41 protein-coding genes, 2 tRNA genes and 2 pseudogenes (1 of these 45 running past the window's edge) are annotated in these 42,973 nt (G+C 49.4%); 10 read left to right on the plus strand and 35 right to left on the minus strand.

Features of this window, described 5'->3' with window-relative positions; all coding sequences use genetic code 11:
- From EH198_RS20990 to rpsF, 13 genes are all read right to left on the minus strand, one after another.
- A protein-coding gene (locus tag EH198_RS20990) for a DHH family phosphoesterase (protein WP_124697484.1) crosses the window boundary here: on the minus strand, window positions 1–947 show its 5' end (the start). It extends 1,060 nt beyond the left edge of the window; 947 of the gene's 2,007 nt are visible here — the first part of the coding sequence; its start codon is at window positions 945–947; its stop codon lies off the left edge, out of view.
- Between the two features lie 11 nt (window positions 948–958).
- The gene (locus EH198_RS20995; RefSeq protein WP_124697485.1) at window positions 959–1,876 is read right to left on the minus strand and encodes a DUF2232 domain-containing protein; all 918 of its coding nucleotides are present in this window, start codon (window positions 1,874–1,876) and stop codon (window positions 959–961) included.
- 6 nt (window positions 1,877–1,882) lie between these two features.
- Window positions 1,883–2,185, minus strand: a complete 303-nt coding sequence (locus tag EH198_RS21000; protein ID WP_179038079.1) for a MazG-like family protein — start codon at window positions 2,183–2,185, stop codon at window positions 1,883–1,885.
- A gap of 256 nt (window positions 2,186–2,441) precedes the next feature.
- On the minus strand, window positions 2,442–2,867 hold the full coding sequence (locus EH198_RS21005; RefSeq protein WP_124697487.1) for a CBS domain-containing protein: 426 nt from the start codon (window positions 2,865–2,867) through the stop codon (window positions 2,442–2,444).
- A 204-nt stretch (window positions 2,868–3,071) separates the two neighbouring features.
- The gene (locus tag EH198_RS21010) at window positions 3,072–4,103 is read right to left on the minus strand and encodes an LCP family protein (protein WP_124697488.1); all 1,032 of its coding nucleotides are present in this window, start codon (window positions 4,101–4,103) and stop codon (window positions 3,072–3,074) included.
- Window positions 4,104–4,364: 261 nt separating this feature from the next.
- Window positions 4,365–4,496, minus strand: a complete 132-nt coding sequence (locus tag EH198_RS25390; protein ID WP_281278028.1) for a hypothetical protein — start codon at window positions 4,494–4,496, stop codon at window positions 4,365–4,367.
- Between the two features lie 24 nt (window positions 4,497–4,520).
- Window positions 4,521–5,393, minus strand: a complete 873-nt coding sequence (opp4C, locus tag EH198_RS21015) for an oligopeptide ABC transporter permease (RefSeq protein WP_246014491.1) — start codon at window positions 5,391–5,393, stop codon at window positions 4,521–4,523.
- 2 nt (window positions 5,394–5,395) lie between these two features.
- The gene (locus EH198_RS21020; RefSeq protein ID WP_342772047.1) at window positions 5,396–6,376 is read right to left on the minus strand and encodes an ABC transporter permease; all 981 of its coding nucleotides are present in this window, start codon (window positions 6,374–6,376) and stop codon (window positions 5,396–5,398) included.
- Window positions 6,377–6,391: 15 nt separating this feature from the next.
- Window positions 6,392–8,128, minus strand: coding sequence for an oligopeptide ABC transporter substrate-binding protein (opp4A, locus tag EH198_RS21025; protein WP_124697490.1), 1,737 nt, complete (start codon window positions 8,126–8,128; stop codon window positions 6,392–6,394).
- Between the two features lie 177 nt (window positions 8,129–8,305).
- Window positions 8,306–10,249 carry an endonuclease MutS2 gene (locus tag EH198_RS21030; protein ID WP_124697491.1) on the minus strand — a complete coding sequence of 648 codons (1,944 nt, stop codon included), beginning with the start codon at window positions 10,247–10,249 and terminating at the stop codon, window positions 8,306–8,308.
- 554 nt (window positions 10,250–10,803) lie between these two features.
- Window positions 10,804–11,076, minus strand: a complete 273-nt coding sequence (rpsR, locus tag EH198_RS21035; RefSeq protein ID WP_124697492.1) for a 30S ribosomal protein S18 — start codon at window positions 11,074–11,076, stop codon at window positions 10,804–10,806.
- A gap of 21 nt (window positions 11,077–11,097) precedes the next feature.
- Window positions 11,098–11,601: a single-stranded DNA-binding protein gene (gene ssb, locus EH198_RS21040; RefSeq protein ID WP_124697493.1), complete on the minus strand. Its 504-nt coding sequence runs from the start codon at window positions 11,599–11,601 to the stop codon at window positions 11,098–11,100.
- Between the two features lie 50 nt (window positions 11,602–11,651).
- Complete coding sequence (gene rpsF / locus EH198_RS21045; RefSeq protein WP_036598021.1) at window positions 11,652–11,936, minus strand: 30S ribosomal protein S6; 285 nt, start codon at window positions 11,934–11,936, stop codon at window positions 11,652–11,654.
- 221 nt (window positions 11,937–12,157) lie between these two features.
- Between rpsF and EH198_RS21050 the strand changes: the two genes are divergently transcribed.
- Window positions 12,158–12,355 (plus strand): YjzC family protein, encoded by a 198-nt coding sequence (locus EH198_RS21050; RefSeq protein ID WP_124697494.1) that lies wholly within the window; start codon window positions 12,158–12,160, stop codon window positions 12,353–12,355.
- A gap of 409 nt (window positions 12,356–12,764) precedes the next feature.
- On the opposite strand, the gene EH198_RS21055 is transcribed toward EH198_RS21050, so the two are convergent.
- The 9 genes and pseudogenes from EH198_RS21055 to EH198_RS21095 all read right to left on the minus strand — a co-directional run bounded on the left by EH198_RS21055 (window position 12,765) and on the right by EH198_RS21095 (window position 18,242).
- Window positions 12,765–12,855, minus strand: a tRNA-Ser gene (locus EH198_RS21055).
- 152 nt (window positions 12,856–13,007) lie between these two features.
- Window positions 13,008–13,649 (minus strand): ABC transporter permease, encoded by a 642-nt coding sequence (locus tag EH198_RS21060; protein WP_246014492.1) that lies wholly within the window; start codon window positions 13,647–13,649, stop codon window positions 13,008–13,010.
- Window positions 13,642–14,563, minus strand: a pseudogene (locus EH198_RS21065) (ABC transporter ATP-binding protein). Before EH198_RS21065 ends, EH198_RS21060 begins: the two are co-directional and overlap by 8 nt.
- 148 nt (window positions 14,564–14,711) lie before the next feature.
- On the minus strand, window positions 14,712–15,647 hold the full coding sequence (locus EH198_RS21070) for a sensor histidine kinase (protein ID WP_124697495.1): 936 nt from the start codon (window positions 15,645–15,647) through the stop codon (window positions 14,712–14,714).
- Window positions 15,647–16,362, minus strand: a pseudogene (locus EH198_RS21075) (response regulator transcription factor). Before EH198_RS21075 ends, EH198_RS21070 begins: the two are co-directional and overlap by 1 nt.
- 178 nt (window positions 16,363–16,540) lie before the next feature.
- Window positions 16,541–16,631: transfer RNA gene (locus tag EH198_RS21080), tRNA-Ser, on the minus strand.
- Between the two features lie 43 nt (window positions 16,632–16,674).
- Window positions 16,675–16,887, minus strand: a complete 213-nt coding sequence (locus EH198_RS21085; protein WP_124697496.1) for a DUF951 domain-containing protein — start codon at window positions 16,885–16,887, stop codon at window positions 16,675–16,677.
- A complete protein-coding gene (locus EH198_RS21090; protein WP_246014493.1) occupies window positions 16,877–17,971 on the minus strand; it encodes a mechanosensitive ion channel family protein in 1,095 nt (364 codons plus the stop codon). Before EH198_RS21090 ends, EH198_RS21085 begins: the two co-directional genes overlap by 11 nt.
- A gap of 13 nt (window positions 17,972–17,984) precedes the next feature.
- On the minus strand, window positions 17,985–18,242 hold the full coding sequence (locus EH198_RS21095) for a putative Se/S carrier protein (protein WP_124697497.1): 258 nt from the start codon (window positions 18,240–18,242) through the stop codon (window positions 17,985–17,987).
- Between the two features lie 115 nt (window positions 18,243–18,357).
- On the opposite strand from EH198_RS21095, the gene yyaC reads away from it, so the two are divergent.
- Window positions 18,358–18,963: a spore protease YyaC gene (gene yyaC / locus EH198_RS21100; protein ID WP_124697498.1), complete on the plus strand. Its 606-nt coding sequence runs from the start codon at window positions 18,358–18,360 to the stop codon at window positions 18,961–18,963.
- Here the strand turns inward: yyaC and EH198_RS21105 are convergent.
- The 12 genes from EH198_RS21105 to rpmH all read right to left on the minus strand — a co-directional run bounded on the left by EH198_RS21105 (window position 18,938) and on the right by rpmH (window position 30,390).
- Window positions 18,938–19,438 (minus strand): DUF4446 family protein, encoded by a 501-nt coding sequence (locus EH198_RS21105; RefSeq protein ID WP_124697499.1) that lies wholly within the window; start codon window positions 19,436–19,438, stop codon window positions 18,938–18,940. The genes yyaC and EH198_RS21105 overlap by 26 nt on opposite strands.
- A gap of 30 nt (window positions 19,439–19,468) precedes the next feature.
- Window positions 19,469–20,623 (minus strand): aminotransferase class V-fold PLP-dependent enzyme, encoded by a 1,155-nt coding sequence (locus EH198_RS21110; RefSeq protein WP_124697500.1) that lies wholly within the window; start codon window positions 20,621–20,623, stop codon window positions 19,469–19,471.
- Between the two features lie 102 nt (window positions 20,624–20,725).
- On the minus strand, window positions 20,726–21,568 hold the full coding sequence (locus EH198_RS21115) for a ParB/RepB/Spo0J family partition protein (RefSeq protein ID WP_124697501.1): 843 nt from the start codon (window positions 21,566–21,568) through the stop codon (window positions 20,726–20,728).
- Window positions 21,561–22,322 (minus strand): ParA family protein, encoded by a 762-nt coding sequence (locus EH198_RS21120; protein WP_124697502.1) that lies wholly within the window; start codon window positions 22,320–22,322, stop codon window positions 21,561–21,563. The genes EH198_RS21115 and EH198_RS21120 overlap by 8 nt, the downstream gene beginning before the upstream one ends.
- 150 nt (window positions 22,323–22,472) lie before the next feature.
- Complete coding sequence (noc, locus tag EH198_RS21125) at window positions 22,473–23,288, minus strand: nucleoid occlusion protein (protein ID WP_124697503.1); 816 nt, start codon at window positions 23,286–23,288, stop codon at window positions 22,473–22,475.
- Between the two features lie 536 nt (window positions 23,289–23,824).
- A complete protein-coding gene (rsmG, locus tag EH198_RS21130; protein ID WP_124697504.1) occupies window positions 23,825–24,544 on the minus strand; it encodes a 16S rRNA (guanine(527)-N(7))-methyltransferase RsmG in 720 nt (239 codons plus the stop codon).
- Window positions 24,545–24,553: 9 nt separating this feature from the next.
- On the minus strand, window positions 24,554–26,440 hold the full coding sequence (gene mnmG, locus EH198_RS21135) for a tRNA uridine-5-carboxymethylaminomethyl(34) synthesis enzyme MnmG (RefSeq protein WP_124697505.1): 1,887 nt from the start codon (window positions 26,438–26,440) through the stop codon (window positions 24,554–24,556).
- A gap of 48 nt (window positions 26,441–26,488) precedes the next feature.
- Window positions 26,489–27,865: a tRNA uridine-5-carboxymethylaminomethyl(34) synthesis GTPase MnmE gene (gene mnmE / locus EH198_RS21140; RefSeq protein ID WP_124697506.1), complete on the minus strand. Its 1,377-nt coding sequence runs from the start codon at window positions 27,863–27,865 to the stop codon at window positions 26,489–26,491.
- Window positions 27,866–27,965: 100 nt separating this feature from the next.
- Window positions 27,966–28,700, minus strand: a complete 735-nt coding sequence (gene jag / locus EH198_RS21145; protein ID WP_124697507.1) for an RNA-binding cell elongation regulator Jag/EloR — start codon at window positions 28,698–28,700, stop codon at window positions 27,966–27,968.
- The gene (locus EH198_RS21150; protein WP_124697508.1) at window positions 28,697–29,542 is read right to left on the minus strand and encodes a YidC/Oxa1 family membrane protein insertase; all 846 of its coding nucleotides are present in this window, start codon (window positions 29,540–29,542) and stop codon (window positions 28,697–28,699) included. The genes jag and EH198_RS21150 overlap by 4 nt, the downstream gene beginning before the upstream one ends.
- A gap of 84 nt (window positions 29,543–29,626) precedes the next feature.
- Window positions 29,627–29,977: a ribonuclease P protein component gene (rnpA, locus tag EH198_RS21155; RefSeq protein WP_124697509.1), complete on the minus strand. Its 351-nt coding sequence runs from the start codon at window positions 29,975–29,977 to the stop codon at window positions 29,627–29,629.
- Between the two features lie 278 nt (window positions 29,978–30,255).
- Complete coding sequence (gene rpmH, locus EH198_RS21160; RefSeq protein ID WP_025337168.1) at window positions 30,256–30,390, minus strand: 50S ribosomal protein L34; 135 nt, start codon at window positions 30,388–30,390, stop codon at window positions 30,256–30,258.
- A 666-nt stretch (window positions 30,391–31,056) separates the two neighbouring features.
- On the opposite strand from rpmH, the gene dnaA reads away from it, so the two are divergent.
- From dnaA to gyrB, 6 genes are all read left to right on the plus strand, one after another.
- Window positions 31,057–32,403, plus strand: coding sequence for a chromosomal replication initiator protein DnaA (gene dnaA / locus EH198_RS21165; protein ID WP_124697510.1), 1,347 nt, complete (start codon window positions 31,057–31,059; stop codon window positions 32,401–32,403).
- Window positions 32,404–32,631: 228 nt separating this feature from the next.
- Window positions 32,632–33,774 carry a DNA polymerase III subunit beta gene (dnaN, locus tag EH198_RS21170; RefSeq protein ID WP_124697511.1) on the plus strand — a complete coding sequence of 381 codons (1,143 nt, stop codon included), beginning with the start codon at window positions 32,632–32,634 and terminating at the stop codon, window positions 33,772–33,774.
- Between the two features lie 45 nt (window positions 33,775–33,819).
- Window positions 33,820–34,041, plus strand: a complete 222-nt coding sequence (yaaA, locus tag EH198_RS21175; RefSeq protein WP_124697512.1) for a S4 domain-containing protein YaaA — start codon at window positions 33,820–33,822, stop codon at window positions 34,039–34,041.
- Window positions 34,042–34,202: 161 nt separating this feature from the next.
- Entirely contained in the window at window positions 34,203–35,321 is a 1,119-nt protein-coding gene (gene recF / locus EH198_RS21180; protein ID WP_124697513.1) for a DNA replication/repair protein RecF, read from the plus strand.
- A 17-nt stretch (window positions 35,322–35,338) separates the two neighbouring features.
- Window positions 35,339–35,587, plus strand: coding sequence for an extracellular matrix regulator RemB (remB, locus tag EH198_RS21185; protein WP_025332558.1), 249 nt, complete (start codon window positions 35,339–35,341; stop codon window positions 35,585–35,587).
- A 47-nt stretch (window positions 35,588–35,634) separates the two neighbouring features.
- The gene (gene gyrB, locus EH198_RS21190) at window positions 35,635–37,545 is read left to right on the plus strand and encodes a DNA topoisomerase (ATP-hydrolyzing) subunit B (RefSeq protein ID WP_124697514.1); all 1,911 of its coding nucleotides are present in this window, start codon (window positions 35,635–35,637) and stop codon (window positions 37,543–37,545) included.
- 126 nt (window positions 37,546–37,671) lie between these two features.
- Here the strand turns inward: gyrB and EH198_RS21195 are convergent, their stop codons facing one another.
- Window positions 37,672–38,535 carry a YheC/YheD family protein gene (locus EH198_RS21195; RefSeq protein WP_124697515.1) on the minus strand — a complete coding sequence of 288 codons (864 nt, stop codon included), beginning with the start codon at window positions 38,533–38,535 and terminating at the stop codon, window positions 37,672–37,674.
- A 288-nt stretch (window positions 38,536–38,823) separates the two neighbouring features.
- Here EH198_RS21195 and gyrA point away from each other — a divergent pair, with 288 nt between their 5' ends.
- Window positions 38,824–41,382 carry a DNA gyrase subunit A gene (gene gyrA / locus EH198_RS21200; RefSeq protein WP_124697516.1) on the plus strand — a complete coding sequence of 853 codons (2,559 nt, stop codon included), beginning with the start codon at window positions 38,824–38,826 and terminating at the stop codon, window positions 41,380–41,382.
- A gap of 178 nt (window positions 41,383–41,560) precedes the next feature.
- Window positions 41,561–42,658: an HD-GYP domain-containing protein gene (locus tag EH198_RS21205; RefSeq protein WP_124697517.1), complete on the plus strand. Its 1,098-nt coding sequence runs from the start codon at window positions 41,561–41,563 to the stop codon at window positions 42,656–42,658.
- Window positions 42,659–42,973 lie beyond the last annotated feature (315 nt).

Raw genomic sequence — 42,973 nt, forward strand, 5'->3', positions numbered from 1 at the left:
TGACCCGCCTTGACCGCAGCCTGATCGCCGCCTCTTCCGAGCGCCATATCAAGACTCGACTGGGCCAGCGCCCCGAGCTCGCTCGCCGACTCCGCCCCGAAGGCCAGACCGATGCTCAGCGTCATCGGCACCTTCAAATCGGCCGTCATCTCCCGTACTTCGTCCAAAATGACGAAGCGGCTCTCTTCAAGCGCCTGCAGGCTGCGGTAATTCAGCAGCATCATATAGCGCTCCGAAGAAAGGCGGCGAAGATAAACCTCAAACTGCTTGCCCCATTCGGTAATTTCGCTCGTTACCTTAGCGATCAGCGACGTCCGCTGCTGATCGTCCATTCCCTGCGCAGCTTCATCAAGGTTATCCATCAGCAGAATGCCAAGAGCCAGCTTTTCTTCCTCGTACCGCTGCCGCAGATCGATCAGCTCGGTTATTTCATATAAGTACAGCAGCCGCTCGCTTGGAATAACAACCGCCTGGAAGTAGCGCTCGTCAACGCTGATTTCCATGCGCACTTCCTTCTGAATTCCTTCCTTGCCTGTTTCCCGTTTGACTGGAGGCCCGCCGGCAGCGGCCGGCACGAGGTCCGGCAGCAGTTCCGGCAGCGGCTCGCCCAACAGCGATTTACGCGAAAAAATTTCCCCCGCATAGCGGTTGTTCCACTCCACCGAGCGATCCTCGCCGTAAAGAATAATGCCCAGCGGCAGCGTTCCGATGGCCTCCCCCTCTACCCGCTTAATGCGGAATGAGAGACCATTGATGTATTCCACAAGATTCCGCCGAAACGAAAGCTCGGCTTTCAGCATGGTGAAGCACAGCGTCCCGGCCAGAAACAGGCTGACAATACCCAGCACCCAGTTATATATACTGACGACAATAATTAGGACCAGCAGCAGCAAGAACGCCCAGACGGTGTGATAGCCGTGCCAGCGTCTTTGCAAAAATTTTGGCATGAGCTCTCACCCTATCGTTTCGATTTGGTGACCATTTCGCGCAGCGGCGCCACCAGGTCGATAATCCCGATAATCCACAGCGGCGGCAGCATAATGGCCAATACCGCAAGTATAACCGGAATGATCCTGTTCCAATTCCGCTCATGAGCGATAAAGAAGAAGAACCCGATCGTCTGGATTATAAAACATATCCGCAGCAGCGGCACTAAATTGGCCGTAATCATTAATAGGAGGCTGTTATCCGACTTTAAAAAGAACAGCTGAATCACGGCAGCGATCAAATAGTACCAAATAAACGATTTCGGCATTCTCCAATCGCGGGCAGGTTTAAGCTTCGGCACGGCGTATCCCATGCTGTTCAGAATAGGCCGGACGATGGAGTGTGTAATCACTGTAATCAAGAAAGAAGACACAATCAGCGCCATAGGAATCACCTGAATGAATGCGCGGCTGTTGTTGCCGACATCCTCAGAGCTTCCCCCCAGCAGATTCCCCATACCGAATTCCTGCATTGGGGACAGGGCCATCGTACGCATCTCGTTCAATACATCATATACATAATTGTACAGATCGAACTGGAAGAGCGTTTTGCCCAAAAGGAGAAGCAGCAGAAACTCCCCGAGAAGAGTAATGGTGCCGGCAACAATCACCGAAGAAGCGGGAGCCTTTTTCTTGTACCATCGTCCCATTACCAGCGCGGGAACAAGCAAGTAGGCGGCTATCAATATATATAGCGGACTAATCAGCCCCAGTATCAGCCATACGGGCACAATCGATAGTATAAACTGCCTTGTATTCAGCGTGGTGAACAGCAGGACGGCCGGAATAATCATAAACAGTGTCGTGATAATTAGAAAAGGAGTTGACAGGGATAGCAGCAGGAGAAGATAAACAACACTCCAGGCCGCGGATGTCCAGCGATATTTCAACAATGTTCACCTCTTACGCATATGTTCTTCTAACGCAGATATATCCTGATACCAATCTTCCAGCTGATGGCCTTCCTGACGGTGCTTTCTCAGCTTCTCCAGCAGCGCCTCATCCAGATCGCGGTACGATATGCCAAGCCTGCGCCCCAGAATATAAGAACTCATAATCAAGCTGGCTAGGCTGTCGCTAACCCTCCCGGTACTCCCTTCCCACAGCGCTTTAAACAATCGGGAAACCTGATCGATGACTTCGGTCTTCAGCCACTCGATGACCTTGGCCCGCTTGGCTACATCTAAATCCTTCGGCATGTTGGACACGTCTATCTACCTCCGGGAAAAAGCTTTATTCTCCATTATAGCATAAATGACTTTCCGCAACACGGCACCCTCCGGCCCGGACCCGATCACAGGATGAAGGGCATTCGAATAAGAAACGGCTGCGCCATTCTGATCGAGGGCTTTTACAGGTGCGTTAAACTCTTATCCCTTAAAAAAAGCCCGCATCCCCTTTGTCGGAAATACAGGCTGCATCCCTGCGGAGCTCCTTGCCGGAAATTGTTCCCGCTTACAAGGATTCCTGCGATTTTCGGGATACGAACTTTTCACAGTACTCGATAATTTGGCTGCGGCGGACGATGCCGATGAACCGGTTCATATCGTCCACAACCGGCACAAAATTTTGTACTTTGACCAGATTAATCAAATCTTCCATATCTGCATCGATGGATACCGGCTTATTGTTCATCCGCAGCGGAACATCCTTCAGCAAAAATTTCGAAGCATTTTCGAATGTGACCTTTCCCGCCGATTCTTTCATATACCAGAGCAGGTCACCTTCCGTCACGGTACCGGCGTATTCGCCATGCTTGTTCAGGATCGGAACGGCCGTGTACCGGTGGTACTCCATTCGCTCAAGCGTCTGACGCAAGGTCGAATCCAGCGTAACGCAAGTCACCTCCTGCTTCGGAAGCAGGAAAAACGCAATATTCATCTTCTAGGTCCTCCTCAAAAGTCCCCAAGGAATAACGGCTCTCCCCCTGTTTTCTACCCGTAGGGGTCCGCTTTATTTTGTACGTACAGATCTTATCGCAGTTCCAACAATAGTATACCATAGGAACAACAAGCAGCAGCCGGTAACTTTTGACCAGGGCTGCTGCTTGCGATGGTTTCCTATATCATTCTTTTACGAGATGCTTTATTGGGCTGCGGACGTTGCCTTGGCTTCCAGCGCGTCGCCCGCTTTTCCCGGCTCGATCAACTGATCTGCCGGCGTTCCGGCATTCATCCAGTTGTCAATCATCGCCTTCGCTTTGTTCAGATCCTCTTCGTTCACAACATCATAATAGACGCCGTCAATACGGGCACCCTCGCCCATAACGGTGAAGCTCGAAATATCCGCTTCCTTGCCTCCCATGAACTTCTTGGCCAGGCCGGTAACCATGGAAGGCGGCATATCGGTCTTGAAATTCTCGCCCATTATGTTGAGCAGTTCCGTCACGTTGCCGATTTGGTTGAGCGACAGCATTTTGTTCGCGAGCACATCCAGAAAGACCTGCTGGCGCTTGGTACGGTTAAAATCGCTGTCTTCGCGGTAGCGCACATAGTTCAGGGATTCCTCGCCGTTATAAAGAGACTTCCCGCCCACAATCGTAAATTTCTCATGGTCTTTGCCTTTGTTCTCGATCGTCTTTTTAATCGGAAGAGGCAGTCCGCCCAAGGCGTCGACGGTATCCTTCAGCCCCTGAAAGTTAATGGTCGCATAGTATTGAATTTGATGCCCCAGCAGCGCCTCAAGCGTGTCCTTGGCCATTTGCTGGCCGCCGAAAGCGTAAGCATGGGTAATCTTGTCCTTCTTGTTGCCGTCATGGCCGATAATCTCCGTATACGTATCGCGGGGAATGGAAATGAGCAGCAACTTGTAATCCTCAGGACGGACAACCGCATAGATCATCGTGTCGGAACGGGCCGTTTCCGTCTTGCGCTGGTCGGTGCCCAGAAGCATGACGGAGAAGGGGTCGCTCTTATAAGCAATGGGCTCAGGCTTGACGGTGTTGTCTTCACTCGTAAGCGGTTGGTAGGACTTCTGCTGAAGCGTACTCTCGACCTTGTCCGACAAGAACAGATCAAAAGCCAGAACCGTCAGCGGCTTGCGAAGCAAAACCCCTCCGGCAACAATGACCAGAAGTATGATTAGAGCAATATATCTTTTTTTCCACTTTTTTTTCATATCGGATTCCTTCTTTTATTATAGAATAGACGATGATCGCTGTGCTTTCTATTTGGAATGACCGGAGCGGTCATGAATTGGTTCTGCAGTCAGCAGGATCTTCACCGGCACTAATGCTGACGTTCCTCCTTTCGGGCAGATTCTATTGAAATAAACAATATTACTATTGTAATCACTATGAAGTGAAAAAGAAACAACAAAAATCGACACTTTTGGTTAAAAAAGCATTCCGCCGTTCTCCAACAACGGCAGAATGCTTCCTTAACCGAAGGCGCCGCCGAGACGTCCCAGCAAGTATCCAAAACGCCGGGCCGGCGACAGGTCCATAAAAAAAGCGTAGTCGAACAGCTCAGCCGTCTCCTTAAACCGCTCCTCCCGGGTGCCCGCGCCCATTACGACTGCAATGACACGGCGTCATTATAAATGCCTCTCTTGGACTCGAAACGCTTCTTTGATCCCCTCGCCGATAAAGTTGATCGAAAGAATAACTCCGATAATCAGCAGACCGGCAGGAAGCCATATCCACCACCGCTCCCTGATGACTTCCGGAGAGAGCGCATCGGTCATCATATTTCCCCAGCTTGGCTGCCCGGCCGGGACGCCGAAGCCCAGAAAGCTCAGACTCGCTTCAACACCGATCATGACTGCGGCCGTCCACATCAGATTGACGATAAACAGACCGAGCAGACCCGGCAGCAGATGGCGCGTCAATATCCGCAGCGTCCCAGCTCCCAGTGAGCGCGCAGCCAGCATATATTCATTTTCTTTCTCGGCCAGCGTCTTGGCCCTTATGATCCGAGCGAATCCGCCCCAGCCCAGCAGCCCCACCGTCCAGATGAGCGAAGAAACGCCGCCGTCCGGATCGATGCTCTTCACGACAATGACGAAGATCAAAAAAGGAAAAGACAGCACGACATCAGCAGCCCGCATCAGCAGCGAATCCGCCGCCCCGCCGAAATAACCGGCCAGGACCCCCACCGCGGTTCCTACACCGGCTATGATTGCGGACACACAAAGACTAATCCATAGCGTCGTCCGGCCGCCGTATAACAGACGGGAAACAACATCCCGGCCTCCCTTGTCGGTGCCCAGCCAGTGCCCAGCGCTTGGAGCCTTATTCAGACTCCGGAGGCTGATCTTCATCGGGTCGTAGTCTGTAAGCCAAGGAGCAAGCAGGCACAGCGTTATTACAGCAGTTAGAAACAGCAGCGAAACGACGGCGGGACGATTTGCGGCAAATTTGCGGACAGCGGCGCCGATCCGAGAAGCAGGCGCATTCTTGTGCTTCATTTTCATCCTCCGTTGTAACCCGCGCGTATGCGGGGATCGAGCAGGCCATACAGCAAGTCCGCCACAATATTTCCAGCAACGATCATGAAACCCGTCATTAGCGTCACCGCCATCATCACCGCATAGTCCCGGCCTGACACCGCTGCCACAAACAGCGTTCCGATACCCGGATAGGAGAACAGATTTTCGATGACTACCGAGCCACCGAGGAGGCCTCCTATATCCATTCCCAGAAAGGTAACGAGTGGAAGGAGCGAATTGCGCAGAATATGCCGGTTATAAACTGAGGATCTGGATATGCCTTTGGCCACGGCCGTCCGCACATAATTTTTGCCGCTGTTCTCGACGATTTCCCCCCGCAAAAATTGCGTATAGGCCGCCGTATTGAACATGCCCAGCACGGCAGCGGGAAGCAGAGCATGAACTACCCGGTCTCCCAGCGATGACCATAATCCCCGCGAAGCAGCAGCCGTAACCGTGCCGCCTAGAGGCACCCAGTTCAGGACAACCGCAAATATATAAATAGCGAAGATTGCCGCAATAAAGGTCGGAACTGCATAGGTGACATAACTGGCCGTCAGGATAAAACGGTCGACCGGTCTTCCCGGATTGCGGCCGGCGATCATTCCCAAAGTTAGAGAGCTTCCATACGTAATGAGAAGCGACAGGACAGTCAGCAGCAGGGTTGCGGGCAGACGCTGGCCGATGAGCTCGCCGACAGGCATTTTGAATAGGAAGGATTGCCCGAAATATCCGGAAGCTGCATCCTTAACCCAGCGAAAATACTGGAGAGGCAAAGGATCGTCATATCCAAGCTTCTCCCTCATTTCCGCAACATAACGGGGGTCTTTGTTGCCCGGATTCAGTCCTCCCCCAAGACCGTCGCCCGGCATCTGCTTGGCCAGTGCGAACACGACGACCGAAACCAGAAGCAGCAGCGGCACCGCGCCTGCCAGTCTGCGAAGCGCAAATTTTAGCAGCATGCCAACTCGGCCTCCCTATTCGCTGTCTTTTACCCACCACTTGTAAGGCTCGATAATATTGCTCAGCGTATTGATCTTTACACCCTGAAGCCGCTTGTTTACCGCCGTAATCGTCTCGCGTTCCGCAACGAAAATCATCGGCACTTCTTCATTTATTAATTTTTGCCAGTCATAATACACCTGCTTGCGGTATTCCCGGTCATACGCTTTCAGACTTATCCCTTCCCGGATGAGCCGTTCGTTCTCCTCAGAGGACCACCGGGGATAGTTCCACTGATCATTTTCTCTCCAGAGTCCGGAAGGGTCCGGATCATTGGACAATCCCCAGACACCGTTAAACAGCTCCACTGACGGATCATCCTCCTCCACCGCCGTATAGAAGGTGTTCATTTCCTTCAGAGCTCCGCCGTTCAGCCTGACATCCAAGCCGACTTCCCGCCAATTCTGCAGAATAGCCTCGGTGCGCGGTTCGTCATTTGCGCCGCCGACCATGCCGTCGAAATGAATCACGAACTTCGTTCCCTTGGGATCTTCGCGCAAGCCGTCCCCATCCGTATCCTTATAACCAGCTTCATCGAGCAGCTTCTTGGCCTTCTCCTGATCATACGGGTACCGATTGATTTGGTCCTCCGGGACCTTGGCCCAGCTTTTACTGGAAATCGGCGTCTCCACCAGCTTGCCGAGTCCGTAAGAGAAGGCGTCTATGATCCCTTTGCGGTCCAGAGCGTAGTACATCGCCTGCCGCAGTCTTTTGTCCGAAAACTTGGGGTTGTCCATTACAATTTGTTGTGCCTTGCCGTCCCAATGTCCGAACTTGAAGCCGATATACTCATAAGACAAATCAGGCGTTTGCATAAGCGTAATGTTATTCAGCTTTTTCAGGCTTTCGTACGCATCCCGCGGCGCCTGCTCGATATCGACTCCTCCCTGCTCGAACAGGCTTGCAATCAGCTTGTCGTCGAATACTTTATACAGCACGCCGTCAAGAAGGGGTTTGCCCTTGTAATAATCATCAAACCTCGTCAGTTCAACAAATTCGCCCGGCTGAATATGCTTCACTTTAAACGGTCCGATGCCGATTGGAGCTTTTCGCACTTGGTCGCTGTTCGGCATATCCTTTACCGCCACTCCGGCAAAATAACTCTTATTCATCGGATACGCCCACAGATTATCAATCGTATTCACACGGGCGGCCGTGACCGTAACCTTCATTGTATAGGGATCAATAACCTGGATGCCCGAGATTTGCTTCGCCTTTCCAGTATGATAGGCCTCGGCGCCCTGAATCATTTCCACACTGTAAAAGCGCGGGCCGGTATAGTCCGGGTCGGCAATGACCTCAAGCGCAAATTTCCAATCCTCTACGGTCAGCTCAGCGCCGTTCTGCCAGTGTATGCCCTGTTTTATTTTAAAAGTGAACGTTTTATGATCGGCCGACTCCTCCCAGGTTGCGATACCGGGGGCGGTGGTCAAGTCGCCCGTGACCGTAAACAGCGGCTCGGTTATAAACTCCAGAACATGGAAATCATCTTCACCTTCATAAAAAGCCGGTTCAAACAATCCCTTGAACGGAGAAGGAAAGCCGTACGTTACCGTCCCTCCCGCTTTCGGCTCTCCTCCGGTAGCCGTTACATGAGAGGAAGGCTCTCTCACGCCGCGATTGTCCGAAGTATCCGCTCCGCTGCAGCCGGACAGCAGCAGTACAACGAGGAGCAGCGGTGCAAATGCTCGGATTACCTTACTGTTGTTCATTGGTTCCTTCCTCTCTCTTGGTTAAAAAAAGTTGTGAACGCTTTCCCAATCCAGTGGTCAATAAATAAACCATCGGTCAATTCCGATCAACTTTGTAGACCGGTTATATAAATTTAAATTCAACAAAATTTCAAACATCATACAATGCAATATAACTTGCGTCAATATGTTTTATTACTATCGTTCATCCCTCTCTTTTTCTTTAACAATCATCAAGCCTTCCACATGCTTACGCCCCATCAACTTGCGCTTCTTCCTGTTTTCTTTCGTTTCGAGCACAATATCCAGATCGTAGTCTTCAGGGTAGAGCTCCTCTTTAGATAAATACGGCTTCAGACGTTTTTGGTTAATTTGCATTTTATGCTTCTGCACCATGACGCCCACCAAGCCTTTAGAATCCCGTTTCTCGTATACAATTCCCGTTCTGCCAAGAGAAGAAATATAGACCACGTCCCCGACTTCAAAAGAATGCGGCTGTTCCGGACGAACCTTTGGCTCATTCTCCGCATGGCTTTTTCCGTTCCCGGCCGCGTCATTCTCTTCCCTTCTTCCTTCTTTATCATACCACAAGCGCATCTCTTGTTCGCCAAGCTGTTTCCGGGGCTGACTGCCGGCAATTTGCCGCGATCGTTCGATCACTCCGGCGTCAAGACCGAGCTTCTCCGCAATTTGCAGCGCATAGCTGTGGCCCGCTTCCCCTATCGTCAGCTTGTATAGCGGACGGAGCGTAACCGGATCAAACTCCATTCGCGCATTTTGGAACTGGGGCGCTGCCGAAGCAAATGCTTTTAACTCATTAAAATGCGTTGTGACGATAACATTGGCTCCTCTGCGGCTTAACTCCTCCAAAATGGCGATTGACAGAGCGATTCCCTCACCCGGGTCCGTGCCTGCCGCCAGCTCGTCGATCAGCAGAAGAACATTCCGGCCTGCGGCGCGCAGCATTTCATCCACACCCTTCATCTGCGCGGAAAAAGTGCTGAGCGACTGCGTTAAGCTTTGCCCGTCTCCGATCACGCTCATGACCTCGGAAAATACCGGAAGCTGGCTCTCTTTATCAGCCGGAATCAGGAGCCCTGATTGAGCCATCTGCACGAGCAGCCCTACCATTTTCAGCAGAACCGTCTTTCCGCCCGTATTCGGACCGGTTATTACAAGCGACTTATAACCCTGTCCAAATTCCACATCGATCGGAACCATGCAATCAAGCAGCGGATGCTTGCCCCCGATAAGCCGCATATATCCCCGGTCATTGAAGGATACCGCTCCCGCTCCTGTCGCAGCGGCATATTTGGCCTTCGCAAATATAAAATCATACACACCCGTAATTTCGATATTCAGCCGCAGGGCATCCTGCTCCCTTTCGATCAATCCGGTCAGCATACTTAGAATGATGCCCTCCTCCCGCGCCTCCTCGCTGGTCAGCATCTCCAGTTCTCCTTGCAGTGCGGCTACTTCTTCCGGTTCCACATACACCGTCTGTCCGCTTGTGGACTGATCGAGCACCGAACCCTTCACCTGCTTATGGTATTCGCGCTTGACCGGAATCACATAGCGGCCTCCCCGCATGCTGTACAGATTCTCCTGCAAAATGGACTGGTGACGCGACATGACGCTCTCAATTTTCTTGAGCAGCCGGTCTTTCGTTACTCTCAGCCGTTTGCGAACCTTCTCCAGTCCCTTACTCGCCCCGTCGTCAATGACGCCGAACCGGATGCAGCGTTCGATCTCCGCTTTTACAGTCTTCAGCTCCATCAGCGAGGATGCATACACTCCAATCCGGAGGGACGCATCCTTGGAAGCCATATACTTGCGCAGTTGACCGCAGCTGTTCAGGAATACGCCCACCGCCGTAAAATCCTGCTCATTGAACAGATATCCCGTTCCCAGCAGCGACATGACCCATTCGATCCCCTCCAATGAGGGTATTGGCACGCTCGATCCTCTCATTAATAATTCCTTGGCCTCCGCCGTCTCTTCCACCGCTCTGTGTATTGCCGTAAGTTCAGACATCGGCTCGAGCTCCGCAATTAGCGACCTTCCGACATAGGAGACGGCATAACGTCCAACTTCTTCCTTGATCAGATTGTATTCGAGCGTTTGCCGGCTTTGGAAATGCATGTTTTTTCCTCCTCATGGGTTGTCGGTTCAACGTTCTTTATTTCATCCGTAACGCAAAAAAGGGCAAAGAATGCCACAGCGGCATTCCTTGCCCTAATCTCTACACTGATCCCTATCCCGGTCCGGGCTTTAATAGCCCTTTCTTAAGATAAACAAAAAAACCGCGCTCAAGAGCACGGTTTGTTCGCATTGACGGGATAACAGCCGTAAAGAGGCCATTGACGCGTCGCGTGTTCTTAACTAAATCATTCACCATAGGCACAGCCTCGCCATGTCAAAAAAGACACGTTATCATGCGCTTCCGGGCACACTTGAATAAGCATACTCTTCAGCGAGCAAAATAACAGCCTGCCTGCAGGTGATATGAAATTGCTTAGTTAAGAACGCTCACCGACATCAAAATTTCCCCTTCGTTATAGGATGGTATAAATTTACTATATTTGATTGGCTTCGTCAATCCGCTAATTGCTGCAATCGGACTTGTAGCTCATTCGCTTCTGAGAATGGTAACGCAAAAAAAGACAGCCGGTAATCCGGCTGTCTTTAGGCCTGTCTTATTCAGTAGTGTAAGGCAGAAGCGCAACTTGACGCGAACGTTTAATTGCGATCGTCAGGGCGCGTTGGTATTTTGCGCTCGTGCCGGTTACACGGCGAGGCAAAATTTTACCGCGCTCGCTGATGAATTTCTTCAGCAGTTCTGTATCTTTATAGTCAATGTGAGTAATTTTGTTCACAGTGAAGAAGCATACTTTACGACGTTTATTGCGGCCGCCACGGCGTGGAGGTCTTTTGTCGTTGTCTCCGCCTTCTCTTTGTTTAAAAGCCATTGTCTTTTCAGTCCTTCCGTTTTAAAATGGCAAATCATCGTCCGATATATCAATCGGCTTACCGTCGCCCGAAAAGGGATCCTGATTATTGTTGTTGCGCGAGAAACCGCTATTTCCGCTGTTTCCGCGTCCGCCGCCGCCGCCGCCGGATGAAGGTGGCTCGGGCATATCCCCCCCGCCGGATGCGTTTCCGCCCTCACGGCTCTGGGAAGATTCCAGGAAACGGACATTATCGGCAATAACTTCGGTTACGTATACACGCTTGCCTTCATTATTCTCGTAATTCCGAACTTGGATACGACCCTCTACCGCCGTCAGCCGACCTTTGCGCAAGTAATTGGCACAGGTCTCCGCCAGCTGTCTCCAGGTTACGACCGGAATGAAATCCGCTTCACGTTCGCCGCCTTGGCTTGTAAAAGGTCTGTCTACGGCAAGCGTAAACTGGGTTACGGCAACGCCGGCAGGCGTATAACGCAGCTCAGGATCGCGGGTCAATCGGCCGATCAGTATGACACGGTTCAACATTTTTGGTCCCCTCCTTGGAGCGATTTCCTTACAAAGCGAACTACGTGCTCTTAGGCAACGTCGTTCGTGATGAGATAACGAATAACTTCGTCGGAAATTTTCATGAGACGTTCCAATTCGGAAACTACTGCAGGTTCTGCATTGAAGTTAACCAGAACATAAACGCCATCACGGAATTTCTTGATCTCATACGCAAGACGTTTCTTACCCTGCACATCGTGCTTCGTAATTTCCCCGCCGTTGGAGATGATGCCTTGGAATTTTTCGACTGCAGCTTGAACGGCTTCTTGTTCAATGTCAGGACGAATAATGTACATCACTTCGTATTTGCGCATAACTTTCACCTCCTTATGGTCTAAGGCCCCTGATCGGGTCAGGAGCAAGGATCGAGCACAAACTCGAACTATAATAATATACCAAATTTGAAAAGCAGTTGCAAGCACTATTCCTTTATATCCTGCCCTGATTATGGACTTCCCTTCCGTACATGAAGCCGTGGAGCAATGCGCACAATAGGACAGTAAGCGATTTTTAGAGACGGAAAGGAGGGGACAGAATGGGTGAGCAAACTGAATTTGAAGAAGGCCAAAAGGCCCCGAACCCCGGAATTTATACGGAGGTAGGCGAGGCGCGGAGCTTCCATACGGAAATCCAGAATCCGAAGTCGATTAAAATGGAGAAAGGTGACACTTTCCCGGAGACGACCAACAAGAACCGTAAGTGGAAAAAGGTCGAGAAAGCGCGCGTGCATTAATTTTTTAACAGCTATGTATAAAACGAGATGTCCTGACCCATACTATAATCAGGCAGCACAAGAGAGAGGTGTGGTTCCGTTGGACAATGAAGTCGAACACAATCACAGGAATTCTGTTGCAGCAACTATTGTTGGCAAAGGATCACGCTGACGGCCAAGTCGTAAATGACAACAGCCTTTAGTTTTCCTGACTCGCTTTAGCAGCTTTTTACAGAAAGATTCCAAAATCATTCAAGTGCTGCCTCTGGAAGGGCCCGAAAGGGTCCTTCTTTGCTGTGTAACGAGCGGAATGCCAGGGCAAAAGCATCGCATTCCCGTCTCCTGTGAATATGACAGAGCTGTTATAATATGCAAAAAAACCTCCATCCAATGGACGAAGGTTTGCTGTTAGCTGTTATTGAGATGGTAGTGGCGGAGAAGGTGGGATTCGAACCCACGCACGCTTTGACACGCCTAGCTGATTTCGAGTCAGCCCCCTTGGGCCTCTTGGGTACCTCTCCACTGCATCATAAATACACTTCTAATATCATAACATAAATGAACTCATTTCGGCAAGCTGATGTTTAGAAAAAGCGCTCTCGTCGCCATCGGTGGCCGTATATTTTCCCCGGCTGTCAGGCGATATCATCCCGTTCCACCCTACGGATGGATTTTAGGCAATAGCCATTCCCAGCAGGCCGAGGGATGCCGAAACCAACACAAAATTCCCCAATCGGATTCCGCCGAAGTTGGACGAGATTAGCGAGGCGACCAGCACCCCGCTGACTATGGTGGTCGGCACTGATTTTTTGCGCATTCCTATATATATAGGGATCAGGCTTATACCCGCAGCGTATACGGCGCCGGCAACGGTCTTGATCAACACCGAAATCAGCAGGTCGGCAGTGATATCGCCGGGAATTGCATTTGTGAAGCTGTTAATGCCGACCATGACGGCCCCCAGTACTGCAACCGAAACCACAATATTAATCAAGGCAAACAAAAACACGATGATTATTTTCGCATACATCAGCTTTATACGCGAAATAGGGTATGTAAACAGCAGTGTAATCGTATTATTTTTATATTCGTCAATAACCAATTTGCTGATCAGGACGGAAGCATAGATAATAAATGAAGCCCTTATAAAAATATTTAACGCTTCAAAAACTTCGGGATAGGTTTCAATTTCGCTTTGGTCAAAGAAAACCACCAGAATCATGAAGGCGAGAATAGCCGCGTTAGTGATAAGTATGCCTTTCCGCATCCCTGCCAGATTAAGCTTACGGATCTCCAGAGAAATAAGCTTATGCAATGCCCTCACCCCCAATCAAACTCATGAAATGATCTTCCAGCGTAGATTTGCTTTTACTAATACTCTCTACTTCAACATTCTCCATAACCAGCGCCTTATTTAGTTCATGCTGCGAAACCTCTTCATCATAAATCCGGATTGTACAGAAATCCATCATCTTAAAATTGGACAGGTGCAGTCTTTTCCTCCAGCACATAAACCGCTTTGCTGACTGAGCTTGTCACGAGCTCGATGTATTCCGGGTTCCGGCTGCGGATGGATTCCATCGCTACCTCTTCAAGCAGTACACCTTCGCGAATGACGCCGATCGTATCGGCGATCTGTTCGATTTCACCAAGGATATGGCTGGAAATGAGCAGCGTCATTCCGTATTCCCGGCTAAGCATCTGAAACAATTCACGCAGTTCTTTAATGCCGACGGGGTCTAAACCGTTAATCGGCTCATCCAGGATAAGCAGTTCGGGTTTGGTCATCACAGCCCTGGCAATGCCCAGACGCTGCTTCATACCGAGAGAGAACTCCTTCACCGGCTTCTTATCGACTCCCGAGATCTTCATCAGTTCCATCACATCGGCAATCGCCTGCTGATTGTAATAGCCCATATATTCACCGTGCAGCAGCAGATTTTCCCGGGCGGTCAGCCTGTCATAAAAAACCGGATATTCAATAATGCTGCCCATTCGTTTTAGCATCTCATAAGATCGGCTGGTCATATTTTCACCGAAAAATTCGATTTCGCCTTCCGTCGGCTTTACCAGATTCGTAATCATTTTCATCACGGTTGTTTTGCCTGCGCCGTTCGGTCCCAGGAATCCGTAGATTTCACCCTGTCTAATGGTCATGTTTACGCTGCTTACGCTCTTTTTCCCTCTGTAAACTTTGGTTAAATTCCGTGTCCGGAGAATGATCGCCATTCCCGCTGCCCCCTTTGGATTTACCTTTTGTTCCTGGTTTTTATTGTACCCGTCGGAATATTCTTTTTTATTAACGTATTCTTACAAAAATCTTAATAAGGAGGTAAGCAGGCCAAGCGAACGATAATCCCGGAGACCGTCCGCCGGTTTAAAAGTTTATCCTGGGGAAGGCTACCGTAAAAGCTGTTCTGACAAAAGGCTTGCTCACCAGCGAAATCGTTCCGTTCATCTGCTCCGTTAATCTTTTCGTAATCGTCAGTCCGAGGCCGCTTCCCTGGTACACCCGGTTCCGAGAATCCTCAAGCGTGTACAGACGCTCGAACACTTTATCCTGATGGTCTGCGGAAATCCCCTTTCCCCGGTCCCAGATTTCAAAGTATACGGTGTTCTTATCATTATAAAGCTTTAACCCCAGCACCCCTCCGGAGGCCCCGTACATGATCGCATTCGACAGCAGGTTGGACAGAATCCGGTCCAGAGCTTCATCATTTCCCCTCATGTAACAGGGCTCATCGGGAATTTCGATTACTACTTCGGTTTCCTTGGCACTTAAGGTATCGTAAAAGGCCAGAATATTTCTGCGGCACACTTCGCCGGCCTCCACCCGTGACAGCGGAAGCTCCCGATCGCCCGACTCCAGCTTGGCCAAGTCAAAGAAGGTGTTCATCAGCGTGATCACCTCTCCGGCCTTCCGGTGTATCATCCCCAGCAGCCGCTCCCGCTCTTCAGCCTCCATATCCCCGTCCTGCAGCAGCGTTTCGATATACCCGAGGACGACGGTTAGCGGATTCTTCAGATCATGCGAAATATTCGCCAGCATCTGGCGCATGGATTTCTCCAGTTTATTTCTCCGGGCAATGCCCTCATGGTTGATCTCCAGCAGCCGGTTCATATCGGTCAGCAGTAGCCGCAGCTCGGGCGAGGTGCTGAACAGCAGCAGCCTTTCCTGTGAATTCCGTGAAATGATGTCGTTCAGTTTTTCATGAATGTATTTTAACTGGCGTGAATCATGGCGAGACTTCCGGTACTGCATCACAAGACCCAACAGAAGCAGGCAAATCACAACTCCAAGCGCGGCGGTCATTATACCGTATCTCCAAGCTTATACCCGATGCCCCACAGTGTTTTGATATACTCAGGATGGGAGGGATCGTCTTCAATCTTTTCCCGCAGCCTTCTCATATGTACGTTAATTACATTTTCGTCGCCTAATATTCATCCTCCCATACTATCCCATAAATCTGTGCTTTGGTGAACACCCGGCCCGGATGGGTCATAAACAGCTTCAGGATATGAAATTCCTTGGCCGTCAGCTTCACCTCTTCCCCATTCTTAATCGCCGAGAAATTTTCAAAATCAACGGTCAACCGGCCCAGGGAAATGCTCCGCTTCGGATTAACGCTCTCCCCGGATGTGCCGCGGCTCGTAGCATACTCCGCCCGCCGGATGGCCGCCTTCACCCGCGCCGCAAGCTCAATCATGGAAAACGGTTTACTGATATAATCATCCGCCCCGAAGCCCGGTCCCAGAGCCTTGTCGACATCCGTATCCTTGGCTGATACAATCAACACGGGTACCAGACTGGATTTGCGAATGCTCTGAAGAATATCCATACCGCTCCGCTCCGGAAGCATCTGGTCAAGCAGAACAAGGTCAAAGGGGCCTTTATGGTGAAAAGCCTGCTCCGCCGCCTCTCCGTCAAAGACGCTCTCAACTCGGTAGCCCTCTTTCATTAAATACGAGCGGACCATCTCACTGATGGCTTCATCGTCTTCGACCAGCAATATGCGATGCTGCAACACAATTCCCTCCCGCAATCAATTCCCGTCTAGTCGACGGTTTTCAGGTACGTTCTTTTCCTATTTCAAACTACCAAAATTATTCAGATAAGGGAACTCAAAAACTCACATAACAAAAAAACCTCCCGCCTATCAAGGCAGAAGGTTCGTTTCATTGATCTATAGTTTTGCGTTTTGGTGGCGGAGAAGGTGGGATTCGAACCCACGCACGCTTTGACACGCCTAGCTGATTTCGAGTCAGCCCCCTTGGGCCTCTTGGGTACCTCTCCGCAGCAAGATTTATTGTAGCATGCCACCAGAAGAATGGCAAGTTTAATTATTTTCCACTGGGTTTTCCGCGGAACGTATAACCTTTTTTAAATTTTTCTCAAATTTGGCCCGGGGAATCAGTACACTATGCTGGCAGCCTGTACATTTAATTCGAATATCCATCCCCATACGGATGACTTCCATTTCATTCGTTCCGCACGGATGTGGCTTTTTCATCTGCACGATATCTCCCAGTTGAAAGCTCTTACGTTCCATCTGGTTCTTCCCCCTCTTCTTTAACCTTTCCCGCCGCCTGTTCCAGTAGGCCCGTTCTCGCCGTCTGGCGCGCGGTGTGCTGCTTCGACTTCCGCAAAGACGCTTCCTCGTCGGCTAACGCCTCTGCCTCCGCCTGAGCCTCCGCTTCTGCCTGCGCCTTGGCTTCCGCTTCCGCTTTTGCTTTTTCAGCCTGTTCGGCATCCTTCAATTCTTGCTGCTCCAGCGCTTTTTTAATATCGCTCTGAATTTGACGTTGTGCGGCTTCCCTTTTATTTGGCAGCGTATTGGCGGTCACCCGAACGACATACTCGGAAGTGCTCATCGATTGAATGCCCAGAACGTTCGGAAACGCCACGACATTGTTATTGCGTTCTTCAATGCCCTGAAGCGCCTGGCGGATGAGGCCCAGCGTTTCTTCAAGGCTCCGTTCAATTTTCACTGGAACATCGACAATCGCCAAGGCGTTAGCCATCGAGTAATTCGTCACATTCGCTATAGTCCCGTTTGGAATGATATACATTTCGCCGCTGCTGCCAAGGATCTTGGTCGTGCGCAGCCCGATCACTTCCACGGTGCCTTTGAATCCGCCGGTCGCTATCACATCGCCTACAGCAAATTGATCCTCCAAAATAATGAAGAAGCCGGTGATCACATCTTTGACCAAACTTTGCGCTCCAAAACCGATGGCCAAACCGAGCACACTCGCGCTTGCCAGCAGCGGACCCAACTCAAAATGGAACTCCGATAATATGATCAGAATCATGATAAAGTTGCAAACGATTGTTACTGTGTTCTTCAGCAATTCGCCGACCGTTGAGAAACGCCGCGTGTTCGCGAGCAGCCCCTTGCTGGTCCTGCGTTCCAAAGATCGGTCGATGATCCCGTATACCACCCGTATGATAATGCGCGTCAAAATAAATATAAAAATAATGCGCAGCCCCGAAAACAAAACATTGGCCCACATATCGGCATCCGTTACCCAGTTCCATAGTTTATCTTTAAACTTAACCGCCTGATCCACCGCTTGATCCATAGTCTCTATCGGGGTATCGGCATTCAGCAACCATCCTAATCGATGACTCATACTCTCCTCCCCCTCACTCTGTAATCAATCGATAACCGCCGGTTTGCTCATTCTTGCCGTAAATCCCGCGAATTTCGATTTTTTGCTCGTCAACGATCTTCTCTACCTCAATCAGCGCACTTCGAAAAAACTGAATCGACATTGCGCAGCCTGCTGTAATCTCTTTTGGCGTCGGGCATATATCAATTTCGATTTCGGCATATTCCAGCAGCATCTCGGCGCGCAGCGCCTGCTGTGTAGAGTCAAACGCGATCAGCAGCTCCTCGTTCATAGGTCACTCTCCTCTTAGGCTTCAGGTCTCATCTCTTCTTCCTGAAGTATAAAACCGTCTCTCTATCCATATACTAGTTAACATCAAATAGAAACGTCCGGGAAAGGAAGATTATATGTATTATTCCTCTAATCCAGTGCCATTGCAAGAGATGTCTTGTTTAAAAATATCACATGCCGACCCTGAAATCTATTCTGCGATCATCCATCGTCTGTTATTCCACTTTTCCCGCGTACGTCCCGGCTCTCAGATTGTAGTTGTCTGCATTGGAACCGACCGTTCGACCGGCGATGCTTTAGGACCGCTTGTAGGCACAGCCCTGTCGCGCTTTCACAGTCCGCTGTTTTCCTTGTATGGAACACTCGACAATCCGGTGCATGCGGTTAATCTGGAGGAAACCTTGAACCTCATCGAGGAGCAGTATCATGAACCCTATGTGATCGGCATAGATGCCTGTCTCGGACACTCCGCAAGCGTGGGCTCCATCCAGGTCGTTGAAGGCCCTCTGCGCCCCGGAGCTGGCGTAAACAAACAATTGCCGCCGGTAGGCGATATCCATTTGACGGGCATCGTTAACGTCGGCGGCTTTATGGAATATTTTGTTTTGCAAAACACACGACTCAGCCTGGTCATGCGGTTATCCGAGATTATAGCGTCGAGTCTCTTTTCCGCTCTGAAGCAGTGGCATACTCATTCTAAGTCCGCCGCAGCGCGAGAGTAGTTACTTCCTTTTCTTCGGGCGACAACGGATACTGCGATTCGCCTTTCTGAAGCGATTTGGCATAAATATAGGAATTATCCCGGCTGTGCAGGCTGGTGAGAACCATGCCGTTTCCGTGTTCATCCAGAATGGCCATCGAGAAACTGAGGTCATTCCCCCGCTCTCCAAAAGCATTATATCGTTTCAGGGCCACATGGCCTTGCAATCCTTGAACTTTGAGCTGCAGCGCTTCTAGTCCGACCTTTTGCGCCTGCTGGACTTCTACCAGCATTTCGTTCTGATTTTTTAAATCGATCAGCAGGCTTTCTAAATCTTCGATCCCTGTTCCCGACATCATCGCATCATATTTTCGCCGCACAGACCGCAATTTGCTGCCTTGAATGAGAACAACAATGAGTATGAACAGCAATAGAATAGCAAACCCCGGAATCAACCATTGCAGTTGATCGCTTATAAATTGGTTCATTTCTGACATCGATAAGACCGTCCTTTTTCTTTATCTGCTTCAACGCTTGCTGTAGAGTTCCCTCATTGCATGCAGCATCATACCGACATCCTGTTCTGTTGTATCCACGCCTACACTCGCTCGCACCGCGCCGCTCTCTATCGTGCCTGCCGATTTATGTGCCAGCGGTGTGCAATGCATCCCGGCTCTTACGGCAATACCGTACTCCCGGTCCAGACGGTGGGCAATTTGTGCCGATTCTTCACCTTCAATGACAAACGACAAAAGCCCTGTACGCGGAGCGCCTATGACTGGGCCAAGAAATCTTATTCCAGGAATGCTTTCCATTCCCTCCATTAAGGTTTGAATCAGATTCCATTCATGCGTGCGTATATAATCCGTACCCAGCGACTTCACTTTTTGAACACCGGCAAGCAGTCCCGCTATCCCTACTGTATTTTGCGTTCCCGCTTCATATTTGTCAGGCCTTACATTTGGCTGTTCGCTATACTCTGATTGGCTTCCTGTGCCTCCCAACATAAGCGGCTCCAAATCCAGCTCCGGCGATATATACAATCCTCCAGTCCCCTGCGGTCCAAGAAGACCTTTATGTCCGGGAAAGGCAAGAAGATCGACATTCATCTTCTCTACGTCGATATCCAATGAACCCGCACTTTGAGCGGCATCCACCAGGAATACGGCCCCATGTTTTTTGGCAATATCTCCTATAGCGCCTATGGGCAGAATGCTCCCCAGCAGATTGGAACTGTGGCTGCAAATGACCATCCTGGTATTGTTCTTGAATGTCTCTTCCAATTCCCGTAGATCAAGTTGCCCTTGCAGATCTACTTTTAAATAATCAACTTCAATTCCTTTCGTCCTCCGCAGATACTCCAATGGACGCCGAACCGAGTTATGTTCTGTCATCGTGGAGATAACATGATCTCCCTGACGAAGTGTCCCTTGAATGGCCATATTTAGCGACATTGTCGTATTATAAGTAAACGCGATATCCTGAGCATTGGCGACCGCGAATAGTTCAGCCAGCGCTGCCCGCGCACGGATCAGCAGCCTTCCCGTACCGATAGCCATCGAGTGATTTCCTCTTCCGGCATTGGCCCCCGCATGCTGCAGAGCATCCATCATTGCCTGCACAACTTCAGGCGGTTTCGGCCATGAGGTCGCGGCATGATCCAAATAGACAAGCTCCTTCAACTTTACGCCCCCTTTTCTCTTAGCATCCGCTTTTTCGTGCAAAAAACATATCCATTGTTATCCTTTTCGGATAGACCAGGATATGTTTTCCAAGTGTTTAAATTAATTTCCGAGCAGTTCCAAGAGACGTTCCAAATCCTGAGCACTGTAATAGTTTAACTCGATTTTACCTTTATCTTTCCCCTGTTTAATCTTTACTGTTGTTTTAAACCGCTCTCGCAAGACTTCTTCCACATTATCGATGTAAGGATCGCGTTTAACGGTTTTGGCCTTCACGCCCCCGGCCGGTTTACGATCCAAATTTTTCACCGTTTCTTCCAGCTCTCTTACACTCCACTGTTGATCTACGCATTGCTGGGCAAGCTGCTTAATCAGTTCCGGCTCTTTTAAACCAACAATTGTACGCGCATGTCCCATTGAAATTGTTCCACGTGAAACAAAATCCTTCACTTCTTCTGGAAGCGTCAGCAGCCGCAAAAAGTTCGCAATATGGGAACGTGATTTTCCGACCTTTAGAGAAAGCTCTTCTTGTGTGAGTGAGAACTGATCCATCAGGCCTTGATAAGCTACGGCCACTTCCATGGCATTCAAATTTTCACGCTGGAGATTTTCAATCAGAGCAATTTCCATAACCTGCTGGTCGCTGAAGCTGCGAACCACTGCCGGTATCGTCGCTTTACCGCAGTATTGTGAGGCGCGGAATCTGCGTTCACCGGCAATGATTTCATACCCTTTAACGACACTGCGCACAATAATCGGCTGAATAACTCCATGCTGACGAATGGATTCGGCCAACTCCTGAATGCTCTCTTCATTAAAATCTTTACGAGGCTGGTAAGGATTGGCACGCAGCTGAGAAAGAGGGATTTCTACTACTTTATCGTCTTCGTTAATGGACAAGGAAGGGATTAAGGCATCCAATCCTTTTCCCAAACGCTTACTCATAAGATACCACTTCCTTTGCCAACTCGGTATACACTTCGGCCCCTTTGGAACGCGGATCGTAAGTAATAATGGATTGTCCGTGAGACGGGGCTTCACTCAGTCTGATGTTGCGCGGGATAATCGTCCGATAAACCTTTTCTTGGAAATATTTTTTAACTTCTTCAATGACCTGAATACCGAGGTTGGTCCTCGCATCCAGCATTGTCAGAAGGACACCTTCAATTCTCAAATGAGGATTCAAGTTTTTCTGAACCAATCTTACAGTATTCAATAGCTGACTCAAACCTTCTAGCGCGTAGTACTCGCATTGAATCGGAATAATGACCGAATCCGCGGCTGTCAGTGAGTTAATTGTCAGAATGCCCAGGGATGGCGGACAATCGATAATAATATAATCATATTGCTGCTTTACCAGCCCGAGTGCTTTTTTAAGTCGCAGTTCTCTTGAAATGGTGGATACCAATTCAATTTCCGCCCCTGCCAACTGAATAGTAGCCGGTATGATATTAAGCCCATCGATCTTCGTCTCCAGGATAGCTTCATGCGGGGCGATTTCATCAATTAAAATATTATAAATACAGTTTTCCACATCAGCCTTGTTTATGCCTACACCGCTTGTGGTATTCCCCTGCGGATCAATGTCAACAAGCAATACCCTTTTGCCCAAAGTAGCCAAACCGGCACCCAGGTTTACAGAAGTCGTTGTTTTACCGACACCGCCTTTTTGATTTGCTATGGCAATAATTTTGGACACTTATTTCACCTCGAATAGTTGGGAAGAATCTTGTAGTCGTCCTAAGTTGATGAGCTGGATGCTGCTCTACTCGGACTTATCACACCTCACGGGATAAGCCGCAGAAAAGGCGGCCAATCACCTCAGGGCCGCCTTCAGCTTTGCAACACTTTATTTTTTTGGAATTTGAATCACGATCTCATAATGATCGCCGCGATCATTCTCGGACGTTTTAATTTCCATTCCCGATCCGGTAACCATATCAATCGATTGGCGTATCGTATTCAGAGCCAGCCGTACATCCTTCGTATAAGAAATTCGTTTTGATTTTTTGATCTTGGATGATTCCTTATAAAAGGCGATGCGCGCTTCGGTCTGCTTCACGTTCAACCCTTTGGAAATAATCTCTCCAAGTACTTTAAGCTGCATTTCCTCGCTATCCAGCGACAATAGCGATCGCGCATGCCTTTCCGTGATTTTCCTTTCCATCAAAGCCGCTTTGATCTCTTCCGGCAGCTGAAGCAGCCGAATTTTGTTGGCAATGGTGGATTGGCTTTTACCGAGCCGCTGAGCGAGACTTTCCTGAGTCAACTGATGCAAATCGATTAGCTTTTGATAAGCGATCGCTTCTTCGATGGAAGTCAGACCTTCCCGCTGTAAATTTTCGATGAGAGCAATAGAGGCAGCCTGCGAATTGTTGAAATCTCGTACGATAGCTGGGATGTTCTCCATTCCCAACTTCTTAACCGCCCGCCAACGCCGTTCCCCCGCTATGATCTCATATTGGGAATCTTTCATGCGGACGACAATCGGTTGAATAATACCATGAGTCTTAATCGTCTGGCATAACTCATCAATCTTCTCATCATCAAAAATAGTACGGGGCTGATAAGGACTGCTAATTATTTCATTGACCGGGATTTGTTTAATCTCTTCTCCGCTGCTTCGTTCGGTAAATCCAAACAGTCTGGTGAATTGTTCTTTCATTCCGTTCATTACCACCTAATTTCGTTATAGTACGATCCTAGACCAATTCCCGGAAAAACAATCGTACAAGCCAATAATAATGTATGCGGTACAGGCACAACCCAGCTCTATGTCGTGCGAAACGATCCTCATTTCATCCTGTTAATTCAGGATTTTCAAGAGGCCAGTTCGGTCCTGCGTCATATGCTGCAAGAATGAAAAAACATATCAACGTGCCTATACGGCGCTTTGGGCACCGCATTGTTACTATATTATTCTATCACTTTTCTGTCCATAATCCTATTCTTCGTATAGACCTATTTTTCCGTTTTTCAAACGAGCGATGCCAATAACAATATGTAAAACGGTGTCTGATTCAGAAGGCACTGTGGTAAGCTCACAATCAATACATCCACATAATCATAGCCAAAAGGGATCCTATTTAATTCACTAATCAATCCTGAATGATGAAAGCTATAGTAAAAAGCCGCCTTCCTACAGGAAGACGACTTATAATAACCCAAATGCCAATTTTCCAAATGTTTCACGTGAAACAATCAGACAAGCGGAGTTTTGGCGGGTATGCCTGCTTTACGCGGATATTTAGCCGGAGTAGAGCCGGTTTTGCGGATCAGAATAATGTGCCTTGCGGAATCCTCTATTGGCAAACTGAACGACTCTACCTTTTCCAATTGACCGCGCAATTCCTTGAGACTTAACTTGGACTCGCTCAGTTCCTCTGCAGGATCACTGCCCTTCATCGCCGCAAATAAGCCGTCTTTGCGGACAAAAGGTAAGCAAAACTCATTGAGCAGAGCCATTCTCGCAACCGCCCGCGCCGTCACCAGATCATAGCTGTCCCGGTTCGAAGGCTGACGTGCGATGTCCTCAGCCCGGCCATGAATCAGCTCTACCCCTTCCAGCTTAAGCTCATCACAGACATGTTGGAGAAAGGAAATTCGTTTGCTCAGTGAATCGACAATTGTCAGCTTCAAATGAGGAAACGCAATTTTAAGCGGGATGCCCGGAAATCCAGCGCCGGAGCCAATATCAGCCATCCGATCAACTGCAAGCATATCCACAAAAAAAGCAAGAGACAGGGAGTCATAAAAATGCTTCGTATAAACCTGCTCACGCTCGGTAATGCCTGTAAGGTTCATTTTCTCATTCCAGCTTACAAGCTCCCGGTAATAGCTTTCAAACTGGTCCAACTGCGAGGAGAGCACAATTCCACGCTCTTCCAGCCGCCGGACAAACTGATCTTGAATCGGGTCCATAGGTTTCTCTTATCCTTTCGCCGCGGTCACCCGGTTATAGTGCTCCAAATGGACCAACAGGATGGAAATATCGGCCGGTGTCACACCGGAGATCCGTGAAGCCTGGCCGATGGAAATCGGCCGGATCTTCGCCAGCTTTTGCCGGGCTTCGATAGCCAATCCATGAATATCGCTGTAATCGATATCTTCTGGAAGCTTTTTCTGTTCCATCTTTTGCAGACGCTCCACATGCTGAAGCTGTTTTTCAATATAACCCGCATATTTGATTTGAATCTCGACCTGCTCCTTCATCTCCTCATCGAGCAGAACCGGTGGCGGGGAAATTTGTTCAACAAAGGTATAGTCCATTTCCGGACGGCGCATCAGGATAAGCAGGTTGCTGCCGTCGGCAATTGGCGCCGATCCTTTTTCTTCCAATACGGAATTTACTTCAGATGGTTTCACCTTCGTATTCTGCAATCTTTGAATTTCCTGTTCCACCTTCTGTTTCTTGTCGACAAAGGCAGCATAACGTTCTTCGGAAATCAGGCCGATTTCATAACCGATCGGTGTCAGGCGAAGGTCGGCATTGTCGTGACGAAGCAGCAGGCGATACTCTGCCCGGGAAGTAAGCAGACGATAGGGCTCGTTCGTTCCCTTGGTTACAAGGTCATCAATCAGTACGCCAATATATCCCTGAGAGCGATCCAAAATGACCGGATCTTTGCCCTGCGCCTTGCGGCCGGCATTAATGCCCGCCATAACCCCCTGTCCTGCCGCTTCCTCATAGCCGGAAGTGCCGTTAATCTGCCCTGCTGTGAACAGTCCAGGCAAACGCTTCGTTTCCAAGCTTGGCCACAGCTGCGTAGGCACCATGGCATCATACTCAATAGCATATCCGTTGCGCATCATTTCAACCTTTTCCAGTCCGGGAATTGAACGCAGAATTGAAAGCTGGACGTCTTCGGGCAGACTGGTAGACAAACCCTGAACATAGTATTCCGCCGTGTTTTTTCCTTCCGGTTCAAGAAAAATCTGGTGCTTCGGCTTGTCGCTGAAGCGGACTACCTTGTCCTCGATGGATGGGCAATAGCGCGGCCCCGTTCCTTCAATAATGCCGGTAAACATCGGCGCGCGATGCAAATTGCTATTGATAATCGTATGGGTCTCCTCCGACGTATACGTCAGCCAGCAAGGAAGCTGCTCGTTATCGGAAGACTTCGTCTCATAGGAGAAGAACTTCGGATGCTCGTCTCCCGGCTGAATTTCCGTCTTGGAGAAATCAATCGTATCTTTGTGTACACGCGGCGGAGTTCCGGTCTTAAAGCGCACCAATTCAAATCCCAGCTCGCGCAAGTTCTCCGAGAGCTTAACTGAAGGCTGTTGATTGTTTGGCCCGCTTTCGTAAGTCGTCTCACCCATAATCACCTTGCCTCGCAGATAAGTGCCCGTAGTCAAAATGACGGTCTTACTGCGATAAATCGTCCCGGTCTTGGTGATTACTCCGGCGCAAACGCCGTTCTCTACGACCAGCCGCTCCACCATTCCCTGCCGCAGCGTCAGATTCGGCGTCTTCTCCATCGTTTCCTTCATGGTATGCTGGTACAAAAATTTGTCGGCCTGGGCGCGCAATGCGTGAACCGCCGGTCCCTTACCGGTATTCAGCATGCGGAGCTGAATGAAAGTCTTATCGATATTCCGGCCCATTTCACCGCCCAAAGCATCGATTTCACGAACGACATGCCCTTTGGCAGGACCGCCGATCGACGGGTTGCAGGGCATAAAAGCAATCATATCCAAATTGATCGTCACCATTAAGGTGCTGCAGCCCATTCGGGCCGCGGCGAGGGCGGCTTCACTGCCGGCATGACCCGCGCCGATGACGATCACGTCATAGCTGCCTCCTTCATAACTCATTGCATTTCCTCCTTTTATATGAAACGCGGCGCTCTAAGGCCGTCTGTCTTATTTTCCTAAACAAAATTGGGAGAAGATTTGGTCAAGCAGCGAATCGGCCGCGGTATCTCCGACAATTTCGCCAAGCTGCTCCCAGGCAAGCCGAACGTCGATTTGAATCATATCGATCGGAACCAGCTGTTCCGCAGCTTCAAAGGCATCCTGAAGCGATTTGTGCGCTTTCTTTAACAGGGCAATATGACGGACGTTGCTGACATAAGTCAAATCGCCAGACTCCAGCTTGCCTCCGAAAAAGAGCTCGGAAATGGCTTCCTCCAGCCGGTCGAGACCTTCCTCTTCCAACACGGACATCGGAACGATAGCCGATTCGTCGAAATATTGAAACAGAACATCTTTGTCCAATTTAGACGGTAAGTCCATTTTATTCATGATACATAAAACTTGTCTACCGTGGATTTGTTCCATTAAAGTTAATTCATCCTCATGCAGAGGCTCGCTGTTGTTCAGTACAAGCAGAATGAGGTCGGCTTCAGTGACGGCGGCTTTGGAGCGTTCCACTCCAATCTTCTCAACCACATCCATCGTTTCACGGATGCCGGCCGTATCCAGAAGTTTAAGCGGGATATTGTTTATCGTGACGAATTCTTCAATGACATCCCGGGTCGTTCCAGGAATGTCGGTTACAATCGCCTTATTCTCGCGTGCGAGCGCGTTAAGCAGCGATGATTTCCCTACGTTGGGGCGGCCGATAATGGCGGTTGTAATCCCCTCGCGCAGTATCTTACCCTGGGTCGCCGTCTTGAGCAGCCGATCGATCCCTTCCATCACTTCACTACTCTTGTCTTTGACATATTCGGCCGTCAGCAGCTCCACGTCATGCTCCGGATAATCGATATTGACCTCAATATGCGCGAGGAGCTCCAGTAAGCTTTGTCTAAGATTCCCAATCCGCTGCGACAATGACCCGTTAACCTGCTTTAGAGCGACGGAAAAAGCACGGTCGGACTTCGATCGAATAAGGTCGATTACCGCCTCCGCCTGCGACAAATCGATTCGCCCTCCAAGAAAAGCACGCTTAGTAAACTCCCCGGGTTCCGCAAGACGGATCTGCTGCTGGAGCAGAATGTCCATTACTCTTCGCACTGAAATGACGCCGCCGTGCGTACTGATCTCCACCACATCCTCGGTGGTAAAGGAACGCGGAGCCCTCATAACGGTGACGAGCACTTCCTCCATGATCTCGCCACTTCCGGGATTTACGATATGACCATAATGAACGGTATGACTCTCTGCTTCCGTCAGCGCAATCCGGCTGCGGAACAAAGGCGCCACCTGAGAGATGCTTTCCGGTCCGCTTACCCGGATAATTGCGATTCCTCCCTCGCCTACCGACGTCGAAACGGCGGCAATTGTATCGCTGAGCATGCTTACCTTCACCTTTCTAATGATGTAATCAATCCATATACTTAGGTTAAAAAAACAATGACCCCTTACTGTGGTCAAGGAGTCATTGCGGCTATATTCACTACTTCAATGTTATAACGACACGGCGGTTTGGCTCTTCGCCCTTGCTGTAGGTGTTCACCTGACGGTGATCCTGAAGTCTGGAATGGATAATCTTCCGTTCTTGCGGAGACATTGGCTCCAGCACTACTTCTTTGCGGGTACGAACGACTCTTCCCGCCAGACGGTCCGCTAAATCCTCAAGCGTCTTCTTGCGCCGTTCACGGAAATTCTCCGCATCCAGCACAAGACGGATAAAACTGTCGGAATAACGGTTGGCAACGATATTAGTCAAATATTGCAACGCATCGAGAGTTTGTCCTCTTCTGCCAATCAGCAGCCCCAGATCCGGACCGGAGATTTGCAGCGTAGCGGCATCCTTGCCGTGAACGACTTCAACTTCCACTTGAAGTCCCATGCTCCCGGCTACATCCACAATAAAACCAACGGCCTCTTGATAAGCTTCCTCTACCGGATTTCCGGAATCCTGGCGGGGCGCGTCCCCGATCGCCTCTTGTCTCGTCTCTGTTTCATTCTGCTGAGGCAGTGACGGAGCACTCGCCGCTGGCACCGGTGCCGGTTCAGTCAGCAAGGTGAGCTCCACCTTCGCATCCTTCACACCGATTAACCCCAGGAATCCTTTTGATGGCTGCTCAAGCACGGTGACCGTGACTTTGTCCTTATCGGCTGCCAACTGGGCAAGTCCGCGCTTCACAGCTTCTTCAATGGTTTTCCCTGTCGCGACGACTTTGTTCATTTCGACTTTTTGGCCTCCTTCAACTTCGATGCCTTACCGTTACTGCCGGAATCAGCGCCGGCGACCGCCGCTTGGGGAGGAGTATTCTTACCCCGGTACAAGAAGTAATTCTGACCGATTGTATACAGATTACTGAATACCCAGTAAAGCGGCAGTGCGGACGGGAAGTTGTAAGACATAATGAAGATCAAGACCGGATAAACCATCAGCATGAACTGCATCGGGCCTTGCTGCTGCATTGGATTCATCGACGACATCATCTTTGTTTGCAGGAATGTCGTTATCGCGGCGAGTGCCGGCAGGATGAACAAATGGTCAGGCTTCCCAAGCTGCAACCAAAGGAAGGAATGCTCCCGCAGATGGGGGTTGTAGTAAATCGAGTTGTAAAGAGCAATAAAGATCGGCATTTGTACAACGAGCGGCAGACAGCCGGCCATTGGATTGACTTTGTTCTCCTGGAACAGCCGCATCGTTTCCTGCTGAACCTTTTCGGGATTGTCTTTATATTTTTTCTGGATTTTTTGAAGCTCAGGCTGAATGGCCTGCATAGCCCGGGAACTCTTCACCTGCTTCATTGTCAGCGGGAGAATAAGCGTGCGGACAATAATCACCATTACAAGGACGGCCAGGGCATATTCTCCGTTAAACCATTTGGCAAACGTCTCAAGCGCCAAGGCAAAGTAATAAACGACATTGCTCTGCCAGAAGCCTCCATTCTTCAAATCCTCCGTCGTATGCGTAACCGTTGCCGATTGACTGCAGCCCGACAGAACGGCCACCATCATGACCATTGCTGCGATGAGGAGAAACCATTTTCCTCGTCTAGTCTTCAATAGAGACACTTCATAACCCCTCTCTTAACATTCCATTGCACCGTAAATCATACCATATTTATGAAGACAAATAAACAAGCCCCGCCGTCCCGTTTATTTGCGCGAAGCCTTGAGCAGCTTGGCTTTTCGCAGTACATGAAGCACACTTTTTTCAAGCTCCGCATAACTCATGTCCAGCGCCCCTTTTCGGACGATGAATACCAAGTCCAATCCGCCGACGATCTCGGCCTCATGATGCCGTACGATCTCCTTCACAAGTCTTCTCATCCGGTTGCGGACGACGGCGTTGCCAATCTTCTTACTGACTGATACGCCGGCCCGGAACCGCTCGACCTGCTTTCGGCTGAACCAGTACACCACAAACTGATGGTTCGCAAACGACTTTCCATGCCTGTATACGCGGCTGAAGTCGGCGCGGTTTCGTAAACGCAAGCTTTTATGCACGGAAATCTCCTTGTTCAAAGTCCAAAAAAGGATCTTCGAAATTTTTCTACTTATTATTATAGTCACCGGAGGAACTCACTAAACGAGTTAACGGGCAGGCGGACTGCTCTTCCCCCGAAAAATACGGCCATTCCCCTATTATGCAAGAAGAAACGGCTAATCCGTCCTTTCAGGGACGTTACCCGTTTCTCGTAGACATATAAGACAAAGAACAAGCGCGAAGCTTATTCCTTCTTATATGTAAAAAAAGACCACCGCAGTGGTCTTATTGGCCTGACTTACGCACTCAGAACTTTTCTGCCTTTCAGGCGGCGGGCAGCCAGCACTTTGCGGCCGTTTTTCGTGCTCATTCTTGCGCGAAACCCGTGCACCTTCTTGCGCTTGCTTACATTCGGTTTGAACGTCGGTCTCATGTATTGCACCTCCCTTGCAGGAACTTATAATGACTGTCAAAAAACGGCTTGGCCGTCCTTGTTAGGACAGTATCCACAAGATCATCATTTTCATCTATCTGAGAAATTTCCTCGCAGAAAACACCTTTATATATTAAAGCATAAAACCGTCGTAAAAGTCAACTGAAAACCCACTCCCTCTTTTTCCTCTCTGAATTACGTTTTATCCACAGCTCTCTGGACCAAATTAATAATCCACAACCCTTCAAAGTTATCCACCTGTGCCCAAAGAGTGGTGGAAAATTCTCCACGGCATGGACAATCTGTGTATAAAAAAATAAACATCTGCCGGAAATTGTCGAACGGTAAACAAATTATCAACAATATGTAGTATTGTGGCTATTAATTATACACAAGTGGTTGAATTTGTGGATAAAATCCGTGGGTTCATTGAAAATCAAGGGGAGTTTTGCTATGATGGTATTACTTTTGATTGTGTATAGATTTGATTGTCCTCCATATTATCAACAAGTTGTGGATAAAGTTGTGAACAATTCAAGTTTATCCATATTTTTTTGTCTTTTCTTCCTGCGTACTGGGGATAATATTCCCCATCACCTTATTTTCTTCGACATTTCCACTTCATGGCTCAAGCCACATTTGGAAGATTTAAAGGAGTGACAGTGTGTGGAAAGCCATACTTCCGAACTATGGCAGCAGATTTTATCGATTATTCAGACCAAACTAAGCAAGCCAAGCTATGATACCTGGTTTAAAGCAACCAAAGCGATCTCATTCAGTTCCAAGTCGCTCGTCATTTCGGCGCCGACAACATTCGCCGTGGAATGGCTTGAAAGCAGGTATACGAAGCTGGTCGGAGCTACGGTTTTCGAAGTGACGGGAAAGCAGGTAGACGTCAAGTTTGTTATAGAAGAGAACAAGCCTGCGGAGCCTGTCGTACAGATTTCCCCCGGACCGCCCGCTGTATCCCGTGAAGAAGCCCAGACGCATATGCTGAATCCCAAGTATACGTTCGATACGTTTGTCATCGGCTCCGGGAACCGGTTTGCCCATGCGGCGTCGCTTGCCGTGGCGGAAGCTCCTGCCAAAGCATACAATCCGTTGTTCTTATACGGAGGGGTGGGGCTCGGCAAAACTCATCTGATGCATGCGATCGGCCATTATATTCTTGAACATAATCCGAGCAACAAGGTGATTTATATTTCATCCGAGAAATTCACCAACGAGTTCATCAATTCCATCCGCGACAACCGCGGCGAAAGCTTTCGCAACAAGTACCGCAATGTTGACATTCTGCTGATTGACGATATCCAATTCCTGGCCGGCAAAGAATCGACGCAGGAGGAATTCTTCCATACGTTCAATGCGCTGCACGAGGAACGCAAGCAGATTATCATCTCCAGCGACCGGCCGCCGAAGGAAATTCCGACACTTGAAGAACGGCTGCGTTCCCGGTTCGAGTGGGGACTGATAACGGACATCCAGCCGCCGGATCTGGAGACACGGATCGCGATTTTGCGCAAAAAAGCCAAAGCCGAGAACCTTGACATTCCAAACGAAGCGATGATGTATATAGCCAATCAGATCGATACGAACATCCGTGAGCTGGAAGGCGCTCTCATTCGGGTGGTCGCCTACTCATCGCTGACCAATCAGGATGTAACGACGCACCTGGCAGCCGAAGCGCTGAAGGATATTATTCCGTCCAGCCGGCCGAAGATGATCACCATTCAGGATATTCAACAAAAGGTCGGCGAATATTACAATTTGAGAATGGAGGATTTCAAGGCGCGCAAACGGACGAAAGCCGTCGCTTTTCCAAGGCAGATCGCTATGTATCTTTCCCGGGAGCTGACCGATTATTCACTGCCCAAGATCGGCGAAGCCTTTGGAGGCAGGGACCATACGACCGTAATTCATGCCCACGAAAAAATAAGCCAGTCGCTTAAGGTTGATCAAGAACTGTACAAAGTGGTAAACAATATTTCCGAGAAAATAAAAAATCCTTCGTAGCAGAAGGAATAAACAAGCCTATACACAATCTATCCACATGTGCGTAGGCTTAATTTTATGCAGTTTGGGCAGCTTATCCACATATCCGGCGCCCCTACTACTAATACTATTTAAAATCTATATATTATCTTCATCCAAGATGAAGCGGCTGCGCCTCTTTTGAAGGACCGCACAAAGCTTCCTAACTCTTCTTAACAGTCCGCCCAATATTCAGCTAGGAGTGAAATTATGAAAATCAGCATTCTTAAAAATGAACTCAACGAATCCATTCAGCACGTATCCAAGGCGATATCCAGCAGAACGACGATTCCTATTCTTACCGGCATCAAGCTGGAAGTCAGTTATCAGGGCGTCACGCTGACCGCCAGCGATACCGATATTTCCATTCAATCGTTTATCCCTGCGGAAAATGACAGCGAGCAGATTGTGAAGGTGGAGCAGCCGGGAAGCGTAGTGCTGCCGGCAAAATTTTTCGTTGAAATCATCAAGAAGCTGCCATCCAAAGAAATTCATATGGAGGTCAAGGATGGCTTTCAGACTTATATTTCTTCCGGAGCGACGGAAATTCAAATGGTCGGTCTTGATCCGGAGGAATTTCCTGTCCTGCCGAATATTGAAGGCAATGAAACGATTTCTTTACCCGGAGATTTACTTAAAAATATGATCAAGCAAACGGCTTTTTCCATCTCCACCCAGGAGACAACGCCGATTTTAACAGGTATACTATGGAATCTGTCCGACGGTGAGTTCAAATTTACCGCAACGGACCGCCATCGTCTGGCCACAAGAGCGGCCAAGCTGGAAGGAACGGAGGATGTCCGGTTCGCCAATGTCGTTATCGCCGGCAAAACGCTTAATGAGCTGAGCAAAATCATTCCCGACCAGAATATGCTCGTTGATATCGTCGTGGCCGATAATCAGGTGCTTTTCAAATTGGACCGGGTTCTGTTCTACACCCGCATCCTCGACGGCGTATACCCGGATACTTCTAGAATTATTCCGAGTGTCTACAAAACAGAACTGACCTTGGAAACAAAAAAATTAAGCGAATCGATCGACCGGGCTTATTTGCTGTCCCGCGAAGAGAAGACGAACATCGTCCGCCTGCAGACGCTGGAACAGGGGGGGATTGAAATTTCCTCCAGTTCTTCGGAGCTTGGCAAAGTGCGGGAAGAGCTTGAAGTGATCGATTTTAAAGGTGAACCGCTGAAAATATCGTTTAACTCCAAATATATGCTGGATGTGCTGAAAATAGTCGACAGCGAACAGCTGACGATCGCTTTTACCGGTATGATGAGTCCGATTATTTTAAAGCCGCTGGATGAAAGCAAGGCTCTGTATGTTATTTTGCCTTATCGTACGACCAATTAACGCCGGATTCCCCTTTGTGGATAAGTGGCGGAGAGGAAAGAAATCATGAAAAAAATAGTTATCCACAGTGGATATATTAAGCTGGATCAATTTTTAAAGCTCTCGGACTGCGTATCCACAGGCGGGATGGCGAAGGCTCTCTTACAGGAGGGGCATGTGCTGGTGAACGGAGAAAAAGAGGATCGCCGGGGAAGAAAGCTGTATCCGGGCGACAAAGTCGAAGTGAAGGACGAAGGCATCTTCGAGGTAGCCGGCGGAGAAGTATAAACATAGTTTGTGCGTAAAATTAACGCTTCACTTTGTGGAGCTATCTTGAAATATAAGCATAAATGAGCTCGTTGCTGGTTTTTGGCTTGTATTTCGGCGAGAATCGGGCGCTTTCCCCACGGAGGAAAGCGCAGCCGTTTCTTCTTGGGAGGAACGCTTTCGTGTTTGTACACAATATCACCCTGCGGCATTACCGAAACTACGGATCGCTGCAGCTTGAAGGCCTGGGAGATGTGAATCTGATCCTTGGACAAAATGCCCAGGGCAAGACGAATCTCGTCGAGGCCCTTTACTGCCTGGCGATGACCAAGAGCCACCGAACGTCAAAGGACCGCGAGCTGATCTCTTTCGACGCTCCAGACGGCGCGGCCTATATCGAGGCGGAGGTACGGCGGAAATACGGGGATTTGAAACTTGAGCTGACGCTGTCCCCGCAGGGGAAGAAAGCGAAAATCAACGGTCTTGAGCAGCGGCGTCTGAGCGAATTTGTCGGTTCGCTGAATGTCGTCATGTTCGCGCCCGAGGATCTGGAGATCGTCAAAGGGACACCGGGCGTTCGGCGCCGTTTTTTGGATATGGAAATCGGCCAGGTTCAGCCAAGCTATCTGTTTCACCTGCAGCAGTACCAGAAGGTGCTCCTCCAAAGAGGCAATCTGTTAAAGCAGCTGTGGGGCAAAAAGGAAGCCGGCGGCGATATGCTGGAAATATGGGATGCACAGCTTGCAGAGCATGGTGTTAAAATCGTCAAAAAAAGGAAACAATTCATAAAGAAGCTGCAAGTTTGGGCCGAAGAGATCCATAAAGGAATTACAAACGGCGGTGAAGAGCTGAAATTGCACTATCTTCCTTCTTTCGGAGAGCGGGAAGAGGAAGATGAAGCTGTCTTATTGGACAAATTTATGTTAAAGTTATCACAAACACGTGAACAGGAAATCCGGAGAGGAATGACGCTGACAGGTCCCCATCGGGACGATCTGTCCTTTTTTATCAATGGCAGAGAGGCTTCCGTTTATGGCTCCCAAGGGCAGCAGCGCACGACCGCTCTTTCGCTTAAGCTGGCCGAAATTGAACTTATCCATGAGGAAATCGGGGAATATCCCGTCCTGCTGCTTGACGATGTTCTGTCGGAGCTTGATCCGTACCGTCAAACGCAGCTGATTGAAACTTTTCAGAGCAAAGTGCAAACATTCATAACGGCTACCGGAATCGAAAGCCTGAACGCCGATAAATTAAAAGGCGCAATCCAGTATCGAGTCCACAGCGGAATCATAGAGTCTTAAATGAGCGGAGGAAGACCATGTATATTCATTTGGGCGGGGAAAAGATTATCCGGTCTTCAGAACTGATTGCCATATTCGATATTTCGATCGAGAAATCCTCCAAATTGTCCAAACAGTTCGTTACCGCGGCTTTGAATGACAAGAAATTGGAGCGAATCGGCGAAGAAGAAGCCAAATCCATAGTCGTTACTCAGAACATTGTGTATTATTCCCCCATTTCTTCTTCCACACTCAAAAAAAGATCCAGAATGCTGCTTGACAGTTGAAGCCCGTCCAGGGCCAAAGTAATAATCTGAAAGAAGTAGGTGAAGGCATGTCAATGAATCAACCGACATATGATGAGAGCCAGATTCAGGTGCTTGAAGGGCTGGAAGCGGTCCGCAAGCGTCCGGGCATGTACATCGGTTCGACCAGCGTAAAGGGCTTGCACCATCTCGTATGGGAAGTTGTCGATAACAGTATTGACGAAGCGTTGGCCGGTTATTGCGACAAAATCCAAGTTATAGTGCATGAGGACAACAGCATAACCGTAATCGACAACGGACGGGGAATTCCTGTCGGAGAGAATACGAAGCTGAAGAAATCGACGCTTGAAGTCGTCATGACCGTCCTGCATGCAGGGGGCAAATTCGGCGGCGGAGGATATAAAGTATCGGGCGGCCTGCATGGGGTGGGTATTTCGGTAGTGAATGCCCTCTCGGAAAAAGTAGTTGTCACGGTTAAGCGTGAGGGACATGTGTACCAGCAGGAATATCGCCGGGGGGCCCCTCAGTACGACATCCGGATGATTGGCGATACCGAAGAGACGGGGACCAAGACGACTTTCCACCCGGACCCGGAGATTTTTACCGAAACGACCGTGTATGAATATAATACTCTCCTTACCCGGATTCGCGAGCTGGCCTTCTTGAATAAGGGAATTGAAATCTCTCTCACGGATGAGCGGACCGGTGCGGTGAACAACTTCAAATACGACGGCGGCATAATCGAATACGTGAAGTTCCTCAACGAGAAAAAAGAAGTGCTGCATGAGGAACCCATCTATGTGGGCGGTTCCCGCGATATGATTCAAGTCGAAGTAGCGCTTCAATACAACGATTCCTATACCGAAAATATTTACTCTTTCGCCAATAACATTCATACCCATGAGGGCGGAACGCATGAATCCGGATTCAAGAGTGCCTTGACGCGGATTATCAACGATTATGCCCGGAAAAGCGGGATCATCAAGGATAACAGCTCCAACCTGACCGGAGACGACGTCCGTGAAGGACTGACGGCGATCATTTCCGTGAAGATTCCCGAGCCGCAGTTCGAGGGTCAAACGAAGACAAAGCTCGGCAACAGCGAGGTTCGCGGGATTGTGGAATCGCTGTTTGGCGAGAAGCTGCAGGAGTTCCTTGAGGAGAACCCGGCTATTTCCCGGCGCGTCCTGGATAAATCGCTGCAGGCTTCCCGGGCGCGTGAAGCGGCGCGCAAAGCCCGCGAACTGACGCGGCGCAAGAGCGCTCTTGAAGTCAGCGCGCTGCCGGGCAAGCTGGCGGACTGCTCGTCCAAGGATGCTTCCATCAGCGAGCTGTTCATCGTCGAAGGCGACTCTGCCGGCGGATCGGCTAAGCAGGGACGTGACCGGCATTTTCAGGCGATTTTGCCGCTGCGCGGTAAAATTCTGAACGTGGAGAAGGCGCGTCTGGACCGCATCTTGTCCAATGCAGAGATTCGAGCCATTATTACCGCCTTGGGAACGGGAATCGGCGATGACTTCGACCTGTCGAAGGCGCGTTACCACAAGGTTGTCATCATGACGGATGCAGATGTCGACGGCGCCCATATCCGTACTCTGCTGCTGACCTTCTTTTACCGGTATATGCGCAAAATCGTTGACGCGGGCTTTATCTACATCGCCCAGCCGCCGCTGTTCAAAGTGGAACGCAACAAGGTGGTGCGCTACGCCGGCTCGGAGAAGGAGCGCGACGAGATTATCGCCACCTTCGGAGAGAACGCCAAATTTAATGTTCAGCGCTATAAAGGTCTTGGCGAGATGAATGCGACACAGCTCTGGGAAACGACAATGGATCCCGAAAGCCGTAGTATGCTGCAGGTAACGATCGAAGACGCCATTCTGGCGGATAGCATTTTCGATACACTTATGGGCGATAATGTGGAGCCGCGGCGCGATTTTATCCAGGAGCATGCCAAAACGGTCAAGAATCTCGATGTTTAATGAGCTGTCAGCTCCAGCCTAATGAATTCGATTCGGCATGATCCATCTTCAGCAGCCTCCGGTTGCCGCCAAGCGGGCGGTCCGGGGGCTGCTTTTGCCTAAAATCAAGATGGAGGAATCCGGCCGCTAACGGCCGCGTGTAAGCTGGTTGCGGCGCGAGGATAAACTCGCGTTGCCAAAGCCGGCACGTCCGTAGGCGGCGGCATATCGGCGGATTTTACGGTAAATGGATTTGTCGTCAAACAGCTTGAAAGCTACGAGTGAAGGCAGCGTATTAACCTCAAGAATCCAAAGTTCATGACGATCGTCCATGGCGACATCCAGACCGATTTCCTTCATGCCCGGGAAAGCCGTCTCCAACTGGCGTCCGATGTGCACACCAAGATGTTTCAGACGATAAATCATAGCTGAGCGTTCGCTAGTGTTCATATGTTCCACAAACAACGCTTCGACGGGCAGGATGCGCCCTCCGTTATGGTAGTTGGTCACAATTTTTTTCGGTGCCGCCACTCTGCCTAAAAGTCCGGTCGTCTCCCAGCGTCCCTCCGGGTTTTTTTGGACAAGCACACGTAAATCGAATGGAAGTTTCTTGTAACGCAGCAGATCGATTCCTTTTTGAATCAGATAGGGACGCTCCTGAATTCTTTCGGATATCGCCTGATGCAGCTCCTCAATCGAACGATAAGCCTGCGCTTTGGTACCGTAACGGAGAATATACAAAGTAATGGGCTCGGTATTTTCTTCTTCATGTTCTTCCGGGTTTTCGGCGCCGCTGGGGCTCAAGGTCAGATTCCGCCGTTCGGCTCGCATAACCCCGCTTCCGTAGGTTCCGCGATCCGGCTTGATATAAACCGTTTCATACAGGACGAGCATTTCACTAAGCACCGCAGAATCATATTTACGGGTATCGGGAATATAAGGCGCCAAGGAACGGTTTAGCAGGATGACTTCGGTCTTGGCCCATTTGCTGGGAACCCGTTGAATTCTCATGTTACTCCTCCCTTTACACTCTGAAATATAAGGACAAGTGTTCTAAACAATGGTATAATCGAAGGATATGGGATGATATCTTTATGCGATGTCATGGGGCGGTTAGGCACGGTCTGCTCCATACAGTCTATGAGCCGTGAGTATATACGGACAGGGCAAACACCCGGGATCCGGGCAAGAAAATCTTTTATATGACGGTTATACGCTAGTACGTTTAATTGTGCTGTTTTTGTGAAAGGAATATAATTAAGGGTAGCGGTTTTTTAACTTAAGGAGGTCCAGCAACTCATGGCTGAACAAAATAACCCGCAAATCAGGGATCGGGACATCGGTGTGGAAATGCGCGATTCCTTTATGGATTACGCAATGAGCATCATTGTGAGCCGGGCTTTGCCGGACGTACGGGATGGACTCAAGCCGGTGCACCGGCGCATTTTGTTTGCGATGTCGGAGCTTGGAATGTCACCGGATAAGCCTTACAAGAAATCGGCGAGAATCGTCGGTGAGGTGATCGGTAAGTACCATCCTCACGGCGACTCTGCCGTTTATGAGACGATGGTCCGGATGGCCCAAGATTTCTCCATGCGCTATATGCTGGTCGACGGGCATGGCAATTTCGGCTCGATTGACGGCGATATGGCTGCGGCAATGCGGTATACCGAAGCCAGACTTTCCAAGATCGCTATGGAAATGCTGCGCGATTTGAACAAAGAGACGGTTGATTTTATACCTAACTATGACGGCGAGGAACATGAACCGGCTGTTCTTCCTTCCCGTTTTCCCAACCTGTTGGTTAACGGGGTGTCCGGTATCGCCGTAGGGATGGCTACCAATATTCCGCCGCATAATTTGGGTGAGGTCATTGACGGCGTACAGGCCATGATCCGTAATCCCGAAATTACGCCGATGGAACTTATGGAATATATCACAGGGCCGGATTTTCCTACGGCCGGCTATATTTTAGGCCGCGAAGGCATACGCCAGGCGTATCGTACGGGCCGCGGCTCGGTCACGATGCGCGCGAAGGCATTGATTGAAGAGGAGAGTAACGGCAAGGCACGGATCGTTGTTAACGAGCTGCCTTACCAGGTTAACAAAGCCCGGTTGGTGGAGAAAATTGCCGAGTTGGTTCGTGAGAAACGGATTGAAGGCATCACCGATCTGCGGGATGAGTCGGACCGCAACGGAATGCGCGTCGTTATCGAAGTCAGACGGGATGTTAACGCGAATGTTGTGCTCAATAACTTGTATAAGCACACTTCAATGCAGTCTACCTTTGGCATTAACATGCTGGCCATTGTCGGCAATGAGCCGAAGGTGCTAAATCTGCGCGACGTGCTGTACCATTATTTGCAGCATCAGATCGAGGTTATTCGCCGCCGGACGGAATTTGAACTGAAGAAGGCGGAAGCCCGGGCGCATATTCTGGAAGGATTGCGCATCGCGCTGGACAACCTGGATGAAGTCATCGCTCTGATCCGCGCTTCGCGCACGGTTGATATTGCGCGTGAAGGTTTGATTGAGACCTTTAGTCTCAGTATCGAGCAGGCACAGGCGATTCTGGATATGCGGATGCAGCGTCTGACCGGTCTGGAACGCGATAAGATCGAGAACGAGTATAATGAGCTGCTGGCCAAAATAGCCGAGTACAAGGCCATTCTGGGTGATGAATCGCTGGTGCTTGAAATTATCAGCAATGAGCTGCAGGAACTGCGCGATCGGTATGCCGACGAGCGTCGGACGGAGATCACCATCGGAGAAGAGAGTATTCTCGATGAAGATCTTATCCCGCGCGAAGAGGTCGTCATAACGGTTTCGCATACCGGTTACATTAAGCGGCTTCCGGTAAGCACTTACCGCAGTCAAAAACGCGGCGGCCGCGGCGTTGTGGGCATGGACACGAAGGATGAGGATTTTGTGGAGCATCTCTTCGTCAGCAATTCCCATAACTACCTGATGTTCTTTACCGATAAAGGAAAAGTATACCGGATCAAGGCCTACGAAATTCCGGAGCTTGGACGGACGGCGCGCGGGACACCGATTATTAATCTGCTCCAGATTGAGCAGGGTGAGAAGATCAGCGCAGTCATCCAGATTGAGGAAACTGATAGCGATAAATACCTGTTCTTTGCCACCCGCGAAGGAATTGTGAAGAAGACACCGCTTGAGGATTACAACAATATCCGTAAAGGCGGACTCATCGCGATCAATTTGCGGGAAGAAGATGAGCTGATTGATGTGAAGCTTACCGACGGCAAGCAGAAACTTATTTTGGGCACGGCGGACGGAATGTCTATTACCTTCTCCGAGGAGGATGTCCGTTCAATGGGCCGAAGCGCCACAGGAGTTAAAGGCATTAACTTGGACGAAGAGGATCATGTAATCGGCATGGATTGCATTGACCAGAATCTGGATGTGCTTATCGTCACGACCAAGGGTTACGGCAAACGTACGCCTGCTGGCGATTACCGTCTGCAGACCCGCGGAGGCAAGGGGATCAAGACCATCAATCTTACGGAAAAGAACGGTCCTGTCGTCAGCCTTAAGGTTGTTAAGCAGGAAGAGGATCTGATGATCATTACGACGGGCGGAACCCTGATCCGTATGAGCATGGACGGCATTTCGACCATGGGACGTTATGCGCAGGGCGTGAAGCTGATCAATATCCGCGATGAGGATGCCGTATCTACCGTCTGCCGCACTGATAAGAGTGAGGAAGAGGAAGATGAGACCGCGCAGTCCGATGAGACAGCGGGCGGCAATCTGGAACTGAACGAAGCTCCGGAAGTCAATGGATCTGATTCTGCCGATTCCGATCCGGAAGATAGCGGAGAAACTCTGGAATAGCTTCAATGAATTAGTTGAGAGAGAGTACCTGTAGCCAGTGATGGCGGGTGCTCTCTTTTTTAACTTTTAAAAAAATTATAATACTAAAACTTTCATACTAGTCGCTTCCCTATTTCCATAATATAATTAGGTAAATAGTACCTATTTTCAGCACGGTCAGGATAAAGGGGTTGAGCGTATGCCGAGCATATCGGTGGCGGAAGTAAAACCGGGTTCAAAAGTGAGTAAAGACGTCATTACACCTTTGGGGGGAACTCTGTTTACCAAGGGAAAAATACTGCTGCCGCGGGATATGGAGATATTGGAAGCATTCCTGATTCGGCAGGTGGATATTGAAGGCGCGGAGGAGGACGCCAAAGTTTTGGAAGCGCCCGTAACTCCTTCGAAGGGGGATGCTAAAACGGGAACGGCCAGTGCAGCCTCTTCGCTGACCCGGAGCAATTCAAATTTGCATGAAGAATACGATAAAATGCTGACGCTGATCAGGAGCTGTTATAACTCCGCCAGCGCTGCTATTCTGCCTATTTATGATCTGCGCAGCGCGCTGGAAGGATTGATTGCGCATATCAAGGACTACCATGTTCTGAATTTTGCGCCAAGGGCGCTTAATGAACAGGACTATATTTATCATAACGCTGTGCTCTCCGCGCTGACCTCCTATAAGATTGCCCAATGGTGCGGGTACCCTCAAAAAGAGTGGCTTCAGGTGGCCTTTGCCGGTTTGCTGCATGATATAGGAAATGCCAAAATCGATTCTTCCATTCTTCAGAAGCCTGAACCGCTTACGATTACCGAAAGAAATGAAGTGCGCAGACATACGACTTATGGATATCAGATATTGCGAAATGTAACGGCCATCAACGAAGGAGTTCGGCTTGCGGCTTTGCAGCATCATGAGAAAATTGACGGATCCGGTTATCCGCTTCGGCTCCAAGGCAGCCAAATTCATCTATACGCGAAAATTGTCGCTGTGGCGGATATTTTCCATGCGATGACACTGGAGCGGATATACAAGAAGGCGCAATCGCCTTATCTGGTTCTGGAAGAAATTCAGAAAGAGGGATTTGGCAAGCTGGACCCTTCTATTGTACAAACCTTTGTTTATAAGACGACTGAATTGCATAACGGAACCAAGATACGCTTAATCGACGGCCGGCAGGGGGAAATCATCTTCTCGGATCGCAGCAACCCTACACGTCCTTTGGTAAGCGTAGAAGGTAGGATCATTAATCTGGCACATTCACGCAACCTGTATATTAAGGAGATTATATCTTAAGGCAGAGATCCGCTTGTTATTTTTTCGAAAAAAGGGTTGCATATAAAAATTAAACATGGTATATTCTAATTCCGGCCAAGAAATACGAGTTCTGCTTCAAAAAGAAATAAAAAAAGAGCTTGCATTAAACGGACCGATATGATATATTATAAAAGTTGCTGCTGACGAGAAGTTGAGAGGCGGCAAACAAGTTTGATCTTTGAAAACTGAACAACGAGTGAGTGGGAATTCGCTTCTGGCGAGTTCCAAAATGAAGAGAATGCAAATTCTCGTCAGATGTTTCAAAATGAGCGAATCGCTCTTTCAATACTTTAT

Origin of the sequence: Paenibacillus rhizophilus, assembly GCF_003854965.1 — a bacterium.
Classification (GTDB): Bacteria; Bacillota; Bacilli; order Paenibacillales; family Paenibacillaceae; genus Paenibacillus_AQ; species Paenibacillus_AQ rhizophilus.

Coding starts and splice junctions, on each gene's coding strand:
- EH198_RS21000 (WP_179038079.1), bottom strand. CDS start 2,185: ATGCCGAAGGATTTAGATGTAGCCAAGCGGGCCAAGGTCATCGAGTGG.
- EH198_RS21005 (WP_124697487.1), bottom strand. CDS start 2,867: ATGAATATTGCGTTTTTCCTGCTTCCGAAGCAGGAGGTGACTTGCGTT.
- EH198_RS21010 (WP_124697488.1), bottom strand. CDS start 4,103: ATGAAAAAAAAGTGGAAAAAAAGATATATTGCTCTAATCATACTTCTG.
- EH198_RS25390 (WP_281278028.1), bottom strand. CDS start 4,496: ATGGGCGCGGGCACCCGGGAGGAGCGGTTTAAGGAGACGGCTGAGCTG.
- opp4C (WP_246014491.1), bottom strand. CDS start 5,393: ATGAAGCACAAGAATGCGCCTGCTTCTCGGATCGGCGCCGCTGTCCGC.
- EH198_RS21020 (WP_342772047.1), bottom strand. CDS start 6,376: ATGCTGCTAAAATTTGCGCTTCGCAGACTGGCAGGCGCGGTGCCGCTG.
- opp4A (WP_124697490.1), bottom strand. CDS start 8,128: ATGAACAACAGTAAGGTAATCCGAGCATTTGCACCGCTGCTCCTCGTT.
- EH198_RS21030 (WP_124697491.1), bottom strand. CDS start 10,249: ATGCATTTCCAAAGCCGGCAAACGCTCGAATACAATCTGATCAAGGAA.
- rpsR (WP_124697492.1), bottom strand. CDS start 11,076: ATGGCTTTTAAACAAAGAGAAGGCGGAGACAACGACAAAAGACCTCCA.
- ssb (WP_124697493.1), bottom strand. CDS start 11,601: ATGTTGAACCGTGTCATACTGATCGGCCGATTGACCCGCGATCCTGAG.
- rpsF (WP_036598021.1), bottom strand. CDS start 11,936: ATGCGCAAATACGAAGTGATGTACATTATTCGTCCTGACATTGAACAA.
- EH198_RS21050 (WP_124697494.1), top strand. CDS start 12,158: ATGGGTGAGCAAACTGAATTTGAAGAAGGCCAAAAGGCCCCGAACCCC.
- EH198_RS21070 (WP_124697495.1), bottom strand. CDS start 15,647: ATGACCGCCGCGCTTGGAGTTGTGATTTGCCTGCTTCTGTTGGGTCTT.
- EH198_RS21085 (WP_124697496.1), bottom strand. CDS start 16,887: ATGGAACGTAAGAGCTTTCAACTGGGAGATATCGTGCAGATGAAAAAG.
- EH198_RS21090 (WP_246014493.1), bottom strand. CDS start 17,971: ATGAGTCATCGATTAGGATGGTTGCTGAATGCCGATACCCCGATAGAG.
- EH198_RS21095 (WP_124697497.1), bottom strand. CDS start 18,242: ATGAACGAGGAGCTGCTGATCGCGTTTGACTCTACACAGCAGGCGCTG.
- yyaC (WP_124697498.1), top strand. CDS start 18,358: ATGTATTATTCCTCTAATCCAGTGCCATTGCAAGAGATGTCTTGTTTA.
- EH198_RS21105 (WP_124697499.1), bottom strand. CDS start 19,438: ATGTCAGAAATGAACCAATTTATAAGCGATCAACTGCAATGGTTGATT.
- EH198_RS21115 (WP_124697501.1), bottom strand. CDS start 21,568: ATGAGTAAGCGTTTGGGAAAAGGATTGGATGCCTTAATCCCTTCCTTG.
- noc (WP_124697503.1), bottom strand. CDS start 23,288: ATGAAAGAACAATTCACCAGACTGTTTGGATTTACCGAACGAAGCAGC.
- rsmG (WP_124697504.1), bottom strand. CDS start 24,544: ATGGACCCGATTCAAGATCAGTTTGTCCGGCGGCTGGAAGAGCGTGGA.
- mnmG (WP_124697505.1), bottom strand. CDS start 26,440: ATGAGTTATGAAGGAGGCAGCTATGACGTGATCGTCATCGGCGCGGGT.
- mnmE (WP_124697506.1), bottom strand. CDS start 27,865: ATGCTCAGCGATACAATTGCCGCCGTTTCGACGTCGGTAGGCGAGGGA.
- jag (WP_124697507.1), bottom strand. CDS start 28,700: ATGAACAAAGTCGTCGCGACAGGGAAAACCATTGAAGAAGCTGTGAAG.
- rpmH (WP_025337168.1), bottom strand. CDS start 30,390: ATGAGACCGACGTTCAAACCGAATGTAAGCAAGCGCAAGAAGGTGCAC.
- dnaN (WP_124697511.1), top strand. CDS start 32,632: ATGAAAATCAGCATTCTTAAAAATGAACTCAACGAATCCATTCAGCAC.
- yaaA (WP_124697512.1), top strand. CDS start 33,820: ATGAAAAAAATAGTTATCCACAGTGGATATATTAAGCTGGATCAATTT.
- remB (WP_025332558.1), top strand. CDS start 35,339: ATGTATATTCATTTGGGCGGGGAAAAGATTATCCGGTCTTCAGAACTG.
- gyrB (WP_124697514.1), top strand. CDS start 35,635: ATGTCAATGAATCAACCGACATATGATGAGAGCCAGATTCAGGTGCTT.
- EH198_RS21195 (WP_124697515.1), bottom strand. CDS start 38,535: ATGAGAATTCAACGGGTTCCCAGCAAATGGGCCAAGACCGAAGTCATC.
- gyrA (WP_124697516.1), top strand. CDS start 38,824: ATGGCTGAACAAAATAACCCGCAAATCAGGGATCGGGACATCGGTGTG.
- EH198_RS21205 (WP_124697517.1), top strand. CDS start 41,561: ATGCCGAGCATATCGGTGGCGGAAGTAAAACCGGGTTCAAAAGTGAGT.